Genomic DNA, 57,070 nt, shown 5'->3' with positions numbered 1-57,070 from the left:
CCGCAGGAGGTCGAGGTCGTTGATGTCGTTGCCGAACGCCACGTACGCGCCGGTGCCCAGGGACGTGAGGGCTTCCCACTTCGTCGTCGAACCCGGGGCGAAGTCGATGATCGCCTCGTCGAGGTGGTGGTTGACCGTCAGCCCGAGCCGACGGCCGGCCTCCGCGAGTTCCGCCATGTCCGACGCGCCGACCACGAGGAACTTCACGACCTCGGGAAGCTCCGCGAGGTCCACCCCGCGCGCGAGGTTGCCCTGGTCGACCCGGCCCCGGATCGGGTGGTCCACGGGGCCGGTGTAGGCGTAGTCCCAGGGCCCGTCCGCGAGGTAGGCCGCCCGGTACCGTCCGACCGCCTCCATCAGTGCCGCGAGTTCGGTGGGAGCGAACGCCGCCCGCGCCCGGACCTCGCCGCCGACCGAGACGAGGCTGCCGTTCCCGCCGATCAGCGTGGCGGACGGGAAGGCTCCGTCCAGGACGGGCAGCATGTCGCGTACGGGGCGCGCGGACGCGAAGACCACGCGGTGGCCGGCGCGCTCGCACGCGCCGATCGCCGCGAGGATCCGGGCGTCGATGAGCCGGCCGTCGAAGCAGAGGGTGCCGTCGATGTCGAAGACGACGGTGCGGGCGCGAAGGCTGAACATGATCGGATCGTATCCGGCCGTCACCTGGGGCCCGCGGGGGCCACGGCCTCCAGGGCGTCGACGCTGCCGGACATGACGGTGCGCACGTGCCGGGTCAGGTGTTCGGTCGGCCAGTCCCACCAGGCGAGGGCGAGGAGGCGGGCCACGTCCGTCTCGCTGTACCGGGTGCGGATCGGTTTGGCCGGGTTGCCGCCGACGATGCCGTAGTCGGGGACGTCGTCGACGACGACGGCTCCGGAGGCGACGACCGCGCCGTGGCCGATGCGGACTCCGGGCATGACGGTGGCGCCGTGACCGAACCAGACGTCGTTGCCGACGACGGTGTCCCCTCGGCCGGGGAGGCCGGTGATGAGGTCGAAGTGCTCGGCCCAGGCGCCGCCCATGATGGGGAACGGGAAGGTCGAGGGACCGTCCATGCGGTGGTTGGCACCGTTCATGATGAACCGGGTGCCGGTGCCCAGCGCGCAGAACTTCCCGATGACCAGTTTCTCCGGGCCGTAGTGGTAGAGCACGTTGCGGGTCTCGAAGGCGGTGGGATCGTCCGGGTCGTCGTAGTAGGAGTAGGCGCCGACCTCGATCAGCGGGGAGGTCACCAGCGGCTTCAGGAGCACGACGCGCGGCTGGCCGGGCATCGGGTGGAGCACCGAGGAGTCGGGGGCATCGGGATTCACGGCGGAGCCACTCCAGACGGTCTGTGCGTGCGCGGGCGGAGTCGGGTCGGCAGATTCGGGACGGCGGATTCGGTTCAGCGGATCCGGGTCGGCGGATCCGGGTTGGCGGATTCGGTTCAGCGGGAGTCGACGCGGTGGACCCGCTGGCTGGTCAGCTCGTACCGGGCCCCGACGACGGCCAGCTTCCCGGCCGCGACCCGCTCGGCCAGTACGGGCTCCGCGGTCAGCCGCGCGTGCACCAGCCCGACGTTCGCGGTGATCGCGGCGTCCGCCCGCCCCGCCCCCGTCAGCGTACGGTCGATGGCCGGGCGGATCTGATCGACCAGGTACTGCAAGTGGCCCGGCAGCTGCCCTCCGGCCTCGTCCGCGCCCACCGCGGCGCCAACGGCACCGCACGACTGGTGTCCCAGGACCACGACGAGGGGAATGCCCAGCTCCACGACCCCGTACGCGATGCTCGCCAGGACCGCCTCGTCCAGGACCTCACCCGCCGACCGCACGGTCAGCAGGTCGCCGAGACCCTGGTCGAAGACCAGCTCGGGGGGCACGCGGGAATCGACGCAGCCGAGGATCACGGCGAAGGGGTGCTGTCCGGCGACGAGCGTCTGCCGCACCGCCATGGTCTCGTCGGGATGCCGCTCGTGCAGCGTCCTCCAGCGCTGGTTCCCCTCGTCGAGCGCCCGTAGCGCGGACTGGGGGCTGGCCGGCCGCGGGCCGTTGAGCCCTTCGGTGACGGAGCTCGTGCCGGTCGGCCACCCGGCGACCAGCCCCGCGCCCACGGCAACCGCGCCCGTCAGCGCGGCCCGGACGAACCGGCGGCGCCCCGGTCCCCCATGAGGTTCGGCATCAGCGGTCATAACGGAACAAGCTAGATGCACCGGACCCCTGACATGTCGTCCGGCGCTCTTCTTTGATCGATTTTTGGCAGATCAAGGGCAAGGAACGACCGGCTTGACCCATCCGCGCGCCGCCCCCATCCCGTACGCCACGGACACCCAGGGCGTCCCGAAATGCGGAACACAATGGTCCAATATGCGGACCCCGGTTGCGTGCGCCCGAGCCACGCCGACAGGATGTGGCCATGGCCCCCGTACTGGTATCGCGTCGTCACGTAGATCTGCTGCGTGTGTCGACCATGCTGTGTCGGGCCGACTCCCCCCGTGCGCACGGCTGTTGATCCGCTGATCCGCCGCTCCTGACGCCGTACGGGCCACCGCGCGCGTTCTGCCCGCGCCCGCGTCCCGCCTGCCTTCCGCCCTCCTGCCCGTGCACACGTGCCCACCTCCCCCACCGGCGGTGGCACGTGTCACGCCGCTGCCTCGACGAGGTCCTCTCATGCCGGAAAACCCCCTCCTGCTCCACTGGTTCCTGCCCACCGGCGGGGACGGCCGCGATCCCGGCGGCGTCACCGCCGTCCAGGGCCGTACCGGGGCCGCCACGCGGCGGCCCGCCGACATCCCCTACCTGGCCCAGGTGGCCCGTGCCGCCGAGCAGGCCGGATTCCATTCGTTGCTGACGCCCGTGGGGCTCGGCTGCGTGGACCCCTGGATCCTCACCGCCGCCCTCGCGCAGCACACCACCCGCATCGGGTTCCTCGTCGCGTTCCGCGCCGGTTTCGCCAGTCCCACCCTGCTCGCCCAACAGGCCGACGCCTTCCGCAGGTTCGCCGGAGGGCGGATCGCGCTGAACGTGGTCACGGGCGGCGACCCCGCCGAACAGCGGTCCTACGGGGACCAGTTGGGGCACGACAACCGCTACGCCCGTACCGCGGAGGTGATGTCGGTCCTGCGGGACCTGCTGGACGGCAAGTCCGTCGACCACGACGGGGCACATCTGCGGATCGAGGGCGCCCGGCTCACCGATCCCGAACTCCGGCATCCGGTACCGCTGTACTTCGGCGGTGCCTCGCCCGCCGCCGAGGAGGTCGCCGCCCGGCACGCCGACGTACAGCTGCTGTGGGGCGAACCGCCCGCCGCCGTCGCCGCGCGCGTCGCCCGGCTCAGGGAGCGGGCCCGGGCGGCCGGGCGCACCGTACGCTTCGGGCTGCGGCTGCACGTCATCAGCCGGGACACCGCCGCCGAGGCCTGGTCGGAGGCGGACCGGATCCTCGCCGGGATCGATCCGGAGGCCGTGCGGGCGAGCCAGGAGCGGTTCGCCGCCATGGATTCCACCGGGCAGGCCCGGATGACCGCGCTGCACGGCGGGGTCGTGGACGCCGCCCGCCTCACGGTGGCGCCGAACCTGTGGGCCGGCATCGGCCTGGTCCGCGAGGGCGCCGGGACCGCGCTGGTCGGCTCGCACGACGAGGTCGCCGCGCGGCTCGCCGAGTACCGGGCCCTGGGCATCGACGAGTTCGTCCTCTCCGGCTACCCGCACCTCGAAGAGGCGTACCGGGTCGGCGAGGAAGTGGTCCCGCGGCTGCGCGCCCTGACCGGGGCGGCCGCCGCGTGACCGCCCTCACGACGGCGGCCGCCCCGGAGAGCCTTCCGCTGCCGCCCGATCCGGCTCCGCCCCGGGCCGGATCCCCCCGCCGGGAGCGTCTGCGCGAGGCGCTGCGCTGGGGCGCGCTGCGGATCGTCGCCCTCGCCGTGCTCCTCGCCGCCTGGCAGGCGGTGGTGTCCGCCGAGGTGTGGCCGCGGGTCCTGGTGCCCTCGCCCGGTGACGTGTGGCGGCAGTTCGTCCTCGCCTCCACCGTGCACGACGGGGTACGCGGCTACGGCGGCCACCTGCTGATCGAGCACCTCGGGGTGAGCCTCGGCCGGATCGGCACCGGCTCGGCGTACGCCGTGCTGGCCGGGGTGCCGCTGGGGCTGCTGATCGGTACGGTCCGGCCGCTGGCCGTCGTACTGGAACCCGCGGTGACGTTCCTGCGGACCCTGCCGCCCCTGGCGTACCTCTCGCTGCTGGTCATCTGGTTCGGCATCGACGAGGCCCCGAAGATCTGGCTGCTGGTGATCGCGGCGCTGCCGCCGATCGCGGCGGCCACCGCGGCCGCCGTCCGCACGGTCCCCGGCCAACTCGTCGAAGCGGCGCGGGCCTTGGGTTCGGGTCCGGTCGCGCTGCTGCTGTCGGTGCGACTGCCGTCCGCCCTGCCGGAGATCCTCACGGGCGTCCGGATCGCCGTCGGTGTCGCCTACACCTCGGTCGTCGCGGCCGAGACCATCAACGGCGTACCCGGCATCGGAGGCATGATCCGCGACGCGCAGCGCTACAACCAGACCGCGCTGGTGATCGCGGGCATCCTCGCCATCGGACTGTCCGGGATCGTCCTGGACGCGCTCCTGCGGCTCGTCGAGCGGACCGCCGTCCCGTGGCGCGGCCGCGCCTGATCCCACCCTCTCCCCCCGCCTTCCCCCCGTTCTCCCCCTTCCTTCCCTTCCTTCCGCATCCCCTTCCCCGCCCCGCCTCAGACCGGAGACCGTCCATGCCCAGAACCCTGTCCCGCCGCACCCTCCTGCTCGCCGCGGCCGTCACCCTGACGGCTTCCGCCACCGCCGCGTGCGGGGGTGGCGGGGACACGGCCGGCGGCTCCGGCGGGCGGACCACCGTACGGATCGCCTACCAGGCGATACCCAACGCCGACCTGGTGGTGAAGAACCAGAAGCTGCTGGAGAAGGCCCTCCCCGAAGCCGACGTGAAGTGGGTGAAGTTCGAGTCCGGCGGGGACGTCAACACGGCCGTCATCGCCGGGGCCGTGGACCTGGGCCTGGCCGGGTCGAGCCCGGTCACCAAGGGCTTGTCCGCCCCGCTGAACATCCCGTACAAGGTGGTGTGGATCCACGACCTGATCGGGGACAACGAAGCACTCGTCGCCAAGTCCGGGATCGGTTCGGTGAAGGAACTGGCGGGCAAGAAGGTGGCCACCCCCTTCGGTTCGACCGCCCACTACTCGCTGCTCGCCGCGCTGACCGCCGCCGGTGTCGAGCCGTCGGCCGTGCAGACCATCGACCTCCAGCCGCAGGACGCGCTCGCCGCGTGGAAGCGCGGGGACATCGACGCCGCGTACGTGTGGACGCCGACGCTGAGCGAACTCACAAAGGACGGCAAGGTGCTCGTCAGCAGCCGTGAACTGGCCAAGCAGGGCAAGCCGACCGCCGACCTGGGGGTGGTCACGAACGCGTTCGCCGCCAGGCATCCGGAGGTGGTCACCGCCTGGATCAAGGCACAGGACCAGGCCGTCGCGCAGGCGCGCACCGCTCCGGACGAGGCCGCGAAGTCCATCGGCGCGGAGCTCGGGCTGCCGGCGGAGGAGGCGAAGCGGCAACTGTCCGAACTGGTGCTGCTGAGCGCGAAGGAGCAGACGGGTCCCGAGTACCTGGGCACGCCGGGCGCCCCCGGCAAGCTGGCGGCGAACCTGCGCGACGCCGCCGTGTTCCTGAAGGGGCAGAAGGCCGTCGACGCGGTGCCGGACGAGGCCGCGTTCGGACGGGCGCTCGCGGTGGAGGAGCTCGGCCGTGCCGCCAACTGACGTGCCGGGTACGGAGGTCGCGGTCGTCGATCTGGTGGGGGTGTCGGTCCGGTACGGCTCGGCGAAGCAGCCGGTGACGGCGCTCGAAGGGGTGGACCTGCGGATCCGCGCGGGTGAGTTCGTCGTCCTGGTCGGGCCGTCGGGCTGCGGCAAGACGAGCCTGCTGCGCGTGGTGGCGGGCTTCGAGCGGCCCGCCTCGGGCCTCGCCCTGGTCCGGGGCGCCCCGCCCCGGCCGGGTGTGGGCGCCGGGGTGGTGTTCCAGCAGCCCCGGCTGTTCCCGTGGCGCACGGTCGGCGGGAACCTCGGCTTCGCGCTGGCCCGGCTCGGGGTGCCCCGCGCCGAGCGGAGCGGCCGGATCGCGGAGCTCCTGGAGCGGGTGGGGCTGTCCGGCATGGCGGGCCGGCGCACGTGGGAGCTGTCGGGCGGTCAGCAGCAGCGGGTGGCGCTCGCCCGGGCCCTGGCGGCGGAGCCCGAACTCCTGCTCATGGACGAGCCGTTCGCCGCGCTCGACGCGCTGACGCGGGAGCGGCTCCAGGAGGAGGTGCGGACCTTGGCCGGGCGGCTCGGTACGACGGTGCTGTTCGTGACCCACTCGGCGGAAGAGGCCGTCCTGCTGGGCTCCCGGGTGCTGGTCATGGCCGCCGGGCCCGGCCGGGTGGTGGCGGAGCTGCCGGTGCCCCTGGACCGCGACCCGGACTCGGACGTCTCGGCGCTGCGGGCCGCTCCCGAGTTCGCCCGCCTGCGCGGCCGGCTGACGGAGACCATGCGCGGCTGAGGCGACCGTCCCAGGGCGTCCCGGGGGCCGTCCCGTCGGGCGGACCGGGTGGCATGCGGGACGGACCGCATGCCCCCGGAACCCGTCCCCGAGGTGCGTGGGGAGGGTGTTCTACGCTGTCCGTGACGAGGAGTGAGCGGACGAGCCGCCTTGAGACCGAGGACGCCTGCACGATGAGCCCGAAGCAACAACGCGGCGAAGCCACGGTCGAGCAGGTACTGGACGCGGCACTCGGCCTCTACGCCGCGTCGGGCGAAGCCGGCCTCACCCTCGGCACGATCACGAGGGCCAGCGGGGTCAGCTCCGGAAGCATCTACCACCACTTCGGCAGTCTCGACGGGGTGTTCGCCGCTCTCGCATTGCGCTCGGTGGGCCAGCTCCTGAACGCCCTGGGAACGGAGCTGATCGGCGCGGCCGACGCCCGCTCCGGTATCCGGGCCGTGGTCCTGGCCTACCTGGATTTCGCGCGGAGCCGTCCGGACGAGGCCCGCCTCATCCACTCCGCGACCGCGGACCGCGAAACCATGGCGCGTGCCGGAGAGCTCCGCGACTCCCAGGAGGCCCGGCTGGCACCGATCGCCCTCTGGATCCACGCCCACCAGGAATCCGGCGAACTCGCGCGGCTGCCCGCCCCCGTGATCGAGTCCCTCGTCATGGGTCCGGTCGTCGCCGTCGTCCGCCGCTGGCTCACGGTGGGTGACGTCGACCTGGAGGAAGCCGCCCGTACGCTGCCCGACCGGATCTGGCGCTCCGTCAGTCACGCTTAGGCCCGTCTCCTGCGGGTCAGCCCCGGACGCGGCTGACCCGGCCCTCGTCCCAGACCGGTTCGTCCGTCTCCACTACCCGGCCGTCGGACCGGAAGACCAGGAAGCGGCTGAACACCCGGGCGAACCAGCGGTCGTGGGTGACGGCCACCACCGTTCCGGTGAAACCGGCCAGGGCCTCCTCCAGCGCCTCGGCCGAGATCAGGTCCAGGTTGTCGGTCGGTTCGTCGAGCAACAGCAGGGTCGCCCCCGCGAGTTCCAGCAGCAGGACCTGGAAGCGTGCCTGCTGACCGCCCGAAAGGGTCTCGAAGTTCTGGCGGCCGGCGCCCGCCAGGCCGTAGCGGCTCAGGGCCGACATGGCGCCCTGGAGGTCCAGCCCGGGGCGATCGCCCTCACCGGCGCCGAGGATGTCGGCCGGGGTCCGGCCGGCCCACTCCGGGTGCCGGTGCGTCTGGGCGAACAGTCCGGGCCGGACGCGTGCGCCCAGACGGCAGTCACCGGTGTGTGCCACCGTCGGGTCCGTGTCCGCGCCGGCCTCGTCCAGCAGGCGCAGGAAGTGGCTCTTGCCCGAACCGTTGGAACCGAGCACGCACACCCGGTCGCCGAAGAACACCTCCAGGTCGAACGGCCGCATCAGGCCGCTGAGTTCGAGGTCCTTGCAGGTGATCGCGCGCAGGCCCGTCCGGCCGCCGCGCAGGTCCGGTGCGACCCGCTGCCGGCGCGGCGGCGCGGGCGGCGGCCCGGCCTCCTCGAACTTCGACAGCCGGGTCTGGGCCGCGTGGTAGCGCGAGGCCATCTCGTCACTGATGGACGACTGCTGGCGCAAGGTCCGTACCAGTTCCTTGAGTTGCTCGTGCTTCTCGCTCCAGCGCTGGCGCATCTCGGCCGCGCGCTGCCAGCGCGCCTCACGCGCCTCGGCCCAGGTGGCGAACCCTCCGCCGTGGGTCCAGGCCGTGCCGCCCTCCAGCGTCACGACCTGGCCGGCCGTACGGCTGAGCACCTCGCGGTCGTGGGTGATCAGCAGGACGCCCTGCCGGGTCTGCGTGAGCTGTTCCTCCAGCCAGCGCTTGCCGGGTACGTCGAGGTAGTTGTCGGGTTCGTCCAGCAGCAGCAGTTCCGCCGGGCCGCGGAGCAGCGCTTCCAGGACGAGCCTTTTCTGCTCTCCGCCGGACAGCGTGGAGACCTCCCGGTACTGGGCGACCCGGAACGGGCTGCCGAGCGCGGCGACCGTCACGGTGTCCCAGAGCACCTCGTAGTCGTAGCCTCCGGCCTCGCCCCAGTCCACCAGTGCCTGTGCGTAGCGGAGTTGGGTGGGCTCGTCCTCCGTCTCCATCATGGCCAGCTCGGCCGTGTCGATGGCGGCGGCCGCGGCCCGCAGCGGTGCGGGCGCGACGGCGAGCAGGAGGTCGCGGACGGTGCGGTCGTCGCGCAGGCTGCCGATGAACTGCGGCATGACCGCGACCGCTCCCTGGCTGCGGAACGATCCGTGCTGCGCCGGGATCTCACCCGAGAGGATGCGCAGGAGCGTGGTCTTGCCGGCGCCGTTGTCGCCGATGAGCGCGACCGTTTGACCGGACGGGACCCGGAACGAGACGTCGTGGAACAGCTCGCGGCCGTCGGCGAGAACATGACCGAGGCCGGCGGCTTCGAGGTAGCCCATGGGAGGAGACCCTAGCGGCCGGACACCGCGTGGGGCCATTCCTTTTTGGCGGGCCCGTCCCATGGATTTCCGATGTTCCGACGATTCCTCAATCATCGCGCAGCGGTTGCTGATTATGCGACCGATCCGGCTATTCACCCGCCGGTATAAAGGGCGCGTCGATTTCTTGCGTCAATCAGCTGTGTACGGAATGGTTGCGGTCGAAAGAAGCTTCGGGGGTGGTCCAAGCGATCTCCCCTCGGGCCCGCTGTGCCTGCGCGTTCGCTGATGCCTGCGCGGCGCCCGCCCCCCCTCGTTCCCAGCGTTCCGATCCTCCACGGAAATGCGAGAGTCAGCCATGCCGTCCATTGCCGCCAGGCACTCCGCGGCCCCCGCGCCGCGGTCCGCTCCCGTCACCGTCGCCCTCGTCGGGGCGGAATTCGGATGGGGAAGTTCGGGAAAGCTGAGCGCGGTACTCGCCGCGTTACAGGACCGGTCGGCTCTTCCCCTGCGGTTCGTCGGGCTCGCGTCGGGGCTGGGGCGGCCGCTGCTCGCCGGGCACGCGGTGGACGGCTGGTACGACCTGCCGGACGATCCGGGCCTGTTGGGCACCGCGGTCCGGGAGTTCGTGCGGTCACAGGAGGTGCGGGCCGCCGTCGTCGTCCTGGACGGTGCGGCCGCGAAGGCCCTGCTGGCCGCCGGAGTGCCCACGGTCTTCGTCGACAGCCTGCCCTTCCTCTGGTCCGAGGGCGACCGGCCCGCACTGCCGCTGGACGCGACGGTGTACTGCGCCCAGAAGAGCGTCGAGCTGCCGCCCGAGTGCCTGGAGGTCCTGGCCGACGCCCGGGAGCTGCGCTGGGTCGAGGCGGTCATCGCCCGGCCCCGCGCCTCGGCACCGGAGGGCGGCGCCCGGCGGAACACGGGCCGCCCGTACCGCAGGGCGCTGGTCAGCCTGGGGGGTCTGCGGGCGCCGAACCTCGCTGATCCGGAGCACTATCCGCGCCTGGTCGTCCCGGCCGTCCTCGAAGCCCTCGCCGCCCACGGCATCGAGGAGGTGCACATCGCCGGCAACCTGCCCGGCGACCTGGCGGGCCGGCTCGTCGACTCCTCGACCGCCCCGCCCCGGACGACCGCCGGCCCGCTCGGGCACGGCGCGTTCCTGGAACGGCTGGACGCCTGTGACGTCCTGCTCACCTCGCCGGGGCTGACCACCCTGCTGGAGGCGGGCGGACTGGACGTCCCCACCGTCTGCCTGCCGCCGCAGAACCTCAGCCAGATCTTCAACGGCCGCTACCACAGCCGGGCACTCGGGGCCCGGCTGCGGGTCCTCTGGCCCAAGGAGGTGCTCGTCGAGGACGACGCGGTGGCCCTCCGCTCCGAGGGCGAGGACCACGCCCTCCGGCTGATCTACGGGGCGATCGCCGCGGCGGCACGGGGCGACGGCCGGCAGGCCGTCGGCCACGCCCTGCGCGACGGCGTCCTGGACGCGCTGCGCCGTTCCGCCGGCGTCGAGGACTGGGGCGCGCTCACGACCACGGTCGGCACCGGCGGCGCGGCCCAGGTGGCCGACGCACTGCTCGGAGTCCTGGGCACGGCCGGTCCGCTCGCCTGACCCGGTCGGCCGGCGGGCCGCGGCCCGCCCGTGACCACCCGTCGCCGTCCCACCCGCCCCATGAGTCGCCTGGAAGGTCTCCGTCCCCGTGCGTACACGCGATCGCTACCTCTTCATCCGGATCCTGGAAGCCTGCAACGCCGACTGCTTCATGTGCGAGTTCGCGCTCTCCCGCGACACGTTCCGTTTCTCCCTGGAGGACTTCGACGACCTGGTGCCCAAGGCCAGGGAAGCCGGCGTGGGCTACGTCCGGTTCACCGGGGGCGAACCACTGATGCACCCGGACGTGGTGGAGCTGGTGCGCGCGGGCACGGCCGGCGGGATGAAGATGTCCCTCATCACCAACGGCTCGCTGCTGCCCCGGATGGCCGCCCCCCTGGCCCGGGCCGGCCTGGCCCAGGTGATCGTCAGCCTCGACGGCGCCTCGGGCGCCACCCACGACGTCTACCGGCGCTCCCCCGGCATGTTCGACAGCGGGCTGCGGGGCCTGCGGGACGCCGCCGCGCTCGGCGTGCTGCCCAGGGTCAACACCGTGGTCGGGCCGCACAACTACACGGAGGTGCCTCGTCTGCAGGAGGTCCTGACGGAGGCGGGGGTGCGCCAGTGGGAGCTGTCCGCCCTCAAACTCGACCGCACGATCACCTACCCCGACGCCGATCACGTCCGCAGCGTCTGCGATCCGGTGTACGACGCCGACCCGGCCGCCCTGCTGGTGCCGATGGGCAAGCGCTTCTACGGCGACACCCCGCAGGAGCAGGAGCGGTACTTCACCCGGTCCGTCACACCGCGCGCCGCCGAGCCCGTGTGCCACGTCGCCGACGACGTGATCTACGTGGACGGCAAGTTCGGCCGGATGTTCGCGTGCAGCTGCATCCCCCACCGCGAGGGCGACGACGGGCCCGGTGGCGCACCCCTGCGGGAACAGGGGGTGATCCGGCTCGACACCCCGGCGTTCCGCTCCCACGCCAGCTGGTTCCGCGAGAACGGCCCCGAGGTGTGCAGCGGCTGTTCCACCACCGCCGCCGGATACAGCGACGACGTGGCCCGGCTCGGGGCGGTGGGGGCATGGCACTACTGACCCCGGCCCGGGCGGCCGCTGCCGCGCCGGACGGCCGTGCGGGGCCCGGCCCGCGGGTGCTGCTGAGCGCCCGCGAGGACCAGCTGGACTCGGCCCTCGCCCTGCGCCGGGTGGCCGCGCACCTCGGCGACCTCCGCCGGACCGGCTGGTCCGCGCTCGAACCGCCCCCGGTCGCGGCGCTGGTCTGCGACGACGTGGCCGCCACCGAGCGGCTCCTGGACCTGGGCGTTCCGGTCGTGCACCTGCGATCGGGCCATTGCGGCCCGGCCGCCGACGGCGCACCGCCGGGGCGTGCCCTCGGACGGGTCCACCGGCCGGGATGGCTGCCGTCGCCCGGGCACCCGGTCCCCGGCGCACGGTCCACCGGGGTCCTCGCGCCGCGCCGCACCGGGCTGAGCCGGAGCCGCTCGGGCACCCTCGTGATGCTGTCCCTGTGGGGCGTACCCGACGCGGACGCGGAGGCCTTCGCGGCCGGAGCGCTGCGGGAGCTGGCCGCCGCCGCACTGCACCGCACCGGGAGCTGCACGGTGGTCACCGATACCGGGCTCGGTCTCCTGCGGTCCGCCCTGGCGGAGCGTCCGGACGTACGGGTGCTCCGGGCCGCCGACGCGGACCCCGACGCCCTCCATGCCGACGCCGCCGTGTTCCTGGCCTCGCCGGTGCTCGGGGCGCTCGCGCTCGCCCAGGCGCGCAGGGCGCCGATGGCCCTGCTGCCGGCGCTGGGGCCCGCCCAGCGGGATCTGGCCGACCAGCTCGGCCGGGTCCTGCCGCAGCTGCCCTCGGCCGACGATCCCGACGACCCCGGCCTGTGGGCCCCGCCGGCGGGGGCCGCCGGGCCGTGGCACCTGCTCGACCCCGCCCTGGACGACCTGCGCGGGGCGCAGCGGGTCGCCCGGGTCCTGCGCCAACTCGCGCTCGCCCCGCTGTGAGCCCTGCCCCCGCCCCGCCCCGGGCGCCGTCATCCTCCCGGTCCGGCCCCGCCGGTGCCGGCCACCTCACCCACCTCACCCACGTCGTCCGCGCCGTGCTGGAGCCGCCATGTCCGACACCCTCCGCGAACCCGCACCTGCCACCCGCCCCGAGCTGATCCGCCCCAGGGTCCCGGAGACCGACTGGGACGACTGGCGCTGGCACATGCGCCGGCGCATCACCAACGTCGAGAAGGCCAGGCAGTGGATCAACCTGAGCGCCGACGAGGAGGAGGCGATCGCCGGTGTGGCGGGCAAGTACCGCTGGAGCGTCACCCCGTACTACGCCTCCCTGATGGACGCGGACGACCCCGGCTGCCCCGTCCGGCAGCAGGCGGTTCCGGCACTCGGCGAGCTGATGGAGTTCCCCGGTGCCGAGGTCGACCCGGTCGGGGACACCTACTACCGCAAGACCAACCGGGTGGTGCACAAGTACCCGGACCGGGTGATCATGCTGATCACCGAGGCCTGCCCGGTCTACTGCCGCCACTGCACGCGCAAGTTCCACACGACCGACGTCGACGGCACCTACTTCCGTGACGACGAGGGCGGCTCCTTCGACGAGGACCTCCGGTACATCGCCGACCACCCCGAGATCCGGGACGTCCTGCTCACCGGCGGCGACCCGCTGTCCTACCAGGACGGCAAGCTGGAGGAGATCGTCGCCGGGCTCCGGGCGATCCCCAGCGTGGAGATCATCCGGATCGGCAGCAGGTTCCCCGTGCTGCTGCCACAGCGGATCACCGAAGACCTCTGCTCGATGCTCTCCCGCTACCACCCGGTCTGGCTGAACACGCACTTCAACCATCCGAAGGAGATCACGCCGGAGGCCGCCACGGCCGTGGACCGCCTGCTGCGGCACGGGATCCCCGTCGGGAACCAGACGGTGCTGCTGCGCGGGATCAACGACGACGTCACCACCATGCGGACCCTGATGACCGAGCTGCTGCGGATCCGGGTCCGGCCGTACTACCTCTACCACTGCGACAACGTCACCGGGGTCTCGCACTTCATGACGTCCGTGGAGAAGGGGTGGGAGATCATGGCCGGCCTCCAGGGACACATCACCGGGTTCGGCGTCCCCCAGTACGTCCTGACCACCAGGATCGGCAAGATCCCGATCGCGCAGCCCTCCTTCACCCCCACCCCCGACGGCCTGCTGCTCCGCAACTACCGAGGCCAGGAGATGGTCGTCGACGGTGAGGCGCAGCCGATCACGGAGTCCGGTACGCGATGAGCACCCTCGACAAGCGGCTCGGGCAGCGCTTCCTGCCCTACGGAGCGAACTACCTCGACTGGTCCGACATGTCGGAACTGCGGAGGGTGATCGAGCACCAGGTCCTGTTCCGGTACCAGACGGAGACCGAGAGCATGGCCTCCCGGCTGGAGCGGACCGTGGCCGAACGCCTGGGTGCGGGCCACGCCCTGGCCGTCCACAACTGCACGGAGGCGCTGAGGCTGGCGCTGATCTCCACCCGTCCGGCCGTCGGCGACCTGGTGCACGTCCCGGCGGTGACGTTCGTCGCGGTGGCCGGCGCGGTGCTGTCGTGCGGCCTGATCCCGGTGCTGGTCGACGCCGACGACTCGCTCTCCATGGACCCGACGCTGCTGCCGGCGGACGCCCAGCGGGTCATCACGGCCCATATGGAGGGCACCGTGGCCCCGCTGCCGACGGGCGTGCCCTACCTGGTCGAGGACTGCGCGCAGTCGCTCGGCGCGCGCTTCCCCGACGGCCGGTACGTCGGGACGGCCGGCTACGCGGGGACGTTCAGCTTCCACCACAACAAGGTCCTCACCTCGGGCGAGGGCGGGCTGGTCGTCACCGACGACGACGGCGCCTGGGCGACCATGCGCCGCTACCACGACCACGGATCGGCCCGGATCCCCGGCCACTATCCGACGTGGGACCAGGACGCCCACTTCGGGGAGAACTTCGTCACCAGCGAGCAGGTCGCGGCCGTCCAGTGCCAGCAGTTCCGGCACCTCGACGAGCTGCTCGCCGGGCTGGAGCGGATGTACGCCATCGCCATGGCCGAGCTGCCCGACCGGCCCGACCTGGAGGTCCGGCCCCGGGCCGTCGGCGACGTGAAGGTCAGCCTGCGGTTCCGGTGCGAGAGCAAGGAGCTGCGGGACGCCGCGGTGGCGGCGCTCACCGCGGCCGGGATCGCCAACTGGACGCTCGGAAAGTACCTGTTGCCCGACCATCCGGTGCTCACCGGCCGCCGTTCGCTCTACCGCGACGGCTTCCCGTGGAACCACGCGCCCGAAGGTCCGCTCCTCCTCAGCCGCGACGGCTTCGCCCGGACCAGGGACCTGCTGGACCGCACCCTGTGCGTGCCGCTCTCCCCGGAGCTCCCGGAGGCGGAGCAGGCCGTCGCGGCCAAGGCCGTCCGCCAGGTACTGGAGGCGGTGTGAGCGGCGAGGAGGTGCTGCTGATGGTGGACGACCGGCCGTCGTCCTTCACCCGCTACGCGGCCCGGGAGCTCGCCGGCCGGCTGGTCCTGCTGCGGTTCGCCGACACCCGGCCGGACCTGCCGGAGGACTACCTGCTGGAGACCGCGCACCTGCCCGCCTTCTGGGTGCGCGAGGGCGTCGACACGGCCGAGGAGGCCCGGCGGTACCGGGAGTGGGCGGCCGGGCTGCCGGTGCCGCCGACCAGGTTCTGCAATCCGTCGGAGCCCCGGCAGGCCGCGTCCCAGCGGTTCGCGGCGCTCGCCGGCCTGCCGCACCTGACCGAGGAGCAGGTGTCCCTGGTCCGGGACAAGGCCGTCATGAAGGCGTGCTTCCGGGAACTGGGCCTGCGGACGGCGGAGTTCGCCCGGGTGCGGTCGGGCGCCGACGTCGAGCGGTTCGCCGACCGGCACGGCTGGCCGGTGGTCCTCAAACCGGTGGACTCGTTCGCCTGCGTGGACACCTACCGGCTCACCGGGCCGGGCGGCCTCGCCGGAATCGACCTCGCGGCACGGGACTGGATGGTGGAGGCGCACCTCGGAGGCACCGAGTGGGAGGTCTGCGCGCTCGTCCTCGACGGCGAGGTGCTCGACGCCTGGCCCAGTGCCATGCCCTGCCGTCCACTGGACATCGTCGACGGCGCGATGAACGCCAACATCAGCGTCGGCACCGGCGAGGGTCCGCCCGTCGACGTGCGGGCCCTCGTCCAGCGCATCGTGACCGGGATGGGCATCGACCACGGCTACGTGCACATGGAGTTCTTCCTGATCGACGGTGAGGTGTACGCGGGCGAGATCGGCGTCCGTCTCGCGGGCTGCGAGATCCCGGCCAACCACGGCCACGCGTACGGCTTCGACGTGTTCGCCGCCACCCTGGCGGTCTACCTCGGCCGCCGCCCGGACCTCGGCCACCGCGAACGCCGCTGCGCCGGCGACCTGCTGCTGCCGCTGCCCGGCACCGGGCTGGTCCGGCGGATCACCTCGCGGGAGGAGCTCCTGGAGATGCCCGGAGTCATCGACGCCGTGCTCAAGGTCCGCGCCGGAGACACGGTGACGGCCCGCCGTGCCTCGCACAACGCCTCGGGGTACGCCCACGTCGTGGGAGCGTCGGTCGGGGAGGTGGAGAGCCGCATGCGGGAGGTGCTCGCCCGGTTCGCGATCGAGGTGTCGGCGCCGATCGAGGTGTCGGCGCCGCTGGAGGCCGGCGCCGTCCCCACCTGATCCCCGCCCCCGCCGCCCGCCCGGACGGCGGCCCGGCACCCGAGTCGGCCGCCCCGTGCGGCCGTGGAACGGAGACCGACCACGTGACCAGCGGCCTGCCCCGTCGCTTCCTCGACCTGCTCACACGTCCCCGGGTGGCCGGGGCGGCCTGGTGGAGCGTCGTCTCCCGGCTGCCCGTCTACCTGATGTCGCTGGCCCTCGTACTGACCGTCCGTGAGCAGGGCGGCAGTTACGCCCAGGCCGGGCTGGTCGCCGCGCTGTACACGCTGGGGATGGCCCTCGGCAGCCCGCTGATCGCCCGCCGCCTCGACCGCAGCGGCCGCTCGGCGGTGCTGACCGTGACCGCCCTCGCCTACCCGGCGGCGCTCGCCGTCCTGGTGTGGGCGACCCGCCCGGGTGGCTGGGCCCAGCCCGTGGCGGCGGTCGTCGCGGGGGTGGTGCTGCCGCCCGCGAACGCCTGCATGCGCTCGCTCTGGGCGCGGTTGCCGCTCCGGGAGGAGGAACGCGAGACGGCCTACCTGTGGGAGGCGCTGCTCACCGAGGTCCTGGTGATCGGCGCGCCGCTGATGCTCGCGGCCCTGATGCTGGGCGGCTCGGCGGGCCTGGCGTTGACGGTGATCGCGGTGGTGGGCGGCCTGGGCACGCTCGGTCTCGCCTTCACCCGGCTGCCGGCCGGCACCGAGGGCGCCCCGGCGGCCGCTCCGAAGGAGTCCCGGCACCCGCTGGGTCCGCTCCGGGAGCCGGCCCTGCTGGCGCTGACCGGCATCATGGCCGTCTCCGCGGTACCGATCGGCCTGCTGACGCTGGCGATCCCGGCCTTCGTCGACGGGCACGGGGCTCCGGGCGGTGCGGGCGTGGTGTACGCCTGCTGGGGGGTCGGCAGCGCCCTGGGTGCCGTCTGGCTCGGCCGGTCCCAGTCCCAGGTCGCACCCCAGGCGCGCCTGCCGCGGCTGCTGCTGGCCTACGCCCTCGGCACCGGGCTGACGCTGCTCGCCGGTTCCCAGCTGGGCCTGGCCGTGGCGCTCGCGGTGGGCAGCGTACCCATCGCCCTGGTCTCGGCCACCGAGATGAGCCTGGTGAGCGGTATCGCCGACGGGCGGTCCATGGCGGAGGCGTTCACCTGGGCGTCGCTGGCCACCGTCCTGGGCGACGCCCTGGGCCAGCAGGCCGGCGGGCTGCTGATGGACCCGTTCGGGCCGCGGGTGGTGTTCGCGGTGGCGACCGGGACCGCGCTGGCCGGCGCCGGGCTGGCCTTCGCCTGCCGGGGGTTGCTGACCCGGCAGGCGGCGTCGACCGTGAAGTGCGTGGCATGACGGCCGGAGCCGCCACCCGGGGCCCGCCGCCCGCCCGTTCGCCGTCCCCCGCTCCCAGCCGCTCCCCCTTCCCTCCCGCCCCGACGCGGACAACACGAGGTGGTCCACCATGAACGCCGCCCTCACCGACCAGCGCCCCGACCGGGGGTCAGGTCCGGTCCCCCTGTTCCGTCCGGTCACCGTGCGCGCGTTCCCGGGAGCCGTCCGGGAGTTCCTGGAGTCCCCGCGGCTCCGGGCGGTACCGGTCCCGACCGAGGACCGCGCCGATCTGGCGGAGAGCGTCGAGCTCGCCGCCCGGCTGTACGGCGCTCTGCGACAGCTGCACCCGCTGGACACCGGGATCGTCCTGGGCGGGGCGCGGTTGCCCGAAGGGACCGCGGAGCTGGCCCGCCCGTTCGCCCGGACGTGGGTGGGCGAGGAGGAGCTGGCGGACGTCGCGGGGTTCCGGGCCCGGCACGGCGGTTCGCTGCTGATCGTCGGCAGCTACGACCGGCTCACCCTCGACCCCGTCCGGGCCCTGCTCATGGCGACCTACCGCGGCCCGCGGCACGGACTGACGCTGCTGAGCGGCCGTGACGGCGCCTCGGTCTGCTGGAACGTGGCCAAGCAGTACGCGGAGCCGGCCCTCGACGTCGACGCGCTGGGCCTGTTCACCGACACCGACCGGCCGCCCCGGCTGCCCGGCGTCCAGGTCTTCGACGACCGCGACTTCGAGCGTGCGGACATCCAGGCGGAGATCCTCGGCACCCGGTGGCGGCGGGTGGGATTCCAGGGGCACGGCAAGGACGACAGCGTCAACCTCGGCGAGTTCACCATCTGCGGTCTCAACGGCTCGGTGCCGGCCGTGCCCGGACTGCTCGGCCCGCGCTGCGCGTACGGCCTGCCCTGCTACAAGCCGGAGGACAAGCTGGTCCCCCTCAACCGGGTGGAAGCCGTGGAGCTGGTGCTCAGCGCGTGCAACAGCGGCCCGCTCGCGGACCTGGCCCTGTACGACCCGAAGTACCAGCTGCTGCTGAACGCGCTCGACGGCCCGGCCCGCACGGTGGTCTCGGCCGTGTCGGTGCACGACTCCGACCGGCCGGAGAACGTCGCCTGGATGCACGGCGCCCTCGTCGGCGCGGACTCGGTCGACACCCTCAACGCCAGCCTGGCCGGCTCGCACCCCTACCCGGCGTTCATGCGCTTCGGACTCCCGGGGGCACCGGAGGACACCCCGGCGCCCCCCGCTCCGGCGGACCACCGGCCCGATCCGCTGCTGCTGACCGTGGGCGGCCGGCTCACCGCGTACCTCGCCTCGGACCTGCTGCCGCACAACCACCCGCTCCGGCCCCGGCTGACCAAACTGGCCCGGAAGGTCGACCTCTGGGTGGCCAGGCCCACCCATCTCGCCGACCAGTCCCCCGAGCAGATCGACGCCTCGCTCACCGCGGACCTGCAGTCCCTGGACCACGTGATCACCGAGCAGGTCGCGGCCCATCCCGAGACCGAGCTGATGAACTACCCGGCGCACTTCGGCGACCGCAGCAGCCTGGACCCCCAGGTCCTGGAGGTCACCTGCCACTGCGGCCGGCCCGCGCAGGAGTTCACCCGGCGGGGCCTGCTCCCGCACGTCCTGGACACCACGTGCGCCGTCTGCATGCGGTGCGGCGACGTCACCTTCCGGATCCCGGACGCCCCCGCGCTGCTCGCCCACGCCGCGGACGAGGTCGAGCAGGGCGGGGTGCTGGAGGTCAAGGCCACGGTCACCGCGGCCCGGACCGGCCCGGTCCGGCTCGGCCTCTTCGTCCCGGGCTACCTGCGGGAGGACACGACCGTGGAGCCGGCCACGACCAAGGTGCGGCTCACCGGTGGACGGCCCGAGGAGGTCTCCTTCCGGGTCCGGTTCGCTCCCGGCACGGCGCCGCAGGCCTACTACTTCACCGTGTTCGCCGTGCAGGACCTCGCCGTCTCCACGGCCCGCCGCCACTTCGGCGTCGTCCCCCGGACCCCCTGACCCACCTCCGGTACCCGCCCCACTCACACCCCCGTAAGGAGAACCATGGAAAGCCAGAGCGTCGCGGACCGCGGCACCACGTCCCGGCCCAAGCCCAAGCCGACCGTCGAACTGATCGAGCAGAACGGCGAAGTGACCCTCAGCATCGGCGGCGAGCAGGCGATGCAGGCCTGGGAGCGGGACCTGATGTGGGCCAGTGCCGACATGCTCTGCGCGTACGGGCAGGACTTCTACGAGGTGGGGCTGGGTCTCGGCCTGTCCGCGCTGCGCATCGCCGGCAACCCCGCGACCCGCAGTCACACCGTGCTGGAACTGTTCGACGAGGTCGAGGACCTGTTCCGGGCCCGGCACCCCCGCGTCCCCGACAACCTCACCGTCGAGCGCGGGGACTTCTTCGAGCGGATCTTCGAGCTGCCGTCGGAGAGCATCGACGGGATGTTCTTCGACCCCGCCCTCGACATGGAGGTCTGGACGGACGCCGGACTGTGGGCCAGGACCATGCCCGAGGTCGTCCGGGTGCTGCGCCCCGGCGGCGTCTTCATCCCGTTCTTCAGCACCAAGCCGGAGCTGCGCTGGCAGTACCTTCCGCACTTCCGCTCGATCCGGGTCGAGCGGCACCCCTTCGTCGCCTACGACACCACCGAGTACACGCACGGCGGCACCACCGGCGACGCCTTCATCCAGTGCTTCCTCAAGGACTGACCCCCCTCACCCGACACCGCGCACCCGCGCCGCTCCGGAGGTATCCCCATGGCCATCACCCTGCCCCATGACTCCCGCGACTCACGTGACTCCCGCGACTCCCGCGACTCCCGCCCCGACCTGGGCATCCGTTCGGTCTTCCTCGCCGGCCCGTTCATCCAGCTCCTGGACCCGGAGACCGGAGAGATGCCGGCCGACGCCCGGGCCCCGTTCGACGTCCTGATCAAGCACTTCGAGGCGCAGGGGATCTCCGTGCACAACGCCCACCGCCGCGAGGCGTGGGGTGCGGAGCTGATGCGGCCCGACCAGTGCACCCGGCTCGACCAGGACGAGATCCGCAAGGCCGACGTCTTCGTCGCGCTGCCGGGCCATCCGGCCTCCCCGGGCACCCACATCGAGATCGGGTGGGCCAGCGCCTTCGACAAGCCGATCGTCCTGCTGCTGGAACGCGACAGGGAGTACACCTTCCTGGTCCAGGGACTGCACACGGTCGCGTCGGTGGAGTACGTGGTCCACACGGACATCGCCTCCTGCCTGCCGGCCGTCGACCGTGCGGTGGAGCTGGCGGTCCTGCGGCAGCGGGAGGGCAGCGGCGGCCGGTAGCCGCCGGGTGCCCCGGAGCACGGGAGGCCCCTCCCGCCGCGGGTGTCCGCGGCGGGAGGGGCCCAGGGGCGTCCGTCAGGTGCGGTACGCGTAGTAGACCGCGTCCGGGTAGGACGCGATGATGCTCGCGAGCGACTTCCGGTACGTGTTGGTGGAGTGGTAGGTGAGGTACGGCATTCCGGCCTTGCTGCGGTACGTCACCATCATGGAGTGGTCCTTGGACCCGTCCTTGTTGAAGTCCACTTGCAGGACGTCACCGATGTCCGCCTGGTAGACGTTGGCCAGGTTCGCGGCCCGCTGGTTGGACAGCGTGAACCAGGCGAACTCGTTCGCGCCGACCCAGGAGTCGGACTGACGGGTGCCGTCGTACCACCAGTTCCGGTAGTCCGAGGAGGAGCCCGGAACGGGCTTCCAGCCGCCCGCCTTCAGCGCCTGGCTGATGAAGTTGGTGCAGTCGCCCCCGGACCCGTTGAACTTCCGGTACGCCGGGTTGTAGTTGCTCCAGTACTTCTCCGCGTACTTCGCCATGGCGGCGTAGTCGTAGGCACCACCGGTCTTCGCCTTGGGCTTCGCCGGGGCCGGGTACTTGGTGGACGCGGGCGTGCCGTCCGGGTACTGGTTGCCGTCGTCCTTGACGACCTTCACCTTCGCCGCGACGGGCTCGTTGACCGCGACCGGGCCGCTGTCCTGCGACTTGATCGAGACCAGCTCCCACCCGCCACCGCGCTTGCTGGTGAGGGTCAGCTCGTACCGCGTCCCGATGTCGGTGGTGTCCGGCTCGTCCCCGCGCAGCTTCTTGTACGTGAGCGTGGTCTTCTCGGTGACCTGGACGGTCGCCTTCCCGCCGGTGACCGTGGCACGGTCCACGACGACTCGGGTGTCGGCGCCCGTGTACGCCTCACCGAGTTCCGCCAGGCGGGCCTTGCGGGACCGCAGCGACTGGAGCGCCGCGTCCTCGTCCTTCTTCAGCTGGGCCGTCATGCGGGTCTTCTGGCCGGCCGGGCCCGAACCCTGCTTCCCCGCCTGGTCGTCGACCAGTGCCTGGGTCCGCTGGGAGAGCACGTCGTCGGCTATGCGCCCGAAGGTGTCGGCGGTGGCCCGGTCGGCCGCCTTGGGCCCGGAGGCCGCACCCGCGGAGTAGGCGAGCATGCTGCCGGACGCCAGGGCCACGGTCAGGGCCGCGATGGCGGCGGGCCTGAACCTCTTAGGTATCACTGTGTTTCCCCTTGTCACCCGGTCCGCACGAACCGGGGGACGGAATCTTCGCACAACTGGACGCCCCCCTCATCCCGTTCCGCTTCCGCACCGGCCGACTGGCGGGAGTCGCCCCGTGCGCCGTGCGGCACGCCTCCGCTTCGTCACCGGGGCCGGCGCCGCGGGCGCGCGGCGGGATGCGGCCACCACCGCGACGGCCCCACAGCGAGTGCATCTAGGGTGGGCGGCAAAGCACAGCACAGGGGGGCATTCGACATGGCCAGGAAGGACACCGCCGCAGGAGGGCGATCCCGGCGCAGGCGGGCCGCCCCGGCGGGCGGCGGCGGGGCAGGGCCGGGCCGTCGGAGGAAGTCCGGGGCGCGCCGCGACCCGGGTGCGGGAGCGGGCCGGCTCGGCGCCCTCGCGCCGGCCGCCGCTTTGGCGCGTACTCAACTGCGGCGCCTGCGCCCGGAGTTCCCGCGACCGGGCCGCAGCGGCTGGCGCCGGTGGATACCCTCGTGGCGCCAGTGGCTGGGCGCCGGCCTGTACGTGCTCACGGGTCTGACGGGCTTCGTCACGTACGCCTACGCGACCACGGACATACCCGACGACCTCAACTCGTTCGCCACGCAGCAGGACAACGTCTACTACTGGGCCGACGGCTCCACGATGGCCCGGACGGGCTGGGTCAGCCGGCAGGAGATGCCCTTGGACAAGGTGCCCGACAAGGTCCAGGGAGCCGTGCTCGCGGCCGAGAACTCCAGCTTCTACTCGGATCCCGGAGTCTCACCGTCGGGCGTCCTGCGCGCCGTGGGCGCAGCGGTGACGGGCGGCGAGACCCAGGGCGGGTCCACGATCACGCAGCAGTACGTGAAGAACGCCTACCTGAGCCAGGACCGCACCCTCTCCAGGAAGTTCACCGAGCTCCTGCTCGCCGTGAAACTGGACAACCAGCGGAGCAAGGACCAGATCCTCCAGGACTACCTCAACACCAGCTGGTTCGGGCGCGGCACCTACGGCATCCAGCGCGCCTCCCAGGCCTACTACGGCAAGGACGTCTCGCAGCTCAACGCGAGCGAGGGCGCCTTCCTGGCCTCCCTCCTCAAGGGCGCCGGGCTCTACGACCCCGCCCTCGGCAAGGAGAACCACGAGCGGGCCGTCGAACGGTGGTCCTGGATCCTGGACCGCATGGTCGAAACGGGCCGGCTCACGCGCGCCGAGCGCGCCGGCTACACCCGGTTCCCCGAGCCCTCGGGCGCCTCCCTCGGCGGCACGCCCGGCGCACAGACCGGCTATCTGGTCGAGCTGGCCAAGGCCTACACGGTCAAGGCCGGCCGCATCACGGACTCCGACTTCGACCTCGGCGGCTACCAGATCTACACGACCTTCGACCGGGACCGCATGACGGCCCTGACCTCCGCCGTCCAGCAGACGCAGAAGGACTTCGACGCCGAACGGCGGCCCGACACCGACAAGCACGCGAAGATCGGGGCGGCGAGCGTCGCCCCCGACGGGCGGCTGCTGGCCGTGTACGGAGGGCCCGACTACCTGAAGCAGGGCTTCAACGAGTCGAACGCCACGACGGTCCCGGCCGGCACCGCGTTCACCCCGTTCGTCTACGCCGCCGCACTTGAGGAAGGGGTGCTGCGCACGCGCGGCAAGAACCGCACGCCCGTCTCCCCCTCCACCACGTACGACGGCAACGACCAGGTGACCGTGCAGACGCCCGACGGCCCGTACTGGGACCGCGGCGGCAAGGTGGTCAAGGGGCGCAACGACGGTGGCCGCAGCTGGGGCCAGGTGACCCTGCGCCAGGCCGTCGCGAACTCCGTGAACACCCCCATGCTGCAGCTCGGCCTCGACGTCGGGCTCGACCGGGTGGAAGCCTTCGCCGAACGCTCCGGGCTGCTCGGATCGAGCCTCGGACCGCGGATCCCCACGTTCGCGCTCGGGGAGAACTCGACGCCCAGCGCGATCCGCATGGCCGGCGCCTACGAGACCTTCGCCGCCGACGGCATGCACACCGACCCCTACTCGGTGCGCTCGGTCACCCGCAACGGCGCCGCGCTGCCGCTCGACGCGCCGAAGGCGACCCGGGCCGTGACGGCCGCGACCGCCCGCGCGGTGACGGACACCCTGCGGGCCACGGTCACCGAAGGATCGGCGAAGTCGGTGGCCAAGGCGCACCCCGGTACTGCGGGCAAGACCGGGACGACCGCCGCGAACACGGCGGGCTGGTTCGTGGCCAGCACCGAGCAGGAGTCCACGGCGGTGGTGGTCTACCGGATGTCGCTGACCGACCTGGTCCCGCTGCCGCTGACGGGGCTGGGGGGCAGCGCCCCGGGCACGCCCGGCAGCGACCGGGCGGTGCGCCTGTGGGGCGACTACGCGAAGGCCGTGAAGTAGGCCGGGCGGCGTGCGCCGGGGCGGCGGTGCGCCCCGGCGGCCCGGGTCACTTGATCAGCGCGGCCCAGTCCGGTGCCTGCGCGGGGTCGAGCAGGCGGAGCTGGGCCAGGACCTTCGGGTCCTGTGCGTCGAGCCAGTCCGCCAGTTCCTTGAACGAGACGCAGCGGACGTCCTGGCGCGGGCAGACGTCCTTCATCACGTCCTCGACGGCCTTCATGTAGATGCCGCCGTTCCAGTCCTCGAAGTGGTTGCCGATGAACATCGGGGCCCGGCTGCCGTTGTAGACCCGGTTGAAGCCGTTCATGTACGACATGCGGGTCTGCGTCTGCCAGCCGGAGAACTTCGCCGGGTCGCCCTGGGTGCTGTCGCCGGACTGGTTGTAGAGGAAGTTGAAGTCCATGGACAGCACCTGTACCTCCTTGCCGTGCAGGGGCAGGAGCTGGAGCGGGAAGTTCCATATGCCGTCCGGCTTCGACGGCCACAGCTGGAAGTCTCCCGAGGAGCTCGCGTCGTAGCGCCAGCCGTACGGCTTGATCGCGGCCATGAGGTTCTTCTGGCCCTCCAGGCAGGGCGCTCGGCCGCCGACCACTTCCCGGTCGGGGTCGAAGGGCAGGGGCGCCTCCTTGGTGAACCCGGTGTTGGTCTTCCAGTTCTTGACGAAGGAGTACGTCTGGTCTATCTCGCTCTTCCATTCGGCGGGGCTCCAGTCCCCGCCGCCCTTGGGCCCGCAGAAGTGCCCGTTGAAGTGTGACCCGATTTCGTTGCCGTCGGTCCAGGCTCCGCGCAGCTGCCCGAGCGTGGACTTCACGTGGGGGACCGTCGGGTACGAGATGGCGGCCGACCCCTGGTCGTGCTGCGGTGGGCGGTAGAGCGCCTTCTTGCTCTCCGGCAGCAGGTAGATGCCCGTGAGGAAGAAGGTCATGTGGGCCTTGTTCTCGCGGGCCACCTGGCGGAAGTGCGAGAAGAGGCGGTCGTCGCCTTCCAGCGCGCCGTCCCAGGAGAACACCACGAACTGCGGCGGCTTCTCGCCGGGCTTCAGCCGCTCGGGCTTGAGCTGTCCCGGCTGCGGTCCGGTGTAGGAGGTGGAGCCGTCCCCCAGCACCTTGACCTTGCCGTCCCAGGCCTCCTCCGCGCCCTTCGCGGCGGCGGCCTCGCCGGCCGCGCCGCCCGGGGCCGCGAGCTTCGCGTCGTGCGGGGCGGTGCCCGAGGAGCCGCCCAGGGTGAAGGCGTACGCGGTCGCGGCGGCTCCGCCCAGCGCGATCACGGCGATGCCGATGCCCAGGCGCCTGCGGTTCTGCGCCCGCCTGCGTACTTTGCGGGTGCTCCGGGACTCCGTCCGGGTCCTCGTAGCCGTGTCGGTACCGGTGTCGGCGTCGGCCATCGCAGTCGTCCCCCCTGATACCCGCAGCCCGGCCGCGTGCGGATGGTTCGTACGAATATAGAACTTGTCGGCACTCCTCCCGTACCCCGAGTCCCTCACGTACGTCGCTTCACAGCCAACCCACAGCCACGCACCGGACAGCGCCCTTCCGCTCTGATCGCAGGTCAGGGCGGGTTGTGGGATTGCCGATCGCCCATGACGGGCAAGTTTGCATAGCCACGGGACGGGCATCGTCCGGCCTCAGGAGAGGGGGCGGTCGTCACCACGGGCGAGGACAAGCGCAACGTACCGCATCGCTCTGCCGTGCACCCCGAAGACGTCCGCCCCGAGGACGTGCCCTCCGAAGACGTGCCCGAGCCCCCAACAGCGAGGTGTGAAGGAGGCTGGTCCCCATGACGGTGCGTGCCGTCGAGGTCCCCCGGCTGTGGATGCCCTATCCGCTGCGGGTGAATCCGCACCTGTCCGCCCTGCACGAGGAGAGCGAGACCTGGGCGCGCGAGATGGGCATGCTGGACGGCTACGGGGGGCCGTCGGCCCGCCGTGCGATATGGACCCGCTCCAAGTTCCACGCCATGACCGTCGACCAGCTGACCGCCTGGACCCTGCCCGACGCCCCGCTCGCCGAGCTCCGCCTCAACCACCGGTTCAACGTCTGGGCCCTGGCCTGGGACGACTACTTCGCTTCCGCCTTCAAGCAGACCGGTGACCTCCCGGGCGCGCGGGCCTTCACCGCCCGGCTGCACGCCTTCCTCCGGCCGGAGCTCGGCGCCCGGCTGCCTGAGCCGACGAATGCCGTCGAGCGGGGGATCGCCGACCTGCAACTACGCCTCTTCCCACCGAGGCTGGCGCACTGGCGGCACGAGTTCAACCGGGCGCTGGCGAGATACGTCGATGCCGGGGTCGAGGAGCTGGCCAACAGCCGCAGCGGCCACGTTCCCCACCTGATCGACTACGCTCCGTTCCGGCGCGAGAGCTTCGCCGCCCATACCGCTCCCTATTCCGTCGAGTTGTCCACCGGCGCGCGAATACCCGAGCGGATACTGCACACCCGGACCGTGCGCGGCCTGCTCGACGCCTTCATGGACTTCATGGGCCTGGCGAACGACATCGCCTCCTACGAACGGGAGGTGCACGAGGAACACGACGTCAACAACCTCGTCCTCGTCGTCGGCACCTCCCTGGGCATCGGCCTCCACGAGGCCGTGCCCGCCGCCCTCAACCTGGTGAACGCCCGCCTGCGGGACTTCGAGCACTTCCGGCGGATCGACCTGCCCCGGCTCGTCCGGCAGGCCGGGCTGCACCACGACGAGCGGACCGAGCTGGAGACGTGGCTCCGGGGGGCCTGCGGCTTCCTCTCCGGCCTCCACGCCTGGTACACCGGGGCACCCCGCTACGCCTCCGCGGACGGCCCCTACCCGCAGTGACGGCGGCGGGGGCGGCCACGACGGGGGGTGCCGACGGAGCCCCGTCGGCACCCCCGGCCGTGGCGTTCGGTGCGGCCGCCGCTCCTACCGCCCGCCCAGGAGCCGCCTGACGCGCGTCCACCACGAGACACGGGGCCCGGACCGGTGCGCCGCCCCGTGGCCGGGCACCGGCGACGGCGGAGCCGACGGCATCCCGCCGCTCTGCGCGGGGGGAGCCGGAAGCGGGGCCGGTACCTCGTCGGGCTGGGGATGGCGCGGGGCGAAGCTCACCGGCAGTGCCGTCAGGTGCCGGGCCCAGGTGGAGGAACGCCAGATGAGGCTCTCCTCGGGCACGGCGAGGCGCACGTCGGGCAGCCGGGTGAGCAGGATGTCGATGCCGGTGTCGGCGATGATGCGGCCGATGTCCTGCCCGGGACATTCGTGGGTACCGGCGCTGAAGGACAGGTGCGCACGGTTGTGGTGCACCGGCGCCGACGCGTCCGGGCGGATCGCCTTGTCGACGTTCCCGGCGGCCAGGCCCAGCAGGAGCATGTCCCCCGCCCTGATCTGCTGTCCCCCGAGGACGGTGTCGCCGTTGGCCCAGCGGCCCGGGCACACCATCAGCGGCGGCTCGTCCCAGAGGACCTGCTCCACGGCTTCGGGCAGGGTCATCTGGCCGCCGGCCAGCGAGCCGCGGAACCGCGGGTCGGTGACGACCATCCGCAGGACGTTGGACATGAGGTTGGCCGTCGTCTCGTAGCCCGCGAGCAGGATGAGGCGCAGGTGGTGCTGGACCTCCTCGTCCGTGAGGTTGGCGGGGTGCGCCATCAGCGCGGAGGCGATGTCGTGCCCCGGGCGGGCACGTTTGGCGATGACGAGCTGTGCGAGGGCCTCCAGCACGTAGGCGTTGCTGGCGAGTGACGTCTCGGTGGCCTTGAAGAGGTCACGGGCGGCGTGCACGAGCCTGGGTCCGGACTCGTCCGGCATTCCGAGCAGGTGGGTGAGGGTGAGCATGGGCAGGTGCTCGGTGAACTGGCCCACCAGCTCGGCCTCGCCGCGCTCGCAGAAGGTGTCGATCACCTGGTGGGCGAAGCGGGTGATGTGCCGGCGGACCCCGCGGTGGTCGAACTGGCTGAGGCCGGCCGTGACCGCGCCGCGCAGGCGCTGGTGTTCCTCCCCGTCCGCGCAGACGCAGTCGGGGCGCCAGCCGATCATCGGTACGAGCGGGGACGTGGCGGGGTCGATCTCCCCGCTCCGCCAGCCGTGCCAGACGCGGGGGTCGCGGGAGAACTGGGTGGGGCGGCTGGCCACGTCGCGGTTCTCCAGGTACCCGAGGACGAGCCAGGCGCGCACGTCGCCGTCGAGCAGGACGGGTGCCACCGGGCCGTGGGCGGCCCGCAGTTCCTCGTACAGGCCCATGGGGTCCGTCGCGGCGGCGGCGCCGTAGAGGCGGGTGGCTCCGCCGGTGCCCGTGGCGGTGTGGGCCGGGCAGCCCGGGGGCGGGACCGGCCCGGGCTGCGCGGTGGCGTGTTCGGCGGGTGGAACGGTCATGCGGTCTCCTGGGCGGCGGCGAGGGTGCACAGGTAGACCATCAGCGAGAGCAGGGCGTCGCGGCAGGACGCCCGGTCCCGTGCGTCACAGGTGATGATGGGCACGGATTCGCTGAGGGCCAGAGCTGTGCGCAGGTCCGGTACGGGGTACTGCGGGGCTTCCGGGAAGGTGTTGACGGCCACGACGAACGGGACGCGGCGGTCTTCGAGACGGGTGATGACCTCGAAGCAGACTTCGATCCGGCGGGTGTCGACGAGGACCACGGCGCCGAGCGCGCCTTCGAAGATGCCGTTCCACAGGAACCAGAAGCGTTCTTGTCCCGGGGTCCCGAACAGGTAGAGGATCAGCTCCTGGTTGATGCTGATCCGCCCGAAGTCCATCGCGACGGTGGTGGTGTTCTTGCCTTCGGCGCCGGGGTTGTGGTCGATCCCGACGCCTGCCTGCGTCATGGTCTCCTCGGTGGTGAGGGGCGGGATCTCGCTCACCGCCCCCACCATGGTCGTCTTGCCGACTCCGAAGCCTCCGACGATCACGACCTTGATTCCCCTGGCGCCGTGGGGCAGGAGCACGTCGGGGTCGCGCGGGCCGGCCTCCAGTGCGTCAGAGCTTGCGTAGTCCATGGATCACCGCCTCCAGCAGGCCGCGTTCGGGGTATGCCTCCACGGGCACGGGTGCGATGGCCTCCAGCCGCTCGTCCTCGACGAGCTTGGACAGCAGCACGGTGACGACGCTGAACGGGAGGCTGAGGTACGCCGACAGCTCGGCCACCGAGAGGGGGTACGTGCACATGGAGAGGATGGCGGCCTGCTCGGGCTGCATCGCCGGCTCGGGCTCGGACCTCGACGCGATGAGGGTGACCAGGTCGAAGGTCTTGGCCGCGGAGCCCGGGCCGCCGGTAATGACGTAGAGCGGAACGGGGGTGCCTTCATCCCATGGGTCCTGGTTCTCTGATGTCACATCGCCTGCCCGACGTCCTCACGAGGCGGGCTCGTCATGTGCTGGCCGATCCTGACCACCAACGTGCGCATGCGGTCGCCCAGGAGTCCGGCGTCCACTTCCTCGTCGGCCAGCACCGCGAGGTAGGCGCCGGGTCCGGCGGCCATCAGGGAGAAGTACCCGCCGTCGGCCTCGATCCCGACCATCCGCGTGGAGCCGTCCCCGTGCGGGAACATCTGCGCGATGGCCCTCGCCAGGCTCTGGATGCCGGAGCAGGCCGCGGCGATCGCGTCGGCGGTGTCGGGCGCCGTGTTCGCCTGTCCGATGGACAGGCCGTCCGACGACAGGACGACCACGTGTCGCACGTACGGGACGCCGCCCACGAGCTCCTTGAGCATCCAGTCCATGTTCGGCAGTGGCTGCATGTTACTCGACCTCATCTGACGGCTCGCTGTGTGGAGTGGAAGGGTCGGCGAGGGATCGCTTCTCGCCGTTGAACGCCTCCCACATCAGACCCGGCTGGCGGGAATTGCCCCGGGAGGCCGGAGCGGCGGGGGGCGTGGGGGTCGCCAGTACGACCGGCTTCGGGACGGGCGACTCCCGTCGTCGTTGCGGCAGTCCGTTGACGGTCTGCCTGACCTCGACGGGGTCCGGGACGACGTTGCGCACCGGCGTCGGGCGGGGCAGGACCGGACCGCCCGCGCGCCTCCTGCGGCCGGGCTCCTGGACCCGCACGACGGGCTGCGGCACCGTGGTGATCAGGCGCCTGGGAACGAGTACGACGGCCCGTACGCCGCCGTAGGCGGAGGTGCGCAGGTCGACCTCGCAGCCGTGCTCGCGCGCCAGCCGGCTGACGACGGGGAGTCCGAGCTGGGTGACCTCGCCGAGGCCCGACAGCTGGATGCCCGACGCCGACTGCGCCATGACGCGTTCGACGTGCTGCCGGACCTCTTCGGTGAGTCCGACCCCGCGGTCCTCGATCTCGATCGCGATGCCGGAGGGCACCTCGCTGGCGGTGACCTCCACCGGGGTGTGCGGCGGCGAGAACGTCGTGGCGTTGTCGAGCAGTTCGGCGAGCAGGTGGATGAGCGGTTCGGCGCCCGGGCCGATCACGGCCACCTCGGCCACCGCCTGCAGCTTCACGCGGGGGTAGTCCACGATGCGTGACATGGCCCCGCGCAGGACGTCGTAGAGCGGGATCGGCTTCGACCACTGGCGTCCGGGGCGGGCGTCGCCCAGGACCGCGATGCTGGCCGCGAGGCGCCCGATCAGCGCGTTGCGGTGGTCGATGTCCTGGAGGCCCCGGGACACGACGACGTCCGTACCGTGGAGGATCTGCATGGCGTGGAGGTCCTTGGCGAGCTGGTGCACGATCGCCTGGACCCGGCGCGCGACCGCCACGAGTGCCCGCTGGGAGGAGTCCCGTGTGTACTCCTCGGCCTCCACGGCCTCCAGGAGCTTTTGCAGTGCTCCCCTGAGCGCTTCCGTGAACTCGTCGTCGAGGTGGTTCCCGAAGCTGACGGCCTGGAGGATGTCCGAGGCGGGATCGCCCTTCTGGAGACGGGCGACGGCCGCGGGGAGCAGCTCTTCGGCGAGCCAGACGGTGGTGGCCCGCTGATCGGCCAGGCGACCGAGCAACGCGGCCTCGCGCCGCGCGTGGTACTCGTACGCCTCGGCATTGGCCTGCGCGTGGCGGGCCGCCTGCGCCGACTGCAACCGGCGCGCCGTCTCGGCCGAGGTGACGGCCGTCAGGACGACCGCGGCCAGTCCGCACCAGGCGACCGTTGTCCATATCTGTGCGGGTGACAGGAGCAACGCTATGGCGGAAGCTCCGGCCAGAACTCCGGGAGGGAGCAGCCATACCCGGGCAACCGCAGTTGGCCGGCGTCTGGAAATTGCACCTGCACGAACCATCAGGGGGTCCCCATACAGTCTGAAATGAGCGGACTGAGGTGATGCGATGCGCCGAAAGGCGCCCCGTCCGCGCGCACCCAGCGTCCATGACTCGCTGTGAGCGCAGCGCAACACTCGGGGAGCATAGTCAGTTCGGGTTCGCCATGTGACCTTGCGTTAAGGACAGCCTGCACCGGTCATTCCGGGCCCATAAAACGACCAGTCGCCGCCCCTAAGATGCAATGAACCGATCAGATTCTGGCGCCTGCTCGTCATGGCCCGTGGCCGTGCCCGGGAGCCGCCCCGGGGCGCGGTTCCAGGGCATCCGGGACCACGGCAGGGCCAGCCGGCTCTGGTCGGACACCTCGTGCGGGGCGAGGTCCGCGATCCGCGCGGCCTCGCGGTGCCGGGCGTAGACGGTGTCGACGTAGCGGTGTCCGGTGTCGGCGGCGATGAAGAGGACCGTCCGCCCGGGGGCGCGGTCGCGTTCGTGGCGGGCGGCGAGGTAGGCGGCTCCGGCCGACAGGCCCGCGAAGACCGCGTGCCGCCGCAGCAGGTCGACGCCGCCGGCCAGCGCGGCGTCGAAGGAGATCCAGTGCAGGGTGTCGTACAGCTCGTGGGAGACGTTCCCGAAGGGGATGGAGCTGCCGATCCCGGCGATGATGATCTCGGGGTCGGGAACGTGTTCCGCGCCGAAGGTGACGCTGCCGTAGGGCTGGACGCCGACGAGTTGGACGTCGGCCGGGCCCTCGGGGTGCGCGGGGCCGCCCCGCAGGTAGCGGGCGAGGGCGCCGGTGGAGGCCCCCGATCCGACGCCGCCGACGACGGTGAGTCCGTCCGCGCCGGTCGCCTCCCTGATCCGGTCGGCGACCGCGCGGTACCCGAGGTAGTGGATGTCGTCGTGGTACTGCCGCATCCAGTGGTACTCGGGGTGTGCGGTGAGGATCTCGTGGACCCGCTCGACGCGCCGCTTCTGGTCGAGTTTGAGGTCGGCGCAGGGCGCCATCTGCTCCAGCGTCGCCCCGAGCACGGCGAGTTGGGTGCGCAGCGTGTGGTCCACCGTCGTGGAGCCGACGATGTGACACCGCATGCCGTGCCGGTGGCAGGCCAGGGCGAGGGCGTACGCGTAGATGCCGCTGGAGCTGTCGAGCAGGGTGTCCCCGCGCCGTACCGCACCGGTCTCCAGCAGGTGGCGGACCGCGGCGAGCGCGGAGACCACCTTCATCGTCTCAAAGCGCAGGCAGACGAGCCGGTCGTCGAGACGTATCAGGTCCGGCCGGCCGACGGCCTCCGCCACGTGCTGGTCCATCGGGGATCTCCTTGGTCGAGGTCGAGGTGGAGGTGGTGAAGGTGCGGGTGGCGGGGATGCCGTGGGAATCCAGGGCGCGCAGACAGCTGCGCACGCGGTACCGCAGGCCCGGCGCCGCCGGGTCGAAGAGCACGCCCGCCACCGAACCGCTGTGCGCGATCTGCACGCCCACCGCTCCGGCCCGGCGGGCGATCGAGGTGAGTGCGTCGAACTCGGGGTGGCCGAGCGCCTGCCGGCCGCGCCACGCGCTGGCGGTGGCGACCTCGCCGAGCAGCGGTACGTCGCCGGTGGCCACGGCCCGCCGCAGCAGCGTGCGCAGCCGCTCGTAGGCCCGCACGTCGTCGTCGGCGGTCTCGGCGGGCGGCCGCACGGGCAGGGACAGGGTGTCCACGGGCGCGCCGCCGCCCAGGGCGCAGCCCACCACGACCAGCGGGGGCAGGGCCGGGCCGAGGACCTCCAGGACCCGGCCCTCCCGCTGGGCGAACAGGGCCGGGCGGGCGTCGAGCATCAGCGGATCGCTGGCCAGCTCCGCCCGCACGGCCAGCCGGGCGATCGTGTCGGGGGCGAGCCGGCGGCCGTAGGAGTCCGCGACCGCGCGCACGGTGGCGATGACGTCGCTGGTGGAGCTGCCCATGCCCAGGCCCACCGGGACGTCACCGGTGAGCCGCAGCTCCCCGCCGCAGGGCGGCTGACCGGTGCGCTCCGCGCAGTGCGCCACCGCGAGCGCGGCGGCCCGCGCGGCTTTCGTCCGGCCGGCCGGGCGGACGGTGAGCGCCCCGGGCTCCGTCCCGGGCCGGCGGAGGAACTCGGCGCTGCTGCCGGGGCCGGCCATGGGGAGGGTGACCAGGCCGGCGCACCGGCGTCCGTCGCCGTCGAGGAAGACGCCCTGGAGGAGCTCGCCGTGGTGGCAGGGCGCGTGGCCGGTGCCGGTGGGGAGGTCACCGGTGGCGGCTGCCGTCGGGCGGCCGGCGGGGATCACGCGCCGCCCGCCGTCCGGTAGCGGTACAGGGTCGTCTCCTCGGCGCTGAACTGGGAGAAGGGGAAGGGTTCCGCGGACAGGGCGGTCACGCCCGAGCCGAGGAAGGCGCGGGCGACGGCGCTGCCGGACTGTGCGTAGACGATCAGCGGGACGTCCCGGCTCCGGCAGCGTTCGAGGATGGTGTCGAACGAGCCGTTGCTCAGGGTCATCCCGGTGGCCACGACGGCTTCGGCGGTCTCCAGTACCTGGTGCATGTCGTCGGTGACGGGGTCGCCCCACTGGGTGGCCTTGAGGTTGAAGTCGCAGGGCAGGGGTTCGCCGCCGCGTCGGCGGATCGCCGCGACGAGCGGGTTGACGACGCCGATGAGGCCGACCTTGGCGCCCTCCTCGATGTCCAGGAGGCCGGCGATGGCGGCGTCGCGGGCCTTGGCCCGTACTTCCGGGGTCCCGGCGGGCAGGGTGACGGGTTCGGCGTCGCCCGCCTCGCCGGCCAGGCGGTGGGGGCGGGTCTCGCTGAGGTAGGCGTCGAGGGCGGCGATCCGCAGCGGCCGGGGGGCCTCGCGGAGCAGGACGTCGAGCGGCGTGCCGGAGGAGTCGCGGCAGACGGAGGGGTCGGTCTCGCCGGCTTCGAAGGCGCAGCCGCCGAAGGAGCCGCCGAGGCGGACCAGGACGTACTGGTTGAGGTAGGTGGTGTCGCCGCCGGCCAGGCGGGTGCCGTGGTGGATCCAGAACACGCTGGTCGCGACGAGCGTGGAGGGGAGCGGGCCGTGTTCGCCCGCGAGGACGGCTTCGAGGAGGCCGTCGACGGTCCGGGCGGGGGTGGGATGTGTGCGGGTCATGGCGTTCCTCTTCACGGAGCGGGTCGGGGTGCGGGGAGCGGGGGGCCGAGCGGCCCGCGGTAGGTGACCGCGGGGTGTCCGAGGGCGTCGGTGGTGAGTTCGGCGTCCACCTCGAAGACCTCGGCGAGGCGTTCGGCCGTCAGGACGGCGGCGGGAGTGCCGGAGGCGATGAGGCGGCCGTGGTGCAGGAGCAGCAGCCGGTCGCAGTACCGGGCGGCGAGCGACAGGTCGTGCAGCGCGACCAGGACGGTCTGTCCGGTGCCGGTCAGCAGCTCCATCAGCTCCAGCTGGTGTTTGACGTCGAGGTGGTTGGTGGGTTCGTCGAGGAGGAGCCCGTACGGTTGTTGGGCCAGGGCGCGGGCGATGTGGGCGCGCTGCCGTTCGCCGCCCGAGAGCGCCTTCCAGGAGCGGCCGGCGAGCGCGGTGAGTCCGACGCGTTCCAGTGCGGCGGTGATCACCGCCCGGTCGGTGGCGTCGGCTCCGCGCCAGCGGTCGCGGAACGGGGTCCGCCCCAGGCCCACGACCTCGGCGACGCGCAGATCGCTGTCGGGGCCCGAGTCCTGTTCGACGAAGGCGACGTGGCGGGCGATGCGGCGCGCGCTCCAGTGGCGTACGGACTCGCCGTCGTACCGGACCGTGCCCGAGTCGGGTGGCCGCAGCCCGGCCAGGCAGCGCAGGAGCGAGGACTTGCCCGAGCCGTTGGGGCCGAGCAGTCCGACGGTCTCGCCGGGGGCGATGTCCGCGCTGACCGCGCGTACGACCGGCGTGCCCGCGACCGACCAGCTCAGTTCTTCCGCGGTGATCCTCACAGCTCACCCCTCCTGCGCAGGACGAGGAGGAAGAGCGGTACGCCGAGCAGGGCGGTGATCACGCCGACGGGTACCTCTCGGGGCGCGAAGGCGATCCTGGCCAGCGCGTCCGTCCACACCAGGAACACCGCGCCCGCGAGCGCCGCGTGGGGCAGCAGCACGCGGTGCAGCGGCCCGACGAGGAACCTCACGCCGTGGGGGACGATCAGCCCGACGAAGCCGATGGCCCCCACGGTGGCCACCGCCACCGCGGTCAGCGCGGCCGTGACCACCAGCAGCAGGGTCCTGGTGTGCCGTACGCCGATCCCCAGCGACGCGGCGGTGTCGGTGCCGAAGGCGAGCCCGTCGAGGGCGTTCGAGCAGAGCCACGCCGCCGCCAGCCCCAGCGGGGTGACGACCGCGCAGACGACGACGGTGTCCCAGCGGGCCGGTGCCATCGAGCCCAGCAGCCAGTGGGTGACGGCCCGCGTGGTGTCCGCGTCCGCGGAGGCCATCAGGACGAGCGAGGTCAGCGCGGTGAACAGCTGGCCGACGACGACACCGGTGAGGACGATGCGGACCGAGTCCAGCCCGGTGCGCCGCAGGAGCAGCAGGAGGAGTCCGAAGGAGAGCAGCGCGCCGGCGAGCGCGCCGCCGGTGACGCCGAGGGTGCTCGCGCCGACCCCGAGGACGACGACGGTGACGGCTCCCGCCGACGCGCCCGAGGAGACTCCGAGCAGGTAGGGGTCGGCCAGGGCGTTGCGGGTGACCGCCTGGAGCACGGTGCCGCACACGGCGAGCGAGGCGCCGACGAGGGCGGCCATCAGGACGCGCGGCAGCCGCAGGTCCCAGATGAGGGAGTCCAGCAGGGGCGGCAACGGCGCCACGTCCAGGCCGAGATGGGTACCGAGGACACGGGCGAGCCCGCTCCAGCCCACATCGGCGGTGCCGATGCGCGCGGCCGCCGCCACCGAGCCCGCCAGGGCCGCCGCGGCGAGGAGGAAGAGGGTCGTCCGGGCTGCCGCGGACCGGCCGGGGCGCCCTTCCGTACGGGCGGATCCGGCGGGCACGGGCCGGGGGGAGTCCCCCGCGGCCGTGCGCCCGCGGGCCGTCGGGAGCAGGAGGTCCGCCGCTCCCCTCCGGGTGAGCGGGTCAGCGGACATGCCCGAGGTCCTTCATGCCGTCGGCCAGCAGCCCCAGGGCGTGTACGGAGCGGACCGAGGGGTCCAGCTCGATGCCCGGCACTTCGAGGATCTTGTTGTCGCGGACCGCGGCCAGCTTCGAGATCACCGGGTGACCGGTCATCGTGGCGCGCTTCTCGGCGGCGCTGTCGCCGGGGCGGCCGCGCTCCGACAGGTCGCCGATGACGATGAAGTCGGGGTCGCGTTCGGCGACTTCCTCCCAGGAGACCTCCGGCCAGTCCTCCTCGACGTCGTCGAAGGCGTTCTTCGCGCCGACGATCCGGCTCATCTCGCTGGGCAGGCCGGTCCGGCCGGCGACGTAGGGCATGCCGTTGAAGACGGAGTAGAGGTAGACCACGGTCGGCTGGTCCGCGCCCCGGGGAACCTTCGCGGCGTTCTCCCCCGCTTTGGCGACCGCGGCGCGCTGGTCGGCGGCCAGCCTGCCGGCCCGCTCCTCGGCGCCGAAGATCTTGCCGAGGCTCTCGTAGTCGGAGAAGAGGAGCTCGAAGGGGGTCGTGCCGGGCGGGTTCTGCTGCGGGCAGTCCACTGCGCTGACGAAGGTGGGGACCTTCAGGGTGTCCAGCTCCTCGCGGGTGCCGGCCCGGTCCTTGGCGAAGAGGTCCGTGGATCCGGCGACGACGAAGTCGGGTGTGGCGGTGCGCAGCTGTTCACCGGTGGCGATCTTGGGGGCGATGACCGGGATCTTGGCGTACGCGGCCTCGTACGGGGCGGGGACCTTGGTCTTGAGGTTGGCGGTTCCCGCCATCCGGTCCTGGAGCCCGAGTTCGAGGAGGGTCTCGGTCGAGGTCTGGTCCAGGGTGACGGTCCGCTCGGGCGGTCCGGCGAAGGAAAGCCGCCGGCCGCAGCTCGTGACGGAGGCCGCCTCGGCAGAGGCGCGGGCGGCGGGTGCGGAGTCCGGGCCGGGGCCTTCGCCGGAGGCGGCGGCGGAGCAGCCCGCGGTGGCGAGGGCGACGGTCAGGGCGATGCCGAGGCGGACGGGGTGGCGCATGGGGTTCTCCGGTCTGTGGGCGTGGGTGTTGTCGTGCACCGGGCAGGAGTGCAGCGATTCGAAGGGTACTGTAACGGTAATCATTTTCATTAACGACCCCCGGGGTGTCCGCCGCCGCACCGCACCCCGCCTCCGAGGAGCAGCCACACCGTGACCACCACACCCGCACCGATACCGGCCAAGTCCGGTACACCACAGCCCCGTTCAGTCCTCCGGGACCCCTCGTTCCTGCGCCTGTGGGCCGGCACCACCGCCTCCGGTCTCGCGACCTGGGCCCTGCCCTTCGTCCTCGGGCTCGCCGTACTGCACCGCGACCTCGGCGCCGCCGGACTCGGCCTGGTCCTCGCCGCCCGCACCGCCGGCTTCCTCGCCGCCGTCTCCGTCGGCGGCGTGCTGGCCGACCGGCACTCCCGCCGCGCGGTCGTCCTCTGGTCGGCCCTCGCGGCGGCGGTCGCCGCGCCCCTCCTCGCCGCCGGACTCGGCCGCTCACTGGTCCTGATGACGGCCGCCGCCGCGCTCGCGGGCGCCGGACAGGGTGCCTGCCGCCCGGCGTTCCAGGCGCTCACCGCCGAAACCGTCGAGCCCGGGCGCCGTCAGCAGGCCAACGCCGCCCTGACCCTGGCGGTACGCGGCTCCACGCTCGCCGGCCCCGCCCTGACCGCGCTGCTCGCGGCCTTCCTCGACATCCGGACGCTGCTGCTCGGCATCGGCGTGCTCTGGCTGGTCGCCGCGCTCGTCCCCGGCAAGGGGGCCGCCACCGCGGCGGACCCGGCCGCCGGGCCCGCGCCGCGCGCCGGATTCCGCGCCGAGTTCCTGGAGGGGGTGCGCGAGGCGCGCCGCCACCCCTGGTTCCTCGCCGGGCTCGGGGCCCTCGTCGCGGTCATCGGCCTCGGGTACTCCGCCACCAGCGTCGCGCTGCCCCTGATCAGCCGGGACCGCTACGGCACCGAGTGGGTGCTGGCCGCCGCCATGACCGCCTACACGGTGGGCGCGCTGGGCGGGGCCCTGATCATCGCCCGCCTGCGCCCGCGTTCCCAGGGCTGGGCCGCCTTCGCCGGGCTGGCCGCGTACGGTTTCGCACCGTTGAGCCTCGTGCTGCCCGTGCACCCCGTCGTGGTCGTCGCCGCGTACGCGGTGGCGGGGATCGGCATCGAGCTGTTCAACGTGCCCTGGTTCACGGCCACACAGCGGGAGGCCGCCCCGGACAAACTCGCCCGCGTCTCCTCGCTGGACTTCCTGGTGTCCTACGGTCTGGCGCCGGTCGGCCTGGTCCTGATCGCCCCGGCCATCGACGCGTTCGGGGTCACCGCCGTACTCGCCGTGTGCGCCGCCGCCTGTTTCCTCGTACCGGCCGCCGCGGCGCTCGTGCCCACCGCCCGCCACTTCGCGCGGGCGGCCCCGGCGCCGACGGACTGACCACGGCGGCCGCCGCGCCACGGGCGGGTGGCCCCGTGCCGGGGCCGCCCGCCCGCCGGGGTCAGGCGCCCCAGCGCAGGGCGATGGTGTCGCCCACGTTGATGACCTTCTCGCGCAGGGCGCCGGCGAAGGCCGAGCCGTCGACGCTGACCTTCCAGGTGTTCGCGCCGCTGTTGGCCTTGCCGTTGACGGCGGTGATCGTGCCGGTGCCCGACGAGGGCGTCACGCCCGTGACGCAGCCCGACGGGGTGGCGGCGCCGGTGGCGGCGGCCAGGACGTCGCCGAGGGTGGTGGTCGTCCCGGTCGGCGTGAACGCCACCGAGCACACCTTGAGGTTGCCGGCGCCGTCGTCGACGGTCAGCGCCAGCTTGGTGGCGGTGCCCGCGGTGAACGTCGACTGGGCGACCCACTGCGGGGCGCCGGGGGTGACCGGGACCGGCGGGGCGGCGGTGAAGCCGCCGCCGACGACGCCGCGCAGCGCGTCGATGGAGGCGTAGGCGGTCGGGCCGGTGTCGGACGGCTTGTACTTGAAGCCGCCCGCCGGGTTGTACTGGTTGGCGATCAGGAAGTCGATCGGGGTCTTGCCGTTGGCGGTGAGGAAGTCCCCGGTCTGCGGGTTGATGCCGCAGGCGTTGAGGCCGGCGACGCCCCAGCCGTTGGAGCTGGTGTTGACGCCGTAAAGGGAGTTGAAGGCACCGGAGTTGGCGACGAGCTTGCTCTTCAGGAAGTTCTTGGCCTGGACGACGTCGGCGTCGGTGTTCGGGACGCCGGAGACGCAGAGCGCGGCCATCGCGGCGCCGGTCATGTCGACGTCGCTCGCGGAGTTCAGGACGGTGGGGTTGCCCTCGGCCTTGTTGTAGGTCCAGCCGCCGTCCACGTGCTGGTTGGCGCGGATGCGCGTGACCATCGAGTCGGTCAGGGCCTGCGGGACGCGGGCGCCGCCGGCCTGCGTCTTGGCTCCGCCGAGCGAGAGGGCCGCGAAGACGGTGCCGTTGAAGTTCCCGGACGGGCCGAAGTAGCCCGCCTCGGCCGTCTGCCAGTAGGAGTAGACCTGCGCCACGAGGTTGCGGGAGGCCGAGACGCGGGCCGGGTCGATGCCGGCGGCGTACGCGTTCAGGGCGGCGCGCTCGTAGTCGGTGACCACCGGGGCGCCGGAGGGCCAGCCCGCCGTGGACAGCAGGTTGCGGTAGACGGTCCGGGCGTTCTTCGTCGTGTCCCCGCCCGGCGCCACGTCGGCGACGGCCGTACCGGCCGCGGCGAAGGCGGTGAACGCCCACTCGTTGGACAGTCCGGAGCCGGCGTACGAACCGTCCGCCGCCTGGAGCGACTTGAGGTAGGCGACACCGTTCGTCTTGGACGTGGAGATCTGCGCGGGCGACGAGGTCGCGGACGCGGGCAGCGCGGTGAGGGCGAAGGCGCCGAGCGCGGCGGGCACCGCCAGCGCGAGGCGGCGGGAGGTACGGGGACGGGACATGGCCTGCTCCTGGAAATCGGCGGACGCCGGTCCCTCCCCGCTCACGCCGCGCGTCACCGCGCACGGAGCTCGGGGCACGGCAGGGCAAGGCCGGGGAACCGCCGTCCGGAACGCGTGGTACGGCTTCCTGTGGTGCATCGCCGTATGGGCATTCGGGCTCGGAAACGGCCCCCGCCGTTCCACACCGCTGCGCGTCAGCTCCGGCATCGCACCGGATTCCCCCATGTGGCAGCCCAGGACGCTACCCGAGCGGTCAGGGGACCGCCAGCCTCCGCTTCCGGGGGCGGACCGCGGCGGTCCAGGATCGGTCGGCTGAGACTCATGCCACCTTGACGCGTCGTCGGGATCCGTGTTGCACTCCGGCTGATAACTGCTCAGCACCAGGGGAAGCCGGTCGAATTCCGGCGCTGACCCGCAACCGTAGGCCCGGTACGTCCGGGCGAGCCGGATTGCCTGGGGCCGGGCCACAGTACGAAGAACGCCGTCGCGGATTGCGGTGTGGTCGTCGCAGCCTCCCCATGGCCCGAGAGCCGTGCGGGGGTTCCTCGCCACGTGCGCAGCCGCCCGGCAGAGACGAGGGGCCGCGGTGGGGACCGAACAGCAGGCGAAACGGCAGTCGGGAACGAGACGGCGGTTCTTCTCCCTCGTGACCGCGGCCTTCCTGACGCTCGGGTCGGGAGTGGCCTTCCTCACGGTTCCCTCGTCCGCGAACGCCGATCCGGTCGACCAGTGCACCGCGGCCAACGGCGCCGTCGTCGCCGTGGACTTCGGCCCCTTCGGCGGCAAGGTAGAGCGCGGCTGCGACACCACCCCGACGACCGGGTACGAGCTCCTGCACACGGGGGGCTTCACCACCAAGGGCACCGTCCACGACGGTGACGGATTCGTCTGCCGGATAGGCACCGGCTCCTTCAACACCGGTACGGAGTACCCCACTCCGGACAAGGAGGACTGCGTCCTCACCCCGCAGGCCACCGCCTACTGGTCGTACTGGATCGCCTCGCCCGGTCAGAAGAGCTGGACCTACAGCCCCCTCGGCGCCATGTCGCGCACCCCGAAGCCCGGTGACGTCGACGCCTGGGTGTTCGGCGGCACGGACATCGGCGGCACCTCGGGCAAACCCTCCTTCTCCCCCGACGACGTGCGCGCCGGAGGCGGTTCCCCCTCGCCGGACCCGACCGGTCCGACCGGACCTCCGACGGTGCCCCCGGGCGGGGTCGACGTGGCCGCCGCCACCCGCTGGCTCACCGGGAAGCTGACGGACGGGGAGCGCGTCGTCGACGAGGGCTCCACCACCCCGAACCACTTCCTCACCACCGAGGTCGTGTACGCGCTGGCCGCCGCCGACAGGAAGAGCCCGGCGGCCCGGAAGGCGGCCGACTTCCTCGCCACGCCCGCGGAGACGGACGCGTACGCCTACCCGGCGGGCAAGGACGGGATCCCCGACGCCACCGCCGCCGCCCGGCTGGCGCTCGCCGCCGAGGCCACGGGGAAGGACCCCCGCGCCTTCGGCGGGCACGACCTGCTCGGGGACCTGGTGAAGTACGTCTGCCCCAGGGACATCGGTGACGGGGACACCGTCGAAGGCTGCCTCACCAAGGGTGACTTCCGCACGACGGGCCAGTCCGATGCCCAGGCGATGGCCGTGATCGCCCTGCTGAACGGCGGCGTGACGCCTCCCGCCGACGCCGTGAACCGGCTGACCGGCCTCCAGTGCGAGGACGGCGGCTTCACCGGCATCCTCATCCGCTCCGGCGGCTGGTGCGACAGCGACGCCGCCTCCACCGGCCTGATCGCCCTGGCCCTCAAGCGGGCCGGCGGCCACGACGCCGTCGTCGAGAAGGCCCGCGCCTACCTCAAGAAGTCCCAGCTGACGACCGGCTCCTGGCCCTCCGCCGCGTACATGACCACGGGCAGCCCGAACTCCACCGGCTGGGCCGCACAGGCCCTGCGGGCGCTCGGCGACACCGGCCACGCGGACGCCGGCACCTCCTGGCTGTCCCGGCACCAGTTCCCCGAGGGCGGCTTCGGCTTCGAGGAGGACGACACCGAATCGCGCGTGTTCGGCACCACCCCCGTCGTCGTGGCGGGGGCGAAGAGCGACCTGGTCGCGCTGACCACCGGCAAGACCGACCCGACGCCAACACCCACGCCGACGCCTACCCCGACCCCGACCGAACCCAAGCCCACGCCCACGCCCACCGGCCCCATCCCGCCGGTCCCGCCGGGTGAGGGACCGGACGTCAAGAAGGGCGTGACGTACCTCACCGGCCCCGCACGCCTGATCCAGGGCCGCTTCTACGAGAACGAGCCGGGCGGGCGCCGTGCCGACTACGGCATGACCATCGACGGCGCCTACGCCCTCGCGGCCACCGGCGGGGACGACGCGACGCTGCGCAACATCGTCGACTTCCTCGACAAGGGCGGCAAGGACGGCCAGAACCGGGGCATCCACGACTGGACCCTCATCGGCACGAAGTACGCGAGCGGCGGCTCGATCGGCAAGGTGGCCGTGCTCGCCGAGGCCGTGGGCCGCGATCCCCGGAACTTCGGCGGCCAGGACCTGATCGCCTCGCTCTCCAAGATCACCTGCCAGGCCAAGACCTCGACCCGCCAGGAGTGCGCGGCGAAGGGCAACTACGCGTACGCCACCTCCGTCTTCAAGCAGTCGCTCGGCATCATGGCGCAGGTCCGCGCCGGTGAGACGGCGGCCGCGGCCGAGCCGATGGCCTACCTCAAGAGCCTCCAGGACCCCTCCGGCGGCTGGGTCAGCCTGATCGGCGAACCCAGCGCCACCGAGGTCGACTCCACCGCCATGGCCGCCATGACCGTGGACCTGTTGCCCGACGCCGACTCGCAGCGGGCCGTGGACAAGGCACTGGCCTGGCTCGCGGCGCAGCAGAAGGAGGACGGCGGTTTCAAGGGCGCGTCCGGGAACTCCGTCAACTCCGCCGCCCTCGCGATCCAGGGTCTCTCGCTGGACGCGCGGAAGTACGGCGCCGAGATCTCCAAGGCCCGCGCGTTCCTCGCGAGCCAGCAGAACACCGACGGCGGCTTCAACGTCGCCAAGGACAGCCAGCCCGGTTCCGACGTCCGTGCCTCCACCCAGGCCATCAGCGGCACCACCGGCATCTCCTTCGGCACCCTGACCCGCAGCCTCGACGGCACCACCCCCGAGCCCGTCCCCAGCACCACGGGCGGAACCACCGGCGGAACGACCGGCGGCACTGGCGGAACCACTGGTGGCACTGGCGGAACCACGGGCGGCACCACCGGCGGCACCGGCGGCACTACGGGAAGCACCACCGGCGGCACCGGCGGAACCACAGGAAGCACGGCCGGCTCGTCCTCCGGTTCTTCCTCCGGTCCCGTGATCGTGACCCCGGGCGAGGAGACCGCCGGGACGGGCTCGACCGGCGGGACGAACACCTCCGGAGGGACGAACACCTCGGGCGGAACCAGCACCTCGGGCGGAACGACCACCTCCGGAGGAACAGGTGCCTCCGGCGGAACGGCCGGCGGCTCCGGATCCGGCTCGGGCTCGGGCTCCGGCCCGGCCCCCGCCCCGGGCGGCGTCCTCGCCTCCACCGGCGCCCAGCTCGGCGGCCTCGCCGCCGCGGCCGTGGTCCTGGTCTTCGGGGGCTGGGGCGTCACCCGCGCCGCGAAGCGCCGCAGCGGAACCACCGGAGGCCGCGCGTGAACGGCAACCGCGTGCTGCCGCGCGCCCTGGCCCGTGCGGCCGCCGCGCTCGGGCTGACGGTGGCGGCGTTCGCCGCCACCGCGGCCCCGGCCGGGGCGGCCCCGCAGCCGATGGGCCAGTGCACCACCTCCTCCGGCGTCGTCCTCGCCGTGGACTTCAGCCACTGGGGCGGCCCCGTCTACCGCTCGTGCGGTACGACGCCCACCACCGGCTACGAACTCCTCAACCAGGGCGGCTGGGCCACCACCGGCACCGGCCACGACGGCCCCGCGTTCATCTGCCGCATCGGCTACAGCGGCCACCAGGGCGGCCGGCAGTACCCGACCCCGCAGCAGGACGACTGCGTCCTGACCCCGCCCGCCTCCGCCTACTGGTCGTACTGGCACGCGAACCCCGGCCAGAACACCTGGGAGTACAGCCAGCTCGGCGCCATGCTCTACAAGCCGAAGCCCGGCAGCGTCGACCTGTGGGTCTTCGGCGGCACGAACATCGAGGGCACCGAGGGGCGTCCGAGGGTGACGCCCGACCAGCTGCGCGCCAAGAACGCCCAGCCGGCCGGCGGCAGCCGGCCGGTGCCGAAGGACACCCGCACGGCGGCACCCCTGCCCCCGGACGTCAACACGGGCCCCAGGCCGGAGAACCCGCCGCCGGCCGATCCGCCGCCCGCCCGGACGGCTCCGTCCCCGACCCCGACACCGGCCCCGCCGACCGCGGAGAGCCCTTCGCCGACGGCCTCCGAGAGCGCCCCGCCCCCGCCCACCGCGACCGGCACGCCCTCGCCGTCGCCGACCCCCTCGGCTCCGGCAGCGGCCGCGGCGCCCGCCCCCGGTCCCCAGGTCGTCGACGCGGCGCCCGCCGCCGACGCGGAGCACGACGCCGGCTCGTACCTGCCCGCCGTCGCCACCGGAGCGCTGGTGCTGCTGATCGGCGCCGCCGCCGTGTACGCGGCCAAGCGCCGCCGTCGTACGGAGTAGCCGCGTGTCACGCACCACCACGGCCGCGGCCAAGCCGCCCGTATCCGGCCCCGCGCCGGACGCGGGCGGCCGCCGTCTGCCCCGCACCCTGCACCCGGTCGCCTGGTGGATCTGGGCGCTCGCGCTCGCCACCGCCGTCAGCCGCACCAACAACCCGCTGCTGCTCTTCCTCGTCCTCGCGGTCCTCGGCTACGTCATCACCATGCGCCGCACCGAAGCCCCCTGGGCCCGCGGCTTCAAGTACTACCTCTACCTCGCCCTCACCGTCGTCGCGATCCGGGTGCTCTTCCGTGCCGTCTTCGCCACCGGCATCACCCCGCGCGACCACTTCCTGTTCTCGCTCCCCCACATCCCCACCCCCGACTGGTACGCCGGGATCCAGCTCGGCGGCCCCGTCTCCCTGGAGGCGCTGCTCTCCGCCGCGACCGACGGGCTGCGCCTGGCCTGCATGCTGTGCTGCATCGGCGCCGCCAACACCCTCGCCAACCCCAAACGGGCCCTGCGGATCCTGCCCGGAGCCCTCTACGAGCTGGGCGTCGCCGTCACCGTGTCCATCAGCGTCGCGCCCCAACTGGTGCAGAGCGTCCAGCGCGTGCACCGCGCCAAGCGGCTGCGGGCCGGCCGCTCCAAGGGCCTCCGGGCCCTGCGCGGGATCGTCGTCCCCGTACTCGAAGACGCCCTGGAGCGCTCGCTGCGCCTGGCCGCCGCCATGGACTCCCGCGGCTACGGCCGCGCCGGCACGGCCACCCGCCGCTCCCGCCGCGCCACCGGCGCCCTCATGCTGCTCGGCATGTGCGGACTGTGCGCCGGGGCGTACGGCCTCCTCGACGCCACCGCCCCCAAGCTGCTCGGCCTGCCCGCCATGGGCGCGGGCGCGCTGCTGTGCTTCGCCGGCCTGCGCCTGGGCGGGCGCCGCGTCACCCGGACCACGTACCGCCCCGATCCCTGGCGCTTCGCCGAATGGGCCGTCGCCGGATGCGGGGTCCTCTCCGCCGTCCTGCTGTTCACGAACGTCGGCTTCAACGCCGCCGAGCTCAACCCCTCCATCTATCCGCTCAGTTGGCCCACCCTGCCGCTCGTACCCGCGGCCGCGGTCCTCCTCGCGGGCACCGCCGGGTTCCTGGCACCGCCCCCGAGCACGCCCGCCCGGGCGGCCGTACCCGCACAGCGCACCGAGGAACCCAAGTGATCACCTTCGACCAGGTCACCGTCCAGTACGAGGACACGGCCGGACCCGTTCTCCGCGACGTGGACCTGACCGTCGAGGAGGGCGAGCTGTGCCTGGTCGTCGGCCACACCGGCGTCGGCAAGTCCACCCTGCTCGGCGCCGTCAACGGCCTCGTCCCGCACTTCACCGGCGGCACCCTGTCCGGCCGCGTCCTCGTCGACGGACGCGACACCGCCCGGCACCCGCCCCGTGAACTCGCCGACGTCGTCGGGGTCGTGGGCCAGGACCCGCTCGACGGCTTCGTCACCGACACCGTCGAGGAGGAACTCGCTTACGCGATGGAGCAGTTGGCGGTGCCGCCGGCCACGATGCGCAAGCGCGTCGAGGAGACCCTCGATCTGCTCGGGCTGGCCGACCTGCGCCACCGCGCCCTGCACGAGCTCTCCGGTGGCCAGCAGCAGCGGGTGGCCATCGGCTCCGTGCTGACCGCCCATCCGCGCGTCCTGGTCCTGGACGAGCCGACCTCGGCGCTGGACCCCACCGCGGCCGAGGAGGTCCTGGCCGCCGTCACCCGCCTCGTCCACGACCTGGGCGTGACCGTCCTGCTCGCCGAGCACCGGCTGGAGCGAGTGGTCCAGTACGCCGACCGCGTCATCCACCTGCCGGGGGACGGCCTCGTCGTCTCCGGGGCACCCGCCGAGATCTTCCGTACGTCCTCCATCGCGCCGCCCGTCGTGGAACTCGGCCGGACCGCGGGCTGGTCCCCGCTGCCGCTGTCCGTCCGCGACGCCCGCCGCGCCGCCGCCCCGCTGCGCACCCGGCTGACCGACCGCACGCCCCCGCCGGTCCGGCCCGCGCCCCCGGCCGGCCGGCCGGTGCTCCTCACGGCTCGCGGCGTCACCGTGGCGTACCACGGCGTACCGGCGGTACGGGAGGTCGGCCTGACCCTGCACGGCGGCGAGATCACCGCGCTCATGGGCCGCAACGGCTCGGGGAAGTCCTCCCTCCTGTGGGCCCTCCAGGGCTCGGGGCCGCGCAAGGCGGGCTCCGTGGCCGTCGGAGGTCCCGCCGGTTCCACGCCGCGGGATCCGCAGAAGCTGTCCGCGGCAGCGGCCCGCGGCCTGGTCGGCCTGGTCCCGCAGACCCCCACCGACCTCCTCTACCTGGAGTCCGTCGAGCAGGAGCTCGACCAGGCCGACACCGAGTCCGGCGTGACGCCGGCGGCCACCGCGTCGGCCCGGAGCATCCTGGACCGGCTGGCGCCGGGCATCCCCGGCGCCACCCACCCCCGCGACCTCTCCGAGGGCCAGAAGCTCGCCCTGGTCCTCGCGATCCAGCTCGCGGCGGCCCCGCGCGTCCTGCTCCTCGACGAACCCACCCGCGGACTCGACTACCGCGCCAAGAGCGAGCTCATCCGGATCGTGGACGACCTCGCCGCCGAAGGGCGGGCGGTCGTGATCTCCACCCATGACGTGGAATTCGTGGCGCGGGCCGCGGACCGGGTCGTCGTGATGGCCGAAGGGGACGTCGTCGCCGACGGCCCCACCAGCGAGGTCATCGTCGCCTCCCCCGTCTTCGCCCCCCAGACGGCCAAGATCCTCGCCCCCCTCCCCTACCTCACGGTCGCCCAAGTGGCGGCGGCCCTTCCCGCCGACGAGACGGACCCGGCCTCATGACCGCACGCGCCGCCGCCATCCGGATCAACGCGCGGGCGGGGATCGTCATCGCCATGGCCGCGTTCCTCGGGGTCGTCGCGTTCTTCTGGCCGTTCCTCGTCGCTCCGGGCAAGTTCGGCTCCCACTACGCCCCGCCCCTGATCTTCGGCGTGCTGCTGGTCATCGTGCTGTGCGTGGTCATCTCGGAGATCGCCGAGGGCGGCATCAACTCCAAGGCCCTGGCGATGCTGGGCGTCCTGTCGGCCGTCAACGCGGCCGTCCGCCCGCTCGGCGCGGGCACGGCCGGCATCGAGACGGTGTTCTTCATCCTGGTGCTCGCCGGGCGCGTGTACGGCCCCGGTTTCGGCTTCACCCTCGGCTGCACGTCCCTGTTCGCCTCCGCCCTGATCACGGGCGGGGTGGGGCCCTGGATGCCGTACCAGATGTTCGGCTGCGCCTTCGTCGGCATGCTCGCCGGGTTCCTCCCCCGGGCCACGGGCCGCAAGGAGGTCGCGATGCTCGCGGTCTACGGATCGGTGTCCGGGTATCTCTTCGGGTTCCTCCTGAACCTCTCCTTCTGGCCGTTCTCCCTCGACCCCAACAGCTCCGTCGCCTACCTGCCGGGTCTGCCCTTCACCGAGCAGTTCCAGCGGTACCTCGCCTTCGACCTGGCGACCTCCCTCGGCTGGGACACCGGCCGGGCCGTCACCAACTTCGTCTGCGTCTGCCTGGCCGGCCCCGCCGTGCTGACCGTGTTCCGCCGCGCCGCCCGCAAGGCCCGCTTCCAGGCACCGGTCCGCTTCGAACCCCCTGACCGGGGATCCCGGCCGGGGGGTTACAGTGGTGGGAGCGAAGGGGAGTAGTCCTGCGATACCGCTGGTCGACACACTGGATGTCCTTGGGCATCCCGGCCACCGGGCCCTGCATTCTGGGCGGACGAGACCTTCGGCTACGGCATGACCAGGCCCACATGACCATGTGGGCTGCTTCGTCGTGCCGGGCCGAGTGGTTCTTCCCATCGCCCAGCACGGGTGCCGACGGAGCCTGAGGCCCGGCCCCAGCAGAAAGACCCCGGAATGTCCCTCGACCCTGTGGCGATCCTCACCGCCTTCGGGCTGATCTTCCTCGCCGAACTGCCTGACAAGACCATGTTCGCCTCATTGGCCATGGGCACCCGTATGCGGCCCCTGTACGTGTGGTTCGGCACCTCGACCGCCTTCATCGTGCACGTCGCCATCGCCGTGAGCGCCGGCAGCCTGCTCTCCCTGCTGCCCGACATGGCCGTCAAGCTGGTCTCCGCCGCCCTGTTCGCCTTCGGTGCGTTCGTGCTGCTCCGCAGCGGGGACGACGACGAGGAAGACGGCGCCGGCAAGATCGTGACCGGTTTCTGGCCCGTCTACACCACCGCGTTCACGGCCGTCTTCATCAGCGAGTGGGGCGACCTGACCCAGATCACCACCGCCAACCTGGCCGCCGCCAACGGCTGGCTCCCCACCGCGATCGGTTCGGCCCTCGCCCTGATGTCCGTCTCCGCACTCGCCCTCGTGGCAGGGCAGTTCATCGCGAAGAAGGTGCCGCTGAAGACCGTCCAGCGCATCGGTGCGCTCTGCATGGCAGGTCTCGCCGTCTGGACCCTCGTCGAGGCCTTCACCGGCTGACCCGGTGGCCCGCCTCCGCCCCCGGAGGCGGGCCAGGAGCCGGTCCCCCGCTCCGCAAGTGGGCGGTACCGGGGGTGCGTTCGCGTCGTGGCCCGTACGTTCGGCGTCGCCCGGCGGCGGACCGGACCGGAGGGGGCCGGGCACCGGGTGGTCACGGGTAGGCTGTCGGCACAGCTGGTTCGCCCCTGCCACCAGGCGGGACGCGTCGTAAGAGGGAACCCGGTGGGAATCCGGGACTGCCCCGCAGCGGTGAGTGGGAACGACCGCCGTCATTGAGCACTGGGCCCGAACGGGTCCGGGAAGCGACGGCCAGTAGGTGTCGCCCGAGTGGGCGGCGCGCCCGCGAGTCCGAAGACCTGCCCGCTGGCCGTACGGCGATGCGCCGTGCGGTGGTCCCGAGGGCACCCCCGGGGCCTTCTGGCGCGACTCGCGAAGGAGAGTTGACGTGGCTGACCGGACCACCACCGTGAGGTGCGTTTCCAGGACCCCGGACGAGTACCGGGGCGCCTCGGGGCCCGTGACGGGTGCGGCCACCGCCCCGTCGGCGTTCGCCGCCCCGGAGCCGACCACCCCGTAGCCCCGGAGCCGAGCCCCTGCCGGCTTCCGTCGGGCATCCCCCGTCGGGCCCGCCCCAGGACGTCGCGTCCTGCCGGGCACTGCCGTGCCGTCCTGTCGGCCGGAGCACGGGCCTCGGCGCGAGACCCCGCGCAGCCCCGCGAGCCCTCACTACCCGGATCCCGCCCGACGCGAGCCGTCTGCGGTGGCCCCAGCGTGCGGCGGCGGGCGCGGGGCGTCCGTCGGCGAGGCGCGAGAGACATCCGAACCATCCGCGGTGAGAGGACCATCCATGCCCCGCAACCCCACGAAGTCCCTGCTGTCCGCGATCGCCGCGGCCCTGCTCGTATCCGGCTGCGGCGGGGGCGGAACGCCCGCCGCCGCTCCCCCGGCGGGCGCTCCCGCCAAGGGCTTCCCGGTCACGGTGAACAACTGCGGAGTGACCACCACGTACCAGCGCCCGCCGCGGCGCGCGGTATCGCTGAACCAGCACGCGACCGAGGTCATGCTGGCACTCGGCCTGGAGAAGTCGATGGTGGGCACCGGCTACCTGGACGACAAGATCCTCCCCGAGTACCAGGCCGCCTACGACGGCGTGAAGGTCCTCTCCAAGGAGTACCCCTCCTTCGAGGCGCTCCTGGAGGCCGAGCCCGACTTCGTGTACGGCGGGTGGACCTCGACGTTCGACGAGAAGGAGGGGCGCGGCCGGGCCGCCTTCACCAAGGCCGGGATCAACACCCACCTCAACAGCGAGGAGTGCCCCACCGGTCCGGTGAACGTGGCCTCGATGGACGAGGAGATCCGCACGCTCGGGAAGATCTTCGGTGTACCGGAGCGGGCCGAGGAGCGGCTGACGGCACTGCACGCCACCCTCGGGAAGGTGGAGAGCGGCCTCGCCGGCGTCACCCCGGCCAAGCTCTTCGTGTACGACAGCGGTGACAAGACGGCCTTCACCGCGGGCGGGAAGGGCGTCGGCAACGAGATGATGCGCCTGGCCGGCGGGGAGAACCTCTTCGCCGATCTCGACAAGGCCTTCGGCGACGTCTCGTTCGAGCAGGTGGCGCAGCGCGCCCCCGAGGCCGTCGTCATCTACGACTACGGCGACCAGTCCGTCGAGGACAAGAAGAAGTTCCTGCTCGCCCACCCGGCGCTGAAGGACGTCCCCGCGATCAAGAACCAGCGGTTCGCGGTCCTGCCCCTGTCCTCCACCGTGCTCGGCGTCCGGATGCCGTCGGCCGTCGAGTCGCTGGCGAAGCAGCTGCATCCGGGCCGCGTCCAGTGACCGGTGCGAAGGCGCCCGTGGCCGAGGGGGCCGCGCTCCGCGAGGCCGGCCCGTCCGTGCCCGTACGGCGCCCCGGGCTCCCGTACGGTCTGGTGCTGGCCTTCCTCGGCGTCCTGGTGGCCTGCGCCGCCACGGCCGGGATCGCGGCGGGTTCGATCAGCGTCCCCGCCGACCAGGTGTGGAGCATCCTGCTGCACCGGGTGCACCCGGCCCTCGCCGAGCCGACGTGGACGCCGGTGCGCGAGACGATCGTCGTCGACGTCCGGCTGCCCCGGGTGCTGCTGGCCGGTGTGGTGGGCGCGGGTCTGTCGGTGGCCGGGATGGCGCTGCAGGCGCTGGTCCGCAATCCGCTGGCCGACCCGATGCTGCTGGGCGTGTCCTCGGGCGCCTCGGTCGGGGCGGTGCTCGTCCTGGTCCTGAACCTCAGCGTCTTCGGGCTGTTCACCCTGCCGGTCGCCGCGTTCTGCGGGGCCCTGGCCGCGCTGGTCGCCGTGTACTTCCTGGCCCGCTCCGGCGGGCGGATGACGACGGTGCGGCTGGTACTGGCGGGTGTGGCCACGGCCGAGGTGCTGTCGGCGCTGGCCAGCTTCCTGATCGTCACCTCGAACGATCCGCACAAGACGCAGTCCGCGCTGCGCTGGATGCTCGGCGGGCTGGCCGGTACCACGTGGACGACGGTGTGGATCCCGGTCGGCGCCGTCCTGGTGGGGACGGGCGTGTTGCTCGGTGTGTGCCGTCCGCTCAACCTCCTGCTGGCCGGGGAGGAGGCCGCCGCGGCGCTGGGGCTGGACGTCCACCGCTTCCGCGGCGCCCTGTTCACGCTGGTCGCCCTGATGATCGGCACGATCGTCGCGGTCAGCGGGCAGATCGGCTTCGTCGGGCTCATCATGCCGCACGTGGTGCGGCTGCTCGTGGGCGCCGACCACCGGCGGGCGCTGCCCGCCGCCGCGCTGCTGGGGGCGGCCTTCCTGATCTCGGCGGATCTGGCCGCCCGTACGCTCATGAGCCCCGAGGAGATTCCCGTCGGCATCCTCACCGCCCTCGTCGGCGGTCCCTTCTTCCTCTGGCTGATGCGACGTAAGGCGGCCCGGTGACGAACCGACCGATCTGTGAGCCCGGTTCCCTCGACGCCGAGGACGTCAGCGTCGTCGTGGACGGCAAGGCCCTCGTCGACGGGGTGTCGTTGCGCGTGGCACCCGGCGAGGTGGTGGGCCTGGTCGGCCCCAACGGCGCGGGCAAGTCCACGCTGCTGCGCACCTTCTACCGGGCGCTGCGGCCCACGTCGGGCCGGGTGCTGCTGGACGGCGAGGACGTCTGGCGGATGCCGGGCAAGCGGCTCGCCCGGCGGCTGGCGGCCGTGCTGCAGGAGACGTCCGGGGACTTCGAGCTGACGGTGTACGACGTCGTGGCCATGGGCCGCACCCCGCACAAGCGGGCCTTCGCGGGTGACGACGCGGACGACCGCGACGTCATCACGCGCTCGCTGGAGGAGCTCCACGTCGGCGCGCTGGCGCACGCGCCGTTCGACCGGCTGTCGGGCGGGGAGAAGCAACGGGTCCTGATCGCCCGTGCGCTGGCCCAGCGCACGGGGACGATGGTCCTGGACGAGCCGACCAACCACCTGGACCTGCGCCACCAGCTGGACGCCCTGCGGCTCGTCCGGCGGCTCGGCGTCACCGCCGTCGTCGCGCTGCACGACCTGAACCTCGCGGCGGCGTTCTGCGACCGGATCTGCGTGATGGCGGGGGGCCGCGTCGTCGTCACGGGAAGTCCCGGGGAGGTGCTCACGGCGCCGCTCCTGTCCGAGGTCTACGAGGTCGAGGCCGAGGTCATCGAGCATCCGCGCACCGGGGTGCCCTTCGTCAGCGTCCTGCCGGGCCGCGAACGGCCGGGGTCCGCCGGTCCCGGCTGAGGTCGCGTCAGCGGGCGGCGGGGTGGAGCGCCGCGTACTCCAAGGGGGCAGACGGGTCGATCGATACGTCGAGCCGTGCGGGGTCCGCGCCCGCGCGGACCAGGAGGTCGCCTACGGCGGCGATCATCGCCCCGTTGTCGGTGCACAGGGTCATCCGCGGCACCCGCAGCTCGATCCCGGCGGCGGCGCACCGTTCCTCGGCCAGGGCCCGCACCCGCGAGTTCGCGGCCACGCCGCCCACCACGACGAGGGTCCGCACCCCGTACTCCGCGCAGGCGGCCAGCGCCTTGCGGGTCAGTACGTCCGCGACGGCTTCCTGGAGGGAGGCGGCGCCGTCGGCGAGGGGGATGTCCTCGCCCCGGATCCGGTGCTGCTCGGCCCAGCGCGCGGCGGCGGTCTTGAGCCCGGAGAACGAGAAGGCGTAGGGGGCGTCACCCGGGCGTGTCAGGGGCCGGGGGAACGCCACCGCGCGGCCGTCGCCCCCGCGGGCCGCCCGGTCGATCGCGGGGCCGCCCGGGTAGGGCAGGCCGAGGGCCCGGGCCACCTTGTCGAAGCACTCGCCGGCGGCGTCGTCCACGGTGTCGCCGAGGTGCAGGATCGGATCGCGCACGAGGTCCCGTACGAACAGCAGCGACGTGTGGCCGCCCGACACGATCAGCACCATGCACGGGTTCGGCAGCGGTCCGTGCTCCAGGGTGTCGGCGGCGACGTGCCCCGCGAGGTGGTGCACCCCGTACAGCGGGACCCCGGCCGCGTAGGCGAGGGTCTTCGCCCCGGCCAGCCCCACCTGCAGGGCGCCGGACAGACCCGGTCCGGTGGTCACGGCCACGGCGTCGACGTCCGAGATGTCCAGCCCCGCCTGCTCCAGGGCCTCGCGCACGACGGGGTTGAAGGCCTGCACGTGCGCGCGGGCGGCGATCTCCGGCACCACCCCGCCGAAGCGGGCGTGCTCGTCCATACTCGAAGCCACCACGTGCGCGAGCAGCCGCCCGCCGGACACGATCCCGGCCCCGGTCTCGTCACACGAGGACTCGATGCCCAGCACCACAGGAGAGCCCACCACAACCTCTTTCGCATCCGTTGTGCACCTGCAAGTTACTTGCAACAAGGTACTCGGTGGCCCGACCATGACGGGGACCGACGGATCCACCCGAGGACGGAGACGGCCATGCGCAGTGGGCGACCCAGCCCCCGGCAACTGCGGGACAACTTCGACAGGGCACTCGCGGCCGCGCTCGCGGGGCGGGGCCTGCGCAGCTGCCAGGGCTTCGACGACTACACCGACAGCGCCCTGTGGGCGATCGCCCGCGCCCGTCCGAACGTCCCGGACGGCCTCGTGGAGGCGGCCCGCCGGGCCTTCGCCGGACAGCTCGACGGCAGCAACTCCGCGCGACGGCAGGAGGACCTGGCCCGCATGCTCGCCGAACGCGGGGCGGGCAGCGGCACCGGCGAGGGGCGGGATCCGGCCCGTCCGTGCCCCCCGCCGGCCCGGCCGGAGGGCCCCGCCGGCTGACCGGTCGCGGGCGGCGGAGCCAACACCCCCGGCAGCGTGGTGGCCGGGTACATGGGCGGCCCGCCGATTGTGAGGGCCCGCCACATATCAGGCGGCTCCGGGGACTTCTACGTTGTGGCGACACGAACGTCCCCGCGAGCACCTGGAAGTGGTGTACATGGTCTCCCCCGCAACGGCCGCGCCGGCCCGGTCGGGCATCGCGCGCATCATCAGCGCGAGCCTGATCGGCACCACCATCGAGTGGTACGACTTCTTCCTCTACGGGTCCGCCGCCGCGCTCGTCTTCAACACGCTGTTCTTCCCCGCCAGTGACCCCCTCGTGGGGACCCTGCTCGCGTTCCTCACCTACGCCGTCGGCTTCGCCGCCCGCCCGCTGGGCGGGATGGTCTTTGGGCACTACGGCGACCGCATCGGCCGCAAGAAGCTGCTGGTGCTCAGCCTCCTGATGATGGGCGGGGCCACCTTCGCGATGGGGCTGCTGCCCACGCACGCGAGCATCGGCGTCGGCGCGCCGATCCTGCTCACGGTGCTGCGGCTGGTGCAGGGCTTCGCGCTGGGCGGCGAATGGGGTGGGGCGGTCCTGCTCGTGGCCGAGCACGGCGACGACAAGAACCGCGGTTTCTGGGCCTCGTGGCCGCAGGCCGGTGCCCCCGGCGGGAACCTGCTCGCGACCGGCGTCCTCGCGCTGCTCGCGGCCGTGCAGTCGGACGAGGCGTTCCTCGCCTGGGGCTGGCGCGTCCCGTTCCTGCTGTCGGGGGTGCTGGTGGTGATCGGGCTGTGGATCCGGGTGTCGGTGTCGGAGTCGCCCGCGTTCCTGGAGGCGCGGGCCCGGGCCGAGGCCGAGGAAGCGGCGGGCCGGCGGCGCAAGCCGCCCGTCGTCGAGGTCCTGCGGACCGGCCGGCGGGGCATCCTCACGGCGATCGGCGCCCGGCTGGGCGAGAACGTCTCGTACTACATCCTGACGGCGTTCCTCCTCGTCTACGTCACCGTCCACCTCCAGCTGCCGAAGGGCGACGCACTGAACGCCGTACTGATCGGCTCCGCCGTGCACTTCGTGACGATCCCGCTGTGGGGGGCGCTGTCGGACCGGATCGGACGCCGTGCCGTCACCCTCGTCGGATCGGTCGGCATGGCCGGCTGGGCGTTCGCCTTCTTCGCCCTCCTGGACACCAGGTCGTTCCCGGTGATCGCGGTCGCGGTCACGGCCGGTCTGCTCCTGCACGGGGCGATGTACGGCCCCCAAGCGGCTTTCATATCCGAGCTGTTCGACACGCGGGTCCGCTACTCGGGTGCCTCCATGGGCTCGCAGCTCGCCTCCATCATCGGCGGCGCCCTGGCCCCGATCATCGCGGTGGAACTCCTGAAGGACTACGACTCCTCCCTCCCGGTCTCCCTCTACCTCTGCGCGGCGGCGCTGGTCACGACGGTGACCGTGCTGCTGGCCCGGGAGACCAAGGGCCGCAGCCTGACCCGGCCGGACACCGTCACCGCCGGAGCCGCCCGCCCCGAGTCGGCACCCGTCGGCGGCTGACCCCGCCGCCGGCCGTATGCTCACCCCCGTGACGGAACCGGACGGCCCGCGGACCCGGGCAGGCGTACGGGACCTGCTCGGTCTGCTGGCCCTCGGAGCTCCCGCCGAGCACCTGGCCCGGCCGGTGGCGGCCGCGCGCGCCGCCGGTGCTCCCGCCGGGGAGCTGGCCGACCTGGAGGACGCCACGCGCGTGGCGCTGGAGATCCACCGCACGCTGGCGCAGCACCGGACCCGTGAGGCGGAGCTGACCGCGCTGTTCGACACGGCGGGCGACCTGGCGGCGCTGCGCGACCTGGACGCCGTACTGCGGGCGATCGTCCACCGCGCCAAGCAGCTCCTGCACACGGACGTCACCTACCTGTCGCTCCACGACGAGAGCGCGGGCGACACGTTCATGCGGGTCACCGACGGTTCGGTGTCGGCCGCGTTCCAGCAGCTGCGGCTCGGCATGGGCGAGGGGCTCGGCG

The 57,070-nt window shown here is 72.9% G+C and carries 50 protein-coding genes and 2 riboswitches (2 of these 52 cut by a window edge); of the genes, 31 read left to right on the top strand and 19 right to left on the bottom strand.

Features of this window, described 5'->3' with window-relative positions:
• The 3 genes from AC07B0_RS07385 to AC07B0_RS07375 form a co-directional block, all read right to left on the bottom strand.
• A protein-coding gene (locus AC07B0_RS07385; protein WP_478897188.1) for an HAD hydrolase family protein crosses the window boundary here: on the bottom strand, positions 1–639 show its 5' portion. 219 nt of this gene lie to the left of the window's left edge; the window shows 639 of its 858 coding nt (coding positions 1–639); the start codon lies at positions 637–639; its stop codon lies beyond the left edge, outside the window.
• Positions 640–659: 20 nt separating this feature from the next.
• Positions 660–1,271, bottom strand: a complete 612-nt coding sequence (locus AC07B0_RS07380) for a CatB-related O-acetyltransferase (RefSeq protein WP_478897254.1) — start codon at positions 1,269–1,271, stop codon at positions 660–662.
• 155 nt (positions 1,272–1,426) lie between these two features.
• Entirely contained in the window at positions 1,427–2,167 is a 741-nt protein-coding gene (locus tag AC07B0_RS07375; protein ID WP_469378044.1) for a carbonic anhydrase, read from the bottom strand.
• 478 nt (positions 2,168–2,645) lie between these two features.
• Between AC07B0_RS07375 and AC07B0_RS07370 the strand changes: the two genes are divergently transcribed.
• From AC07B0_RS07370 to AC07B0_RS07350, 5 genes are all read left to right on the top strand, one after another.
• Positions 2,646–3,761, top strand: coding sequence for an LLM class flavin-dependent oxidoreductase (locus AC07B0_RS07370; RefSeq protein ID WP_478897185.1), 1,116 nt, complete (start codon positions 2,646–2,648; stop codon positions 3,759–3,761).
• Complete coding sequence (locus AC07B0_RS07365; RefSeq protein WP_478897183.1) at positions 3,758–4,639, top strand: ABC transporter permease; 882 nt, start codon at positions 3,758–3,760, stop codon at positions 4,637–4,639. Before AC07B0_RS07370 ends, AC07B0_RS07365 begins: the two co-directional genes overlap by 4 nt.
• A gap of 95 nt (positions 4,640–4,734) precedes the next feature.
• Positions 4,735–5,778, top strand: a complete 1,044-nt coding sequence (locus AC07B0_RS07360; RefSeq protein ID WP_478897181.1) for a taurine ABC transporter substrate-binding protein — start codon at positions 4,735–4,737, stop codon at positions 5,776–5,778.
• Entirely contained in the window at positions 5,765–6,553 is a 789-nt protein-coding gene (locus AC07B0_RS07355) for an ABC transporter ATP-binding protein (RefSeq protein WP_478897179.1), read from the top strand. The genes AC07B0_RS07360 and AC07B0_RS07355 overlap by 14 nt, the downstream gene beginning before the upstream one ends.
• Before the next feature lie 173 nt (positions 6,554–6,726).
• Positions 6,727–7,320 carry a TetR/AcrR family transcriptional regulator gene (locus AC07B0_RS07350; protein ID WP_478897177.1) on the top strand — a complete coding sequence of 198 codons (594 nt, stop codon included), beginning with the start codon at positions 6,727–6,729 and terminating at the stop codon, positions 7,318–7,320.
• Between the two features lie 16 nt (positions 7,321–7,336).
• Here the strand turns inward: AC07B0_RS07350 and AC07B0_RS07345 are convergent, their stop codons facing one another.
• A complete protein-coding gene (locus AC07B0_RS07345) occupies positions 7,337–8,977 on the bottom strand; it encodes an ABC-F family ATP-binding cassette domain-containing protein (RefSeq protein ID WP_356876516.1) in 1,641 nt (546 codons plus the stop codon).
• Between the two features lie 337 nt (positions 8,978–9,314).
• Between AC07B0_RS07345 and AC07B0_RS07340 the strand changes: the two genes are divergently transcribed.
• From AC07B0_RS07340 to AC07B0_RS07295, 10 genes are all read left to right on the top strand, one after another.
• On the top strand, positions 9,315–10,568 hold the full coding sequence (locus AC07B0_RS07340) for a hydroxymethylcytosylglucuronate/cytosylglucuronate synthase (protein ID WP_478897175.1): 1,254 nt from the start codon (positions 9,315–9,317) through the stop codon (positions 10,566–10,568).
• An 88-nt stretch (positions 10,569–10,656) separates the two neighbouring features.
• Entirely contained in the window at positions 10,657–11,646 is a 990-nt protein-coding gene (gene blsE / locus AC07B0_RS07335; protein ID WP_478897173.1) for a cytosylglucuronate decarboxylase, read from the top strand.
• Positions 11,634–12,575, top strand: a complete 942-nt coding sequence (gene blsF / locus AC07B0_RS07330; RefSeq protein WP_478897171.1) for a CGA synthase-related protein — start codon at positions 11,634–11,636, stop codon at positions 12,573–12,575. Before blsE ends, blsF begins: the two co-directional genes overlap by 13 nt.
• 109 nt (positions 12,576–12,684) lie before the next feature.
• Positions 12,685–13,851, top strand: coding sequence for an arginine 2,3-aminomutase (blsG, locus tag AC07B0_RS07325; RefSeq protein ID WP_478897169.1), 1,167 nt, complete (start codon positions 12,685–12,687; stop codon positions 13,849–13,851).
• Positions 13,848–15,029 carry a DegT/DnrJ/EryC1/StrS family aminotransferase gene (locus AC07B0_RS07320; RefSeq protein ID WP_478897167.1) on the top strand — a complete coding sequence of 394 codons (1,182 nt, stop codon included), beginning with the start codon at positions 13,848–13,850 and terminating at the stop codon, positions 15,027–15,029. The genes blsG and AC07B0_RS07320 overlap by 4 nt, the downstream gene beginning before the upstream one ends.
• Positions 15,026–16,285 (top strand): ATP-grasp domain-containing protein, encoded by a 1,260-nt coding sequence (locus AC07B0_RS07315; protein ID WP_478897165.1) that lies wholly within the window; start codon positions 15,026–15,028, stop codon positions 16,283–16,285. The genes AC07B0_RS07320 and AC07B0_RS07315 overlap by 4 nt, the downstream gene beginning before the upstream one ends.
• Before the next feature lie 83 nt (positions 16,286–16,368).
• The gene (locus AC07B0_RS07310) at positions 16,369–17,598 is read left to right on the top strand and encodes an MFS transporter (RefSeq protein WP_356876530.1); all 1,230 of its coding nucleotides are present in this window, start codon (positions 16,369–16,371) and stop codon (positions 17,596–17,598) included.
• A gap of 109 nt (positions 17,599–17,707) precedes the next feature.
• The gene (locus AC07B0_RS07305) at positions 17,708–19,591 is read left to right on the top strand and encodes a hypothetical protein (RefSeq protein ID WP_478897163.1); all 1,884 of its coding nucleotides are present in this window, start codon (positions 17,708–17,710) and stop codon (positions 19,589–19,591) included.
• 45 nt (positions 19,592–19,636) lie between these two features.
• Positions 19,637–20,293 carry a class I SAM-dependent methyltransferase gene (locus AC07B0_RS07300; RefSeq protein WP_467292849.1) on the top strand — a complete coding sequence of 219 codons (657 nt, stop codon included), beginning with the start codon at positions 19,637–19,639 and terminating at the stop codon, positions 20,291–20,293.
• A gap of 48 nt (positions 20,294–20,341) precedes the next feature.
• Positions 20,342–20,896 carry a nucleoside 2-deoxyribosyltransferase gene (locus AC07B0_RS07295; protein ID WP_478897160.1) on the top strand — a complete coding sequence of 185 codons (555 nt, stop codon included), beginning with the start codon at positions 20,342–20,344 and terminating at the stop codon, positions 20,894–20,896.
• Positions 20,897–20,971: 75 nt separating this feature from the next.
• Here the strand turns inward: AC07B0_RS07295 and AC07B0_RS07290 are convergent, their stop codons facing one another.
• On the bottom strand, positions 20,972–22,111 hold the full coding sequence (locus tag AC07B0_RS07290; protein ID WP_467292846.1) for an amidase domain-containing protein: 1,140 nt from the start codon (positions 22,109–22,111) through the stop codon (positions 20,972–20,974).
• 255 nt (positions 22,112–22,366) lie between these two features.
• On the opposite strand from AC07B0_RS07290, the gene AC07B0_RS07285 reads away from it, so the two are divergent.
• Entirely contained in the window at positions 22,367–24,496 is a 2,130-nt protein-coding gene (locus AC07B0_RS07285; RefSeq protein ID WP_478897158.1) for a transglycosylase domain-containing protein, read from the top strand.
• 46 nt (positions 24,497–24,542) lie between these two features.
• Here the strand turns inward: AC07B0_RS07285 and AC07B0_RS07280 are convergent, their stop codons facing one another.
• Positions 24,543–25,877, bottom strand: coding sequence for a polysaccharide deacetylase family protein (locus AC07B0_RS07280; protein ID WP_356876542.1), 1,335 nt, complete (start codon positions 25,875–25,877; stop codon positions 24,543–24,545).
• A gap of 392 nt (positions 25,878–26,269) precedes the next feature.
• Between AC07B0_RS07280 and AC07B0_RS07275 the strand changes: the two genes are divergently transcribed.
• Positions 26,270–27,301, top strand: a complete 1,032-nt coding sequence (locus tag AC07B0_RS07275; RefSeq protein ID WP_478897156.1) for a terpene synthase family protein — start codon at positions 26,270–26,272, stop codon at positions 27,299–27,301.
• A gap of 84 nt (positions 27,302–27,385) precedes the next feature.
• Here AC07B0_RS07275 and AC07B0_RS07270 read toward each other — a convergent pair whose 3' ends face one another.
• From AC07B0_RS07270 to AC07B0_RS07220, 11 genes are all read right to left on the bottom strand, one after another.
• Positions 27,386–28,831: a cytochrome P450 gene (locus tag AC07B0_RS07270; RefSeq protein ID WP_478897154.1), complete on the bottom strand. Its 1,446-nt coding sequence runs from the start codon at positions 28,829–28,831 to the stop codon at positions 27,386–27,388.
• The gene (locus tag AC07B0_RS07265; protein WP_356876548.1) at positions 28,828–29,451 is read right to left on the bottom strand and encodes a GTP-binding protein; all 624 of its coding nucleotides are present in this window, start codon (positions 29,449–29,451) and stop codon (positions 28,828–28,830) included. The genes AC07B0_RS07270 and AC07B0_RS07265 overlap by 4 nt, the downstream gene beginning before the upstream one ends.
• Positions 29,432–29,788: a DUF742 domain-containing protein gene (locus tag AC07B0_RS07260; RefSeq protein WP_356876550.1), complete on the bottom strand. Its 357-nt coding sequence runs from the start codon at positions 29,786–29,788 to the stop codon at positions 29,432–29,434. Before AC07B0_RS07260 ends, AC07B0_RS07265 begins: the two co-directional genes overlap by 20 nt.
• Entirely contained in the window at positions 29,785–30,192 is a 408-nt protein-coding gene (locus AC07B0_RS07255; RefSeq protein WP_356876552.1) for a roadblock/LC7 domain-containing protein, read from the bottom strand. The genes AC07B0_RS07260 and AC07B0_RS07255 overlap by 4 nt, the downstream gene beginning before the upstream one ends.
• A gap of 1 nt (position 30,193) precedes the next feature.
• Complete coding sequence (locus tag AC07B0_RS07250) at positions 30,194–31,582, bottom strand: ATP-binding protein (RefSeq protein WP_356876554.1); 1,389 nt, start codon at positions 31,580–31,582, stop codon at positions 30,194–30,196.
• 310 nt (positions 31,583–31,892) lie between these two features.
• On the bottom strand, positions 31,893–32,969 hold the full coding sequence (locus AC07B0_RS07245) for a pyridoxal-phosphate dependent enzyme (RefSeq protein WP_356876556.1): 1,077 nt from the start codon (positions 32,967–32,969) through the stop codon (positions 31,893–31,895).
• Complete coding sequence (locus tag AC07B0_RS07240) at positions 32,890–33,948, bottom strand: GHMP family kinase ATP-binding protein (RefSeq protein WP_478897152.1); 1,059 nt, start codon at positions 33,946–33,948, stop codon at positions 32,890–32,892. Before AC07B0_RS07240 ends, AC07B0_RS07245 begins: the two co-directional genes overlap by 80 nt.
• Positions 33,945–34,787 carry a Rossmann-like domain-containing protein gene (locus AC07B0_RS07235; protein ID WP_478897150.1) on the bottom strand — a complete coding sequence of 281 codons (843 nt, stop codon included), beginning with the start codon at positions 34,785–34,787 and terminating at the stop codon, positions 33,945–33,947. The genes AC07B0_RS07240 and AC07B0_RS07235 overlap by 4 nt, the downstream gene beginning before the upstream one ends.
• Positions 34,788–34,798: 11 nt before the next feature.
• A complete protein-coding gene (locus AC07B0_RS07230; protein ID WP_478897148.1) occupies positions 34,799–35,596 on the bottom strand; it encodes an ABC transporter ATP-binding protein in 798 nt (265 codons plus the stop codon).
• On the bottom strand, positions 35,593–36,738 hold the full coding sequence (locus AC07B0_RS07225) for a FecCD family ABC transporter permease (protein ID WP_478897146.1): 1,146 nt from the start codon (positions 36,736–36,738) through the stop codon (positions 35,593–35,595). Before AC07B0_RS07225 ends, AC07B0_RS07230 begins: the two co-directional genes overlap by 4 nt.
• Positions 36,728–37,765 carry an ABC transporter substrate-binding protein gene (locus AC07B0_RS07220; protein ID WP_478897144.1) on the bottom strand — a complete coding sequence of 346 codons (1,038 nt, stop codon included), beginning with the start codon at positions 37,763–37,765 and terminating at the stop codon, positions 36,728–36,730. Before AC07B0_RS07220 ends, AC07B0_RS07225 begins: the two co-directional genes overlap by 11 nt.
• Positions 37,766–37,915: 150 nt before the next feature.
• On the opposite strand from AC07B0_RS07220, the gene AC07B0_RS07215 reads away from it, so the two are divergent.
• Positions 37,916–39,181 carry an MFS transporter gene (locus AC07B0_RS07215; protein WP_478897142.1) on the top strand — a complete coding sequence of 422 codons (1,266 nt, stop codon included), beginning with the start codon at positions 37,916–37,918 and terminating at the stop codon, positions 39,179–39,181.
• Between the two features lie 61 nt (positions 39,182–39,242).
• On the opposite strand, the gene AC07B0_RS07210 is transcribed toward AC07B0_RS07215, so the two are convergent.
• The gene (locus AC07B0_RS07210; protein ID WP_478897140.1) at positions 39,243–40,655 is read right to left on the bottom strand and encodes a prenyltransferase/squalene oxidase repeat-containing protein; all 1,413 of its coding nucleotides are present in this window, start codon (positions 40,653–40,655) and stop codon (positions 39,243–39,245) included.
• Between the two features lie 131 nt (positions 40,656–40,786).
• A riboswitch (cobalamin riboswitch) is annotated at positions 40,787–40,915 on the bottom strand.
• Between the two features lie 326 nt (positions 40,916–41,241).
• Between AC07B0_RS07210 and AC07B0_RS07205 the strand changes: the two genes are divergently transcribed.
• The 10 genes from AC07B0_RS07205 (at position 41,242) to AC07B0_RS07160 (ending at position 53,559) form a co-directional block, all read left to right on the top strand.
• Positions 41,242–44,355, top strand: coding sequence for a prenyltransferase/squalene oxidase repeat-containing protein (locus tag AC07B0_RS07205; RefSeq protein WP_478897138.1), 3,114 nt, complete (start codon positions 41,242–41,244; stop codon positions 44,353–44,355).
• Positions 44,352–45,329, top strand: coding sequence for a hypothetical protein (locus tag AC07B0_RS07200; RefSeq protein WP_478897136.1), 978 nt, complete (start codon positions 44,352–44,354; stop codon positions 45,327–45,329). The genes AC07B0_RS07205 and AC07B0_RS07200 overlap by 4 nt, the downstream gene beginning before the upstream one ends.
• A 4-nt stretch (positions 45,330–45,333) precedes the next feature.
• Positions 45,334–46,518: an energy-coupling factor transporter transmembrane component T gene (locus AC07B0_RS07195; protein WP_478897134.1), complete on the top strand. Its 1,185-nt coding sequence runs from the start codon at positions 45,334–45,336 to the stop codon at positions 46,516–46,518.
• On the top strand, positions 46,515–48,173 hold the full coding sequence (locus AC07B0_RS07190) for an ABC transporter ATP-binding protein (RefSeq protein ID WP_478897132.1): 1,659 nt from the start codon (positions 46,515–46,517) through the stop codon (positions 48,171–48,173). The genes AC07B0_RS07195 and AC07B0_RS07190 overlap by 4 nt, the downstream gene beginning before the upstream one ends.
• Positions 48,170–49,015 carry an ECF transporter S component family protein gene (locus AC07B0_RS07185; RefSeq protein WP_478865679.1) on the top strand — a complete coding sequence of 282 codons (846 nt, stop codon included), beginning with the start codon at positions 48,170–48,172 and terminating at the stop codon, positions 49,013–49,015. The genes AC07B0_RS07190 and AC07B0_RS07185 overlap by 4 nt, the downstream gene beginning before the upstream one ends.
• A 213-nt stretch (positions 49,016–49,228) precedes the next feature.
• Entirely contained in the window at positions 49,229–49,810 is a 582-nt protein-coding gene (locus AC07B0_RS07180; protein ID WP_469377987.1) for a TMEM165/GDT1 family protein, read from the top strand.
• A 158-nt stretch (positions 49,811–49,968) separates the two neighbouring features.
• A riboswitch (cobalamin riboswitch) is annotated at positions 49,969–50,188 on the top strand.
• Positions 50,189–50,255: 67 nt separating this feature from the next.
• Positions 50,256–50,387, top strand: coding sequence for a hypothetical protein (locus AC07B0_RS07175; RefSeq protein ID WP_356876584.1), 132 nt, complete (start codon positions 50,256–50,258; stop codon positions 50,385–50,387).
• 270 nt (positions 50,388–50,657) lie between these two features.
• Complete coding sequence (locus tag AC07B0_RS07170) at positions 50,658–51,647, top strand: ABC transporter substrate-binding protein (RefSeq protein WP_478897129.1); 990 nt, start codon at positions 50,658–50,660, stop codon at positions 51,645–51,647.
• A 56-nt stretch (positions 51,648–51,703) separates the two neighbouring features.
• Complete coding sequence (locus AC07B0_RS07165) at positions 51,704–52,741, top strand: FecCD family ABC transporter permease (RefSeq protein WP_356876680.1); 1,038 nt, start codon at positions 51,704–51,706, stop codon at positions 52,739–52,741.
• Positions 52,738–53,559 (top strand): ABC transporter ATP-binding protein, encoded by an 822-nt coding sequence (locus AC07B0_RS07160; protein ID WP_478897127.1) that lies wholly within the window; start codon positions 52,738–52,740, stop codon positions 53,557–53,559. The genes AC07B0_RS07165 and AC07B0_RS07160 overlap by 4 nt, the downstream gene beginning before the upstream one ends.
• A gap of 7 nt (positions 53,560–53,566) precedes the next feature.
• Here AC07B0_RS07160 and tsaD read toward each other — a convergent pair whose 3' ends face one another.
• Positions 53,567–54,607, bottom strand: a complete 1,041-nt coding sequence (tsaD, locus tag AC07B0_RS07155; RefSeq protein ID WP_478897252.1) for a tRNA (adenosine(37)-N6)-threonylcarbamoyltransferase complex transferase subunit TsaD — start codon at positions 54,605–54,607, stop codon at positions 53,567–53,569.
• A 120-nt stretch (positions 54,608–54,727) separates the two neighbouring features.
• Here tsaD and AC07B0_RS07150 point away from each other — a divergent pair, with 120 nt between their 5' ends.
• The 3 genes from AC07B0_RS07150 to AC07B0_RS07140 all read left to right on the top strand — a co-directional run.
• On the top strand, positions 54,728–55,072 hold the full coding sequence (locus AC07B0_RS07150) for a hypothetical protein (protein WP_478897125.1): 345 nt from the start codon (positions 54,728–54,730) through the stop codon (positions 55,070–55,072).
• Positions 55,073–55,229: 157 nt separating this feature from the next.
• Entirely contained in the window at positions 55,230–56,603 is a 1,374-nt protein-coding gene (locus tag AC07B0_RS07145) for an MFS transporter (protein ID WP_469377981.1), read from the top strand.
• Between the two features lie 16 nt (positions 56,604–56,619).
• Positions 56,620–57,070, top strand: the start of a protein-coding gene (locus tag AC07B0_RS07140; protein ID WP_478897122.1) for a helix-turn-helix domain-containing protein. The gene runs 1,469 nt beyond the window's last position; only the first 451 of its 1,920 coding nucleotides appear in the window; its start codon is at positions 56,620–56,622; its stop codon lies off the right edge, out of view.

The organism is Streptomyces sp. NPDC044704, from assembly GCF_056433525.1.
The sequence above is the reverse complement of the archived record's forward strand: the minus strand, read 5'-3'. Positions and strand labels throughout refer to the sequence as shown.

Excerpts from the sequence above, each read along its gene's own strand:
- AC07B0_RS07380 (WP_478897254.1), bottom strand. The coding sequence starts at position 1,271 with ATGCCCGGCCAGCCGCGCGTCGTGCTCCTGAAGCCGCTGGTGACCTCC.
- AC07B0_RS07375 (WP_469378044.1), bottom strand. The coding sequence starts at position 2,167 with ATGACCGCTGATGCCGAACCTCATGGGGGACCGGGGCGCCGCCGGTTC.
- AC07B0_RS07370 (WP_478897185.1), top strand. The coding sequence starts at position 2,646 with ATGCCGGAAAACCCCCTCCTGCTCCACTGGTTCCTGCCCACCGGCGGG.
- AC07B0_RS07360 (WP_478897181.1), top strand. The coding sequence starts at position 4,735 with ATGCCCAGAACCCTGTCCCGCCGCACCCTCCTGCTCGCCGCGGCCGTC.
- AC07B0_RS07350 (WP_478897177.1), top strand. The coding sequence starts at position 6,727 with ATGAGCCCGAAGCAACAACGCGGCGAAGCCACGGTCGAGCAGGTACTG.
- AC07B0_RS07345 (WP_356876516.1), bottom strand. The coding sequence starts at position 8,977 with ATGGGCTACCTCGAAGCCGCCGGCCTCGGTCATGTTCTCGCCGACGGC.
- AC07B0_RS07340 (WP_478897175.1), top strand. The coding sequence starts at position 9,315 with ATGCCGTCCATTGCCGCCAGGCACTCCGCGGCCCCCGCGCCGCGGTCC.
- blsF (WP_478897171.1), top strand. The coding sequence starts at position 11,634 with ATGGCACTACTGACCCCGGCCCGGGCGGCCGCTGCCGCGCCGGACGGC.
- blsG (WP_478897169.1), top strand. The coding sequence starts at position 12,685 with ATGTCCGACACCCTCCGCGAACCCGCACCTGCCACCCGCCCCGAGCTG.
- AC07B0_RS07320 (WP_478897167.1), top strand. The coding sequence starts at position 13,848 with ATGAGCACCCTCGACAAGCGGCTCGGGCAGCGCTTCCTGCCCTACGGA.
- AC07B0_RS07305 (WP_478897163.1), top strand. The coding sequence starts at position 17,708 with ATGAACGCCGCCCTCACCGACCAGCGCCCCGACCGGGGGTCAGGTCCG.
- AC07B0_RS07300 (WP_467292849.1), top strand. The coding sequence starts at position 19,637 with ATGGAAAGCCAGAGCGTCGCGGACCGCGGCACCACGTCCCGGCCCAAG.
- AC07B0_RS07295 (WP_478897160.1), top strand. The coding sequence starts at position 20,342 with ATGGCCATCACCCTGCCCCATGACTCCCGCGACTCACGTGACTCCCGC.
- AC07B0_RS07285 (WP_478897158.1), top strand. The coding sequence starts at position 22,367 with ATGGCCAGGAAGGACACCGCCGCAGGAGGGCGATCCCGGCGCAGGCGG.
- AC07B0_RS07280 (WP_356876542.1), bottom strand. The coding sequence starts at position 25,877 with ATGGCCGACGCCGACACCGGTACCGACACGGCTACGAGGACCCGGACG.
- AC07B0_RS07275 (WP_478897156.1), top strand. The coding sequence starts at position 26,270 with ATGACGGTGCGTGCCGTCGAGGTCCCCCGGCTGTGGATGCCCTATCCG.
- AC07B0_RS07270 (WP_478897154.1), bottom strand. The coding sequence starts at position 28,831 with ATGACCGTTCCACCCGCCGAACACGCCACCGCGCAGCCCGGGCCGGTC.
- AC07B0_RS07265 (WP_356876548.1), bottom strand. The coding sequence starts at position 29,451 with ATGGACTACGCAAGCTCTGACGCACTGGAGGCCGGCCCGCGCGACCCC.
- AC07B0_RS07255 (WP_356876552.1), bottom strand. The coding sequence starts at position 30,192 with ATGCAGCCACTGCCGAACATGGACTGGATGCTCAAGGAGCTCGTGGGC.
- AC07B0_RS07245 (WP_356876556.1), bottom strand. The coding sequence starts at position 32,969 with ATGGACCAGCACGTGGCGGAGGCCGTCGGCCGGCCGGACCTGATACGT.
- AC07B0_RS07235 (WP_478897150.1), bottom strand. The coding sequence starts at position 34,787 with ATGACCCGCACACATCCCACCCCCGCCCGGACCGTCGACGGCCTCCTC.
- AC07B0_RS07225 (WP_478897146.1), bottom strand. The coding sequence starts at position 36,738 with ATGTCCGCTGACCCGCTCACCCGGAGGGGAGCGGCGGACCTCCTGCTC.
- AC07B0_RS07220 (WP_478897144.1), bottom strand. The coding sequence starts at position 37,765 with ATGCGCCACCCCGTCCGCCTCGGCATCGCCCTGACCGTCGCCCTCGCC.
- AC07B0_RS07210 (WP_478897140.1), bottom strand. The coding sequence starts at position 40,655 with ATGTCCCGTCCCCGTACCTCCCGCCGCCTCGCGCTGGCGGTGCCCGCC.
- AC07B0_RS07185 (WP_478865679.1), top strand. The coding sequence starts at position 48,170 with ATGACCGCACGCGCCGCCGCCATCCGGATCAACGCGCGGGCGGGGATC.
- AC07B0_RS07180 (WP_469377987.1), top strand. The coding sequence starts at position 49,229 with ATGTCCCTCGACCCTGTGGCGATCCTCACCGCCTTCGGGCTGATCTTC.
- AC07B0_RS07170 (WP_478897129.1), top strand. The coding sequence starts at position 50,658 with ATGCCCCGCAACCCCACGAAGTCCCTGCTGTCCGCGATCGCCGCGGCC.
- AC07B0_RS07150 (WP_478897125.1), top strand. The coding sequence starts at position 54,728 with ATGCGCAGTGGGCGACCCAGCCCCCGGCAACTGCGGGACAACTTCGAC.
- AC07B0_RS07145 (WP_469377981.1), top strand. The coding sequence starts at position 55,230 with ATGGTCTCCCCCGCAACGGCCGCGCCGGCCCGGTCGGGCATCGCGCGC.